Raw genomic sequence first — 45,224 nt, forward strand, 5'->3', positions numbered from 1 at the left:
GGTAATTTATAGCCATCTATAATTTACCTGTTTTGTTTTGCTTTGTTTTTATCCTCTATTTTCTGACTTTTTTCCTAGACTTTAAATTTTTCCTTTACGATCGCTTGACAATCAAGACAGTCGCTACGAAAATAAAAGATTGAAACTATTATACCTGACATCAATTAAAAATGCTAGTATTTCCACCCATCAAACAGGAGATTATTTTATAGAAACAATAAATTATCCTGAATTAGTCAAAACAGTATTAACAAAACAAAACACACAGAAAATTATTTAACCAAAGTAATAGAACTTGCGTCTCTGCGTGAGATAAAAAATCATCCCAAAGTCAAAATACCTTCTGGAAAATCCACCACCAAACGCAACAACTTTAACCACTCAGAACCCAATAAAACTTCATTAATTCCTTTACCAACATTCACAGGAATTTGATACTGCTTTCCGTCTAATATCACTTGACCTAAATAAATCTGAAATTTTGATTCACCTTTCGCAGTCCGTAATATTTCCTCCCCACTATACACCCATTCTAATCCATCTAAATCTTGTGTATTAATAGCCATAAAACCTGCAAAACCCGTATCAAATAGGGCATCTATAGGAAGATTTAAGCCATCATTAGTAACTAATTCAATTTCAAAAAATAATTGCCCATTTTCTCCCAAATAACCCTCTATCATATTGTGCCAGTTGTCCCCGTTTCATTCAAACAAAAAACGAAATGTCTAGCTTGAGGATATTTTTCCAACATTCTTTTATGAGATTCCATCCTATCCTGATCAATTAAATATTCTCCACTATCTGGTTCTATAGCAATATACCAACCATAGTGATTTTCAATATATTCAGGACGGACACGCTCAAAAATTGCCCGACAACGTTGATAAAATATTTCATCTTCTGCTTCTCGTCTGGCTAATTCTTCTGGTGATATAGTCAATTCAGGAAAAATTCTTCCTCTTCTTACCATTCTTTTTGATGTTATGTAAGTCATCTTATTAACTTAAACTCCAGTTATTATTTTAACTTAAATTGTGCTTAATTGCAACTTTTATCATTATTTGAACATAAATTTTAACATGATTTACCCTCTTTATTTTCATCATTAAAAGCTGCTGCTAGGTCAGGACTGGTGATTGCGATCGCACTTTCATGCCATTCATGAATAGTAGCATCAATCAAATCCCAAGCCTCATTAGAAGTATCAGTTAAGCGAAAAGCCTCACTCACTTCTTTAATAAAATCTTGCAATTCATCAGCATCAAATACGCTCAACCATCCATAGGGATGCTCATAACCTATTTTTTGTCCTAATAATAACCGAAACGCAACCGATAACACCTCAAAAACAGCCTTACTTTGTGTTACCCCTTTCACAAGATAAGCCATATCTACACGACGCAATAGGGCAAAAGATTGGTCATTGCGAGTAATTGTGATTGGATGTTCATAAGCTTTGTCTAGAATTCGTCCAGGTTGACGATTCAACTCAGTGGCTGTAATTAGCTCATCTGAGAACGCATTGCTAAAAATTGCAATTGACATGATACTTGCGTTTTCCAGAAACGCTGATTTAATCTAAATATGATATTACGTACTATTATACGTAACCTTTATCATTTGTCAATAGGTAACATTACAAAAACCTTTGTTTCGGTTTTCATTTTTTCTTTGCGCGAAACGAAAATCACAACTATTTCAAGAACCAATTGGTAAAATATTATTAGAAAATCAACGCCTTTGTTTACTTGTGTTCGATTCAAAACGAGAGGAAATACTGCAATGGATACCTTAGATAAATATCGCCAAATTATTCAAAAAATATTAACGGAATATTCCCAACTTCCCTATGCTTACGGAGAACTAGAAAGACAACTAATAATCGGCCAAAACGCCAACCATTACCTACTACTAACACTTGGCTGGGAAAATAATCAACGGGTGCTATAGTATTAGGTTTTAAATCTCCTTACATCAGACAATTTACTGATTTTGCCCAAGATTAAACTTTGCGTTCCTCCTCTGCGTTCTCTGCGTCTCTGCGTGAAATAAAAAGTATTCATCTACAACGACTAAATTCTGCATCTGGTAAATTAGCAAATGCTTCTCCCACAGTAACATAAGGTAATAATCCCAATAATTGACAACCAGGACTATGAGTAGGTAATGGTAAATCAATACTACCAATATGTTTTCTAGAACCAATAAAAAACAATCTTTTCCTGAATTGAGGAGTACCGAAATCAGCAGCTAAAAGTACACCTGATGACACATTATAACCTAAATCAATCATATGTTTTTCAGGATCAAGGCGAATCATCCTTAAATTGGGTCTTCCTTGTCTGTTAGGATCATTTTTGACATAAAACTTAAAAATCTGAAGTTACTGAATTTCATACAGCTTTAGGATAAACACTTAATTATCGTACTGTTTTAAGAAAAAAAGAACCCAACCGTATCTTATAACCACACCATTGTTTCTATTAAAAACGCTTAAATCAACATTATTACAGAGAATTGGTATTAGCCCCCCTTAAAAAGTGGGTTGGGGGGATCTAAATATTACCTATTCTAAATTAATATCACATCACTGCTTGATTCAACTTACTGTTTCTGAGCATAAACCAAAAGACTCTTGTATTTTTCAACTAGGTAAATTTTACCTTGGGCTGTAAATGATTCGATGATTTCTTCAGCTTTAGCATAACCTACAGACTGTGTATAGAACAGTATTTTCCCGTGAGGATTCAATTTTCTGAGAAATAAATCAACCATTGATTCATCATTATGATGCACAAAGGGAGCTTCTTCAGCCATATAAAATTCACCAATATGAAAGAGTGCAACCACATCTAACATTGGTAAAGAACGATCTGTGAGAGTGTAGATATCTGTACAAAGTACCTTGTAAAATTTAGCTAGTTGGCGATTTTTACGGCACATTTGCACATAAGCTTCATGTTCAGGAATAGAAGCGGTAATACCAATAATTTCATTGGGTTTTGCTAACTTCTGATTTTCTAATCCTAAAATGTGATGAGCGCCTGTACCAAAATGAAATACTGTCCGATCCTGAATATTATATTTTTGCAAATATTCGATTAATTCAAGATCACATGGACAGAGATGGGGTTGTAATTCCCATGATGATTTTGTGCGGTAGTAGTCATTACCTACCCAGTGTGGTAAAACAGGTTGAGTCAAGCTAACTGAGTAGTACAATTTTGCTAATTGGCGATTACTGAAGACAATATCACGAATTGTTTTTCTCAAAGTAAGAACCATCTGTTAATCCTCAATAGTTTGGAAAAAGTGAATTAGGTTTTGATATTTCGGCTACTAAATCAGTCCAGATATAATGCTAAATTTATTTGGTCTATGATGATTATTGATAATTAGCTATCTGGACTGCTCACCAACTAATAAAATGCCCCTGTATGAGTACCAATAACATGGATTAGATGTGGCTTGATTGTTAATTCAGCAGGGACAATTATCTTTTATTTCAAGTTATCTACCCTTGGCATGAATTAACGTTTATATCTTGAAGATATCACTGTAAAAAGTTTTGGTAATTTATTTACCGTAATGGTGGTTAGCTTAACATATAAAATTTTGAAGAAAATAAAGATTTTATCAATTTAATATAAAAAATATAAAAACTTGTGCAAATTAAACTTTAAACTTTTAAGTAATTCTGATTTTTACACAATATAATTACTAGGGCAAGATATATAATCATGTATTAATCTTACCCACATCCAGCAAATTCACTTAGCCATTTCCTTCATGTAAAAATTGAGCATGGTAAGGATCAAAGCTACTTTCAACTGATACTGTATAACCTACTGGTGCTTCAAACATAAACCAGTCGCTTACATTAATATCCAGTTCTGTGTCGGGAATGGTAGCTGGTTATTTGGATGTGCAATCTGTAAATGCTGTTAAACTATGATCAGACCAGACCCAAAGTAAATTTTGTGCTACTTGGTTGGGACTAATAGGATACCATTGTTGAGTCCAAGAAAATTGATTTTTCATGATTATCAAAGTCCAATTTGTTTATTTTTTTTGTTAAACTATGCTTTTATTGAATAATCTTAACAATTAACATTTAACAAAGCACAAGGCACAATATAGATAAGTGAGCGATCGCCTTTATGAGTTACTGTCTTAACCCCCATTGTTCCAAACCGGAAAACCCTGATGATGTCAAGTTTTGCCTAACTTGCGGTACTAAGTTACTTTTAAAAGAACGTTACCGCCCTATCAAACCCATCGGACAAGGTGGTTTTGGTAGGACTTTTTTAGCGGTGGATGAGGATAAACCCTCAAAACCTCCCTGTGTAATTAAACAATTTTTTCCCCAAGCACAGGGTACAAATACGGTACAAAAAGCAATAGAGTTATTTAATCAGGAAGCTATTCAGTTAGATGAATTGGGAACACATCCCCAAATTCCCGCGCTGTTGGCTTATTGTACTCAAGATGACAGACAGTATTTAGTCCAAGAATTTATTGATGGGCAAAATTTAGCTCATGAATTAATAAACAAAGGTACTTTTAATGAAAATCAAATTCGACAATTGTTGAATGATTTATTAAATGTATTACAATTTTGTCATAGTAAACAAGTCATTCACCGCGATATTAAACCAGAAAATATTATTCGTCGTATTAATGATAATAAGTTAGTAATTGTTGATTTTGGGGCTGCAAAATCTTTTACAAGTACAGCTTTAAATCATACAGGAACAAGTATAGGTAGTCCTGAATATGTTGCACCAGAACAAATGCGGGGAAGGGCAATTTTTGCCAGTGATATTTATAGTTTGGGAGTAACTTGTATTAATTTATTAACAGGGCGATCGCCTTTTGATAGTTACGATACCCATAACGCTGCTTGGATATGGCGACAAAATTTACCAACTCCCGTTAGTAACGAATTGGGTAATATTATTGATAAAATGGTAGAAACTATCCCTGGTCGGCGTTATCAAACAACTGAGGAAGTTCTGCAAGATTTAAATAACATAAATAACAATTTAAATATTCAAACTTCCGCAGTTATCCCACCGACAATAATTACTCAACCAGTTAAACAAAAACCTTCAACTTCTCAACCTACAGTTTCTTCTCAAACTTCTAGTAAAATTGAGCAAGAATTATTAGAAATCAAAACACAGTTTACAGGTGGTAAAGTGCAACTGCAGAATGTGACACCACAACCATCTGTGACTACTAATAATTCTACCAATAATTCTACTAATAACGATGCTATAGATAAAGACTTGGAAGAAATGAAAGCTAAATTTTTAGGTAAATAAAATAGATGGTAATTTTCAGATGGTAATTTTACATCATTTATCAGATTTTATTAACCCAGATATGGAGGTTGAACTTGCACCACCTAACTATTACTATGAGGGAAAATGTCCCCAAACAGGGGAACTTCTGAAATTACCACGCACGGCGTTAAGTGAAGCTATTGCTAAAAGTTTAATGCAGCAAATTCGGGAAAATCAACTTTATAATAATGAAGGGAAAATGTATGGTATTCTATTAGTTGAATTACCCAACGGTGAACAAAGAGTTATTAAAGCTTTTTCTGGTCTTTTAAATGGTTTAAGTGTAGTTGCAGGTTGGGTTTCACCTATTCCCGGAAGAGCAGAAATAGCTTTAGCAGAAAAGCAAACTTTAATAGAATTGGAAAAAATTAAACAGGAAATTATTCAACTTCAACAAATTCCCGAAAAAGAACAATATCAAACCTTAGCTGCTAAATTTCAACAACAGTTAGACAACATGAGTTTAGAACATAATTATAGTAAAAAACAACGACAAGAAAAACGCCAACAATATCAACAAAACCTCACAGGAGAAAAGTTAGAACTTGCTTTAGCAGAACTAGAAGCAGAAAGCCGTCAGCAGGGAATTGAAAGAAAATACCTCAAACGTCGTCAAAATGAAGTTTTACAGCCTTTACATGATAAAATAACAGCCACAAATAACAGAATTAGAGAACTCAAACAACAGAGAAAAGAGCTATCCAGGGAATTACAAAACCAAATGCACGCAGCTTATAAATTAACTAATTTTTATGGAAAATCTTTATCTATCCAACAATTAATACCAACAGGAACACCTACAGGTACAGGTGAATGTTGCGCTCCCAAGTTGTTACATTATGCAGCAACTCATCACTTAAAACCCCTAGCAATGGCGGAATTTTGGTGGGGTGAATCTTCAGAATATGATAAAATTCAGGATACAATTCAGGATACAATTCAAGATAAGATTCCAGGAAAATTTTATGGTGCTTGTGTTGAAAGATGTCAACCGTTGATGGGGTTTTTGCTATCTGGTTTAAAAATTGCAACTTCTGATTTTTCAAACTTAGAAATTATTTATCAAGATGAATGGTTAATTGCAGTGAATAAACCACCGGGATTATTATCAGTACCGGGGCGGTATGTAGAAAACCAAGATAGTGTTCTCAGTCGTTTACGAAATTTGTATGATTGGGAATTAATGTCAGTGCATCGTTTAGATCAAGAAACATCTGGGATTTTAATCTTAGCACGGGATCAAAACACTTATGCACAGATAAATCAGCAATTTGCCAACCGACAAATACATAAAATATATGAAGCGATTATTGCAGGTTCACTGACCACAGAACAAGGAGAAAAAGGTATTATTAATTTACCATTGTGGGGAGATCCTGAAAACCGACCTTATCAAAAAGTAGATTGGGAAAAAGGTAAACCCAGTGTAACGGAATTTCGAGTTATCGGAAAAAAAGGAAATTACACCCGTGTAGAATTTAAACCCCTAACAGGAAGAACTCATCAATTACGGGTTCATGCTGCGGATGTAGCAGGATTGGGAATTAATATATTAGGCGATCGCCTATATGGTTGCAATGCTAACGCTACTCGATTACATCTACACGCCAGAGAAATCACATTTAAACATCCCCACACCGGGACAAATCTGCATTTACAAACAGTAACACCGTTTTAAGGGAATAGGGAATAGGGAATAGGGAATAGGGAATAGGGAATAGGGAATAGGGAGCAAAGGGCAGGGAGAAGTTATTTCGTTATCTCGTTCCCAGTCTCTGACTGGGAATGCCACCAAGAGGCTCTGCCTCGACTTTTACCTCCTGCCTCCTGCCTCCTGCCTTCTGCCTTCTGACTCCTTGATCTCCTTCTTCTCAGATGCAGCCTTTATCGGTAAACTCATATATTACATACTCATACTCATAACTGGAGAAAAACACTTTGGGCATAGAATTACGCAGTTTCGTATTTCTAGACAACCTGCAACCGCAACACGCAGCATATATGGGAACAGTAGCCCAAGGTTTTTTACCATTACCAGGGGATACATCCCTGTGGATTGAAATCTCACCCGGTATTGAAATCAATAAAGTTACAGACGTAGCTTTAAAATCCGCTTCTGTCCGTCCGGGAGTGCAGATAGTAGAACGACTTTATGGACTTTTGGAAATACATTCCGGTTCTCAAGGAGAAACACGAGCCGCAGGACAAGCGATTTTAGACTTGTTGGGAGTCAGAAAAGAAGACTGTCTTAAACCCCGTGTGGTTTCTAGCCAGATCATCCGCAACATTGACGCTTACCAAACCCAACTCATCAACCGTACCCGTCGCGGACAACTGCTACTGGCAGGACAAACCCTCTATGTTTTAGAAGTTGAACCCGCTGCTTACGCTGCACTGGCAGCTAATGAAGCGGAAAAAGCAGCCGCAATTAATATTCTGGAAGTGCAAGCTGTCGGCAGTTTTGGGCGACTTTATTTAGGAGGAACGGAACGAGATATTTTAGCCGGTGCAGCAGGAGCTTTAACCGCAATTGAAAATGTACCAGGCCGCACTCCTCAAAGTCAGCGTCAAGAATAAAAGGATTAATAAAAATGGCACATCAACAACATCTAACTTTATTAAAATCAGGTGCAGTCACTTGGACAGGATGGAGAAAAGAAAACCCGGAAATTGAAATTGATTTGAGTACCGCTAACTTAGTAGGAGAAAACTTTCGGGGTGCAAATCTCCAAGGTGTGAATTTAAATAAGGTAAATTTAAGTTATGCTTTATTGGTCAGAACAAATTTTCAAGGTGCAAATTTAAGTAGTGCTAATCTCTCTCACGCTAAGTTAATCGAAGCTAACTTTTCTCAAGCTAATTTGAGTCTCGCTAATTTGCAAGATGCCATTTTGACACAGGCTAATTTATCTCAGGTAACTTTAATTGGTGCTGATTTAAAAGCCGCTAACCTCATCTGTGCAATCATTACAGACGCTAATTTAATTGGGACAGATTTTCACAACGCTAATTTAAAAAATGTCGATTTAGCAGATAGTAAACTCATCCGCAGTAATCTGAGTTTTGCTAATTTGATGGGTGCTAATTTAATTAATGCTGACTTGTCAGAAGCTAATTTATATGAAGCAGAAATAATGCAAAGCTATCTTTATCAAGCTAATTTTTATAAGGCAAATTTAACTAAATCACATTTAGGAAGTTCTTACTTATTCCGCGCTAATTTCAGTGAGGCTAATTTAACCAATACTGATTTAACTGGGGCTAATTTGAAATATGCCAATTTAGCAGGTGCAAATTTAACAGGTGCAACCCTCAGAGGTGCAAATTTAACAGGTGCTAACCTCAAAGGTGCAATTTTAACTGATGCTATTTTGCCAGTTGCTTTTGGATCTGATTAGAGGATGTTTGAAAAGTCCCTCATGATGTATCAAAAATTTTAGATCCCCCCTTATTAAGGGGGTTAGGGGGGATCTGCAAGTGTATAAAGTCACCATCTAAAACTTTTCAAACAACCTCTCAGCAAACCCTAATTAAGATTTACTAAAATTTAAAGATTTGTAAAATAAATCTAGTAAATCTAGACTCTCTAGTGGACTAGAGGGTTTAGGATAAATAGGATAAATTAGACAACACAACAGGACTCTCAGCCAAAAATTGGTAACATGGGTAAAACAAATTGCTGATTTTTGGCAGAAATGCCCTAAACCTTCCTTGAGAAGCGAAAGGAGCAAAAGTGATGCTTAACAAATCAGTCAACTTTGGTATTTTAGGTTTACTTGCCGCTTTATCCCTCACCAATAGCGCCATAGCCCAACCACATCAACATTCGCCTTCTACCCCTGCTGGTGAGACAAACACCATGCCCCATACCATGCCCCAGCAACAGGAAGATCAGCGTTTTCTGAAAATGATGGTTCATCATGATCAGAAAACGGTGAAAATAGCAGATTTGGCCATACAGAAGGCGAAAAATCCCCAGATAATAGCGTTGGCCACTGAGATAAAAACCGAGCAAACCCAAGAAATTGAGCAATTACAAGCTTTGTACAAACAGTTATATGGCGCAGAATTGCCCGCTGGTGATATGAATTGTATGGACATGGGTGGTATGGGTAGAGGTAACGGTATGGGAGGAATGATGAGTTTAGAAGCTTTAGAAAATGCCCCCAACTTTGACCAGGAATTTTTGCGGAAGATGATTCACCATCAACAAATGTCAGTGAAGATGGCAAAGACAACTGCTGAAAATGCTAATGAGCCACAAATTCGCAATTTAGCTCAAGCTATCATCAAAACGCAAACAGCCCAACTTGAGAAATTGCAGCAGTTGCAAAAGGTGACAGGTAACAGGTGACAGGTGACAGTTATCAGTTATCAGTTATCAGTTGAACCTTAATTTTTTGTTCACTTGATTTTTTCACTTTCTTGTTTAAAGTTATGACAATCAAACTTACAGTTCCGGGAATGGCTTGTTCTGCTTGTGCCAACAATATTACCAATGCAGTTAAAGCCGTAGATGCTAACGCTAATGTGGAAGCTGATCCCAAAACCAAACTTGTCAATGTCGATACTCAAGCTTCAGAAACTGCTATTAAAGAAGCTTTAACTGCTGCTGGTTATCCTCCAGCTTAATAGTTAGGGAGATGGGGAGAAATTTATTAGACCTATTCCCTATTCCCTATTCCCTATTCCCTATTCCCTACTCTAAATTATGAATAATATTACTCTCAAACTCAAAGGAATGAGTTGTGCTTCCTGTGCTAATAATGTGGAACAAGCTATACTTGCAGTTCCTGGTGTGATTGAGTGCAATGTTAATTTTGGTGCAGAACAAGCAACAATTAATTATGAACCAAAACAGACTAATTTAACAGAAATTAAAGCTGCTATTGAAGATGCTGGTTATTCATCTTTTTCTATGGTAGAAGCACAGGGTGAAGATGATGTGGCACAAGTCCAGAAAATAGCAGAAGAACAAGAATTAAAGCTTAAATTATGGACAGGGGGGATAATTAGCACATTCCTGTTTGTCGGTTCTTTACCGATGATGACAGGGTTAAAATTACCTTTTATTCCTGATTTTTTACATCATCCTTGGTTGCAGTTAATATTAACAACTCCGGTGCAGTTTTGGTGTGGAGGTTCGTTTTTGAGAAATGGTTGGAAGTCTTTAAAACACCACACCGCAACGATGGATACTTTAATCGCTTTGGGTACTGGTGCGGCTTATTTTTATTCTGTAGTGGTTACGCTTTTCCCTAGTTTTTTTATTTCCCAAGGTTTAGAAACTCATGTTTATTATGAAGTTGCAGCAATGGTTGTCACTTTAATTTTATTGGGGCGGTTTTTGGAACATCGCGCTAGGGGACAAACTTCGGAAGCTATTAGAAAATTAATAGGTTTACAAGCAAAAACTGCTAGAGTTGTGCGGGATGGAAAAGAAATTGATGTTCCTATTCAAGATGTAATTATTAATGATATAATTTTGGTGCGTCCTGGGGAAAAAATTCCCGTTGATGGGGAAGTTATTGATGGTAATTCAATGGTTGATGAGGCGATGGTAACGGGTGAAAGTTTACCTGTGAAAAAGCAACCAGGAGATGAAGTTATTGGGGCGACAATTAATAAAACTGGTAGTTTTAAATTTAAAGCAACTAGGGTAGGTAAGGATACTTTTTTAGCACAAATTGTGAAATTAGTCCAAGAAGCTCAAGGTTCTAAAGCTCCTATTCAAAGATTAGCAGATCAGGTAACAGGGTGGTTTGTTCCTGCTGTTATTGCTATTGCGATCGCAACTTTTTTGATTTGGTTTAATTTTACAGGTAATTTTACCCTTTCTCTGATTACAATGGTGGGTGTTTTAATTATCGCTTGTCCCTGTGCTTTGGGTTTAGCTACTCCTACTTCTGTAATGGTAGGAACTGGTAAAGGTGCGGAAAATGGTATTTTAATTAAAGATGCCCAAAGTTTAGAATTAGCACATAAAATTAAAACTATTGTACTTGATAAAACCGGGACTTTAACTCAAGGTAAACCCACAGTTACAGATTTTGTGACTGCTAAAGGTACAGCTAATCAAAATGAAATGAATTTATTAAAATTAGCTGCATCTGTAGAAAGAAATTCTGAACATCCTCTAGCGGAAGCTGTGGTAAAATATGCCGAATCTCAACAAGTTAATTTAACAGAAGTTACGGATTTTTTAGCTGTTGCTGGTTGTGGTGTACAAGGTATTGTTAATCATCATTCAGTGCAAATTGGGACAGAACGATGGTTAAATGAATTAGCAATTAATACCGATGCTTTGCAAGAATATAAAATTGCTTGGGAAACCGGAGGAAAAACTGTCATTTTAATTGCTGTTGACGGAGAATTAGCAGGAATAATGGGTATTGCGGATGCTTTAAAACCTTCCTCAACAGCAGCGGTAAAAACATTGCAAAAGATGGGTTTAGAAGTGGTAATGTTAACAGGAGATAATCAACCTACTGCGGAAGCGATCGCTCATCAAGTTGGTATTTCTCAAGTTTTCGCTCAAGTCAGACCTGATCAAAAAGCTGCTATTGTAAAATCATTACAATCCAAAATCCAAAATCCAAAATCTAAAATTGTCGCAATGGTGGGGGATGGTATTAATGATGCACCAGCGTTAGCGCAAGCAGATGTAGGAATAGCTATTGGAACAGGTACAGATGTAGCGATCGCTGCAAGTGATATTACTTTAATTTCTGGAGATTTGCAAGCAATTGTCACCGCTATTCAACTTAGTCGCGCTACCATTAATAATATTCAGCAAAATCTCTTCTTTGCTTTTATTTATAACATCATTGGTATCCCTGTTGCGGCTGGTATTCTTTACCCTATTTTCGGTTGGTTACTTAACCCCATTCTTGCAGGTGCAGCAATGGCACTTTCTTCCGTTTCTGTAGTTAGCAATGCTTTAAGATTACGTAAGTTTCAAGCAGGAGTCAATTAAATGTTAAATAAAACATTAACTCAAAAATTCAATCAAAAATTCAATCAAAAATTCAATCAAAAAATCCTGTGGGTAAGTCTTGCTTGTTTAATGTTATTAACATCAAGTCCAGCAACAGCAGAAAATTCCTATTCACATTCACAGCATAATCAAAATCAACAGTTTCAAATTATTCAGCAACCTTTAGAATTAAAATTTGCAGTAACTATTGCTGGTTTAGGTTTAATAGGTTTAGAATTATGGTGGTTTATTTTTAGTAAATCAGAGGTAGGAAGGTAGGAAGATAGGGAGTTTAATAACCCAATTACCAATTACCAATTACCAATTACCAATTACCAATCACCAATGAAGTACCGAAAATAACCGTTTTTATTTGCTGGGTGTGATATTTCTAGATTACCCCCTTGACTATAAGTATAAATCTAAAAATGAACGTCAATTCAGCAAATTTGAACCATACTAGAAAACCTAAGATTTTCAATCAACCAGAACGTTTTATTGAAGGTTGGTATTGGGTAATACCTTCTAAAAAGTTACGAGTTGGTGAAGTTAAACCCGTGACAATTTTGGGTAGAGAATTAGTAATTTATCGTGGTGAAGATAAACAAGCTGTGATTTTAGATGCTTACTGTCCTCATTTTGGCGCTCATCTGGGAGAAGGAACAGTAGAAGGTAATGAAATACGCTGTTTTTTTCATCATTGGAAATTTGACTCTGAAGGTTTTTGTGTAGAAATTCCTTGTTTAGAAGAACCTGTTAAAGTTAAAGCTAAAAGTTGGCCTACTGCTGAACAATATGGGTTAATTTGGGTTTGGACAGGAGAAACACCACAACAACCTTTACCGTTTATTCCTGAGTTGGAAATGGAAGAATCTGACAGTGCTTTGAGTGCAAGATTTATCACCAACTGTCACCCTAATGTTTTTATGATTAATGCTATTGATGCTCAACATTTTAACACAGTTCATAAATTACTATCAGAGTTTAATTTTGAAAAACAAGAACTCAATGAAAATGCCATTACTTTTACTAATACTACTCACTCAACTCCTGATTACTGGTTAATGAAATTGATTCGTTCCTTTTATAAAAAACCAGTTAACTATCATCTTTGTTATTGGTATGGCATGACAGGAATGATTACAATTAGTTTAGATTTTTTACAATTTCATCTTATATTTGCTTCCCGTTTAATAGAAGCGGGTAGAGCAGAAATAATGACAATATTAATGACTAAAAAACGCTTGGGTATTTTCGGTAGATTACATAATCACTTGGTTTTATGGCTGAGTAAATTTGTGGCTGAAGACTTTATCAAAGACGACAACAAAATTTTTCAAACTATTCAGTTTAATTTAAAATCTCCTATTGACCTAGATCAACCCATAATTCAATTTATTGACCATTTAGAAAGACAAAAAGCTTTAAAATGGGGAACTTGGTATATAGATAGAATGAATGACGGTGAAGTGAGAGAAATAGAGAAACGCCCAAAACGGGAAAAATGGCACGATGAATTAGTTAATGATTGAAAATTCACCATTTTCACAATAAAAATGAAGTGGTTTGTTTTGCCACTTCATCAATTCCCAGGTAGAACCTTAGTATTGAGTATAACGACTACACAATTTTCAAATAGTATAAGATCAAACAGAATTGAAAATTCTCTTCATGCCAGTGAACAGGGTATTGAGGAGTTATGTCGATGAATGATAGCAATGGCGCATTTTGTCAATGTCCGTTATTGCTAAATTTAAATACATTTGCTGTAATTCTGTGGATAGATTCGGGTTTTTGATCAAATGTTCTATCCTGCTTTCCAACAGAGAAATCAGGGTATTTAAGTTTTCCTTGGGAACTGGATGTTGTGGCTGTATTTGCCAATCTGGTTGTTGAGGTGGTTCTGGGGAATTAGTTTGGTTGCTGAGATATTCTGCTTTCTCAGCTTGTAATTGCGCTACATTTCGCTGTAAAGTTTCTATGACTCCATACATTTCTAAGGGATCAAATATCCGCAACAAGCTGGTTTGAGTCACTATTCCTAACTTTGATCCCCAATCCCAGGATACAACTAATCGTTGTACTCGCCGCTGCTGCATTTCTTGATGGGCTGACCATAGGGAATCTTCTGGAGTTAGCAAAAACAAGGGTGTACTCATCGCTGTTTTTGCCTCAATTTGGTCTAAATTTAACCCCAATGCTTGAAATTGCACAATGTCTCTTTCGGTAACAATTCCTACAGGCTTAACAGCGTGCAGAATATTATTCCAGGAGTCTGTTTTGGTTATGACTATACAACTCACTTTATGATTTGCCATCATCTGCGCCAAGGTGAGTACAGAAGTTGTTGGTGGTGCATGGATTACCTGGGTTGTCATTACCTCTGACACTCGCCTCATTTTTAGTAGGTTTGTGGGGCGTAAAATTTGTCTAATACTTTCTGGGGAAATAATTCCTAATACCTCTTTGTGTTCATTGACGATTACCAAATGGCGAATACGATACCGACGAAATAAAAACAGTGCGGCAAAGATGTCCTTAAATACAGTTTCTGACAGGGTAATTACTGGATGCGCCATGACATCAGCTATTTTTACCCTAGCAAAATCCGTACCCGCAGCCGTAAATCTCACAATATCTCGTTCTGTAAAAATACCTAATAATTCCCTCCCTTCCATGACTAGTACACAACTGGAGCGTGTACCTTGCATGGAATTAAAGGTAATTCCTGCATCAAAATCCGGTAATAAGCAACTATTACCTCGTGTCTGATTCATTAAATTTACAACTTCCATCAGGGAAGTATGGGGTGCAACCACCAGTGGTTGCTTATCTATTGCATCTTCCAGGCGGGGAACGCCAATGAGTGGATCATCAATTTGCATAGATTATTCGGTCTAGATTATAAATGGTAAAACTAATTATGAAGTTTTGTAAATTTATTAGCAATAAATATATTAAATTCTGCAAAATATATATATAATACGAGAGATGTAAAAGATAAATGGGAGAAAAGCTTGCTATATAAAGGCTATAAGCTGTAAAAGGTAAATTAGCGTTAAAGATTTAAACTGGGATATCCAAGGGCCGATTGCCAGATAACTGGAGAGGAAAAGGAAGAGATATGAGGTATATGGCTCTATTGAGAGGCAATATCTACATCAGTCCTCACCCATGCCAGAAATTCGTTGCATTTTGCCATAAAGCCTGTCTAAAACCCTTTTCACGGACACAGGTTGCCACTGATGTCCTCGCTTGGTGGTATATCCTTGCTGATTGAGCCAAGCAGCAATTTGTGGTAGTGATTTTCCTGACTTGTGATGACGGCGAATTAATTCAATAATCTGTTGTTCAGCGGGATTGTCTACTAATTCACCATTAACTGATTGCTGACCAAAAGCGGGTGAACCATAGCCAGCATAGCCGCCACTGACAGCTTTTGCTTTCCGGGCTTGGTTGAGTTTTTCCCAGAGGGATTGGTTTTTCGATTCTTCAGCAGCCATTGTTTTCAGAATTTAATTACCTTTGTCAACATGGTACATCAATTACTGGTGATTGCTGGTAAATGAGTCAGATTTTTCAGGCTTTTCAAGATAGGGGGTGTTTGAATGCGATTGATTTTGCTAGGAGTGCCGGGTAGTGGCAAAGGTACGCAAGGGGCAATACTGTCCAGCCAATGGCAAATTCCGCATATTTCCACTGGTGAAATATTACGTCAGGCGATCGCTAATCAAACTGCTTTAGGCTTGAAAGCAAAAGCGTATGTAGAAAAAAGTGAATTGGTTCCAGACTATTTAATTTTTGATCTCATCCGCCAACGCTTAACTGCTCCATCTACTCAACGAGGTTGGATATTAGATGGATTTCCCGGTAATTTATCCCAGGCTCAGTTTCTTGATCAACTATTAGCAACTTTAGGACAGTCTTATAACCGAGTTTTCAGTTTTTATGTGCCAACAGATGTTTTGGTACAAAGGTGGCGACAAAGGGGGCGTTCAGATGACCACCCTGAACTTATTTGTAAGCGAATAGAAGTTTATCAAGAGCAGACTGCACCCGTGATTCAGCATTATCGCCAGCAAGGATGTTTAACAGTGATTAATGGCGATCGCCCTGTGGAAATAGTGACTCATTTTTTACAAACTTCTTTTTCTGATTTGAGTTTAACAATTCAGCAAAAAACTGTGAATACTAGCGAAAGACTAATCAACAAAGAACGACAAATCTTATCGGACTAACAGCAAAACAAAGCAGAGAAAATGAGTATTTTATGCGTAAGCAAAGAAAAATTAAAAAACTGAAACTTTTATTTCATCAAGGTTACAGCAATTCTGACCTCAGCTTTTTCTCAATAGAGAAATTAACTCATTGCCATCCCACCTTATCTTTTACTGTTTTCCCTTTCACAACCACCACTCAAAATTGAAAAAGATTAAAAAAGGAGTTGATATGACAACAGTTGAATATATCCAGGAAACAGAGTTCAAATCACTATTAAGTGATAACGAAATAGTTGTACTAGACTGCACAGCAACTTGGTGCGGACCTTGTAAAATGGTTAGTCCTTTAATGGATAAACTCGCTGATGAATACACAGGTCGTGCCAAAGTAGTCAAAATAGATGTGGGTAAAAATCCAACTGTTGCCAAACAATTAGGTATCCGCAGTATTCCCGCAGTTATGTTTTTCAAGAACGGTGACTTATTGGAAACAATTGTTGGGATAGCTCCTTATGAAAAATTCAGCACAGCTGTAACCAATATACTTTAACCATTATTGAGGCAATTGCTTTATGCAGAGAGCGCAGATAGTTCGATGTCCTAATTGCGGTAGTGAGGCACAGCGTCAGTTTGCAACTGATGAACACCTAACTCACACCCATTGTTTAGCTAATCAAATTATCCGTACAGAGTGTCTAGTTTGTGACTACCTGATGGTGATGCGCTCTCTGGATGGAAGTGTAATTGAAGCTTACGCACCTGGAATACCAAGCAGTTTTAAACCTTCTACCACATCTAATACTCCTTCGGAGATTCGTGAGGAGCAAATGCTAGTGATCAGAGAGTGTACTTTATTCAGCCTCATTTTTAGACATTTACCAGATCAAAATCCCACAGATTCATACTCATTGCTTTAAGGATTTCAACCATGATGAAGGCTGAAGATATAATGACCACAAAAGTGGTAACAATTCGTGGTTCAGCGACAGTAGCAGAAGCAGTAAAACTGATGAAAGATAAGAAACTGCGCTCTATCGTTGTCGAACCACGCACAGACAACGACCCCTATGGCATAGTCACAGAAACTGACATTGTTTACAATGTTGGTGCCTATGGCAAAGACCCCAAACAAGTGCGAGTTTATGAAATTATGACCAAGCCTTGTATTGTAGTTAATCCTGAGCTTGGTGTAGAGTATGTAGCGCGTTTGTTTGCCAATACAGGTATTCGTCGCGCTCCTGTAATTAAAGGTAAATTGTTAGGAATTATATCAATTACTGATATCCTCAGAAAAAGTGACTTTGTGGAAAATCCCAAAAGCACTTTTGAAATGTATTGTGAAGAATTTCCCAACGCTCCAGAGGCAAGAATTTACGAAGATTAAACATCAAAATTCATTTTTTTGTACTTTTTGCACAGGTAACTACACTCATTTACCAAAGATAAAAATCTGAAAACATCTCAGGAATGAGTGAAAAAAATCATCAACATCCGCAAATTAACCCGAACAATTTTTCCAACCAACTATTGACAGGAAATTCTAAAAATATGATGAAAGCAGAAGACATAATGACCACAGAAGTGATTACAATTCGTGGTTCAGCAACAGTAGCAGAAGCCGTGGATTTGATGAAATATAAAGGATTACGTTCTTTAGTTGTGGAACCACGCACAGAAAACGATCCCTATGGCATGGTAACAGAAACTGATATCGTCTATAAAGTTGCCGCTTATGGTAAAGACTCCAAACAAGTGCGAGTTTACGAGATTATGACCAAGCCTTGTATTGTAGTCAATCCTGAGCTTGGTGTAGAGTATGTAGCGCGTTTGTTTGCCAATACACGTATTCGTCGCGCTCCCGTAATTAAAGGTAAGTTGTTAGGAATTATATCAATTACTGATATCCTCAGAAAAAGTGATTTGTTTGATAATCCAAAACCCATATTTATTGAGGATGAAATAGAAGCTGCACGGGAAGAAGCTAGAAGAATTTGTGCAGTGAAAGGAGATACTTCTCGTGAATGTGCAGCAGCTTGGGATATTGTAGAAGAACTACTGGCAGTGGCATCTGATCAGCGGTTAGTCAAGGAAATGACGGAGTCTTAACTATTAAATCAGATGTGATATGACTCCAGTCGATCGCATCTGCTCAATTATTTGACTTATTTGATATCCTCCCTACTCTATCAGGGTAGGGATTCTGGGATCAAAAAGTTTTTCCTCTTTGCATCCTTCCTTGGATCTTAATGTGAAAAAATCATGATCTTGGCGGGCAAAATGCCCACCTTAAACACCCTACTTACCCAAAACCTGCTCCAAAGCCTCAACCAACCGATCCACATTTTCAGGACGACTATTAAAACCCATCAAACCCACACGCCAAACTTTACCCGCTAACTCTCCCAAACCACCACCAACTTCAATATTATGCTCAAGTAATAACTGCTTTGCTACGGCTTTTCCATCCACTCCATCAGGAATACAAACAGTAGTTAAAGTTGGTAAACGATATTCCTTAGCAACGTGCATTTTTAAACCGATACTTTCCAAACTTTCCCACAAATATTCAACATTTTTTTGATGCCGTTGCCAACAATTTGTTAAACTTTCTTCCGCTACTAAACGCAAAGCTTCCCGCAAACCATAATATAAATTAATCGGTGCTGTATGATGATATATGCGTTCATTACCCCAATATTTTCCTAACAACAACATATCTAAATACCAGTTGGCCACCTTAGTCTCCCGTTTCTGCAACTTTTCCATTGCACGGGGACTCATAGTAAAAGGAGATGCACCAGGAGAACAACCTAAACCTTTTTGACTGCAACTATAAGCTAAGTCCACACCCCACTCATCTAAGAAAATAGGAACACCACCCAAGCTGGTGACAGTATCCACTAATAACAAAGTTCCATATTTGTGACACAACTCCCCCACATCTTCTAAAGGTTGACGTGCGCCGGTGGAGGTTTCTGCATGAACTAATGCTAAAATTGCCGGTTTGTGAGTTTCTAACGCTGTTTTAATTTCATCTACAGAAAATACCTGTCCCCAAGGTTTCGTAATAGTGCGTACATCTGCGCCATATCTTCCCGCCATATCTACCAAACGATTACCGAAGTAACCAGCAACACCAATTAAAACCACATCTCCCGGTTCTACAGTGTTAGCTAGGGTTGCTTCCATCGCTGCTGTACCCGTACCACTCACGGCGATAGTGTGGGGGTTTTCCGTTTGCCAAACGTAGCGTAGCAAAGATTGAATCTCATCCATTAAGGCTAAAAATGCCGGATCTAAATGCCCTAAAGGTGTGGTATTCATAGCTTGCAATACCGCAGGATGGGCGTTAGATGGACCAGGACCTAGTAATAAACGGTTGGGAACTTCTAAAGGTGAAAGTTGTAACTTTTGACTGTCGTTGATAGAAATTGTCGATGTCATAATTTATTTGAGGCTAAGAGGCTAAATAGTTATTACAGCTATCAAGCCAATTTTACTCCTGACTCCTGACTCCTTGATCTCCTGCAACTTCAAGATTGTCTATCATTCGTCAGGGCGATCGCATAATAACCTTGAATTACAACTTGATCTCCTGCAACTTCAAGATTGTCTATCATTCGTGGGAAGATGCGATCGCCTACGGCGCTGCGCTCCGCGCAATCGCTCTTAATTCTTAAAGTGGATATAACTAGCTGTAGTTGAAGCCTCATGAGCCAAAAACGTTCTAGCTTAAAACCATTACAAGGGAAAAATCGCACACTCAGGCGCAGATTAAACTTGAAAGGAGAAATAGCCTTAGCCCTAGCCCCAACCGCAATTGTACTGTTAGTAATGGCTTTTGTGGAAACTCTCACCCAACAATGACAATGAACTTAATGAACTAAAGTAGTCCGAAAATGTCCATTTTCTTGAGCAAATTTCTCTTTGAGAATTTGTTTATAAACCGCTTCATAACCATCAGTCATTTGTTTGATACTAAAATGCTTTTCTACATATCGCCTACAAGCATAACGGTTTAATCTTTCTATTTGCTCAATAGCCTCAATACACTCCTGAATATTATTGCACAAAAAACCCGTTTCCCTATCAGCAATTACTTCGGGAGTTGAACCCATTCGCATCGCAATTACAGGTGTACCCGATGCCATTGATTCTACCATTACCAAACCAAATGGTTCTCTCCAAGTAATAGGAAATAAAGTGGCATAAGCAGAACCCATGATAGTATTTTTTTCTGCGTGGTTAGCTTCACCTAAATATTGAATTTGCTTACCATCAATCTGGGGTTTAATTTCCTGCTCAAAATATTCTATATCCACTCTATCTATCTTACCGGCTATTTTCAACTGCCAACCAGTTTTTTTGGCAATTTGAATTGCTAAATGTGTGCCTTTTTCTGGCGATATTCTGCCAACGAATGCTAAATATGGTGGATCTACAGGTTGAGGATAAAACTCATAACTACTCACATCAATTCCATTGTACACTGTTGATATATAATTTAACCCTAACCTGGGTTCTCTTTGGGCATCAGAAATACTCACATAAGGCTGTTTTTTGGCATATTTAAAGATTTTTTCGTTGTCAGGTGTAAAAATACCATGCAAAGTATGAACTGTGGGAGTTTCTACCAACTTTGTGTATGCTAAAGGTGTGTGTCCTGCATGAGAATGAATAATATCAAATTCTGCGGATTGCTCATAAACTGAAGCTAGATTTAGCAACTCATAAATACTGTAATCTTTGACAGTATTATCCAATCTTAAAGCCCGCGGATGAACTGATACTAACTTAGCCAGAGTCAGAGAATCTCCTGATGCAAATAATGTTACTTCATGTCCTCTTTTGACTAATTCATCTGTTAACAAACCCACGACTAATTCTATTCCACCATAAGCTGGAGGTGGTACTCTCTCCCACAGTGGAGCAACCTGGGCAATTCTCATTATTAACCCCCTAACAATTAAGAATTTACTTGAAAATCACTGACAAAAAAACTGGTAAATATTAACCTAATACTGTTACTCGCTTCACAATTTTATGCTGGATATTTGATATCTTTTGTCTATCTTAGGTAGGGATATTTTCCTCTACTTTAGAGGTAAATTAGTAATTTTAAGGAATCAGAATTTCCAGGAGTCAGGATGTTTTTCATTATAAATGATGAATTATCAATTATCAATTATCAATTATCAATTATCAATTATCAATTATCAATTATCAATTTTTATCACAGGTTATTTTCCGAATGCTTCGCCCCTACGACTCCTGACTCCTGACGATGATATAATCTCATACAATAATTAAGCACTAAATATCAACATGAATATCCCTCACCCAAGTAAAAAAAAGTCTATGACATGGCAGGTAGTTTTTTCCATATTGGTATTTGTGTTTATGTACCTGCCTATCTTGGTACTAGGCTTTTATAGCTTTAACCAGTCACCTTACAGCGCAAGTTGGCAAGGATTCACTCTAGAATGGTATCAAAAACTGTTCACAGATGCTCGCATTTTATCAGCTGTAAAAAACAGTTTGCTAGTAGCCTGTAGTGCAGTTGCTGTTTCCGCAGTCTTGGGAACTATGATGGCTGTAGGGTTGGCACGTTATAATTTTCCTGGGAAAACATTGTATCGTGGTATATCGTATTTACCATTATTAATTCCTGATATTGCGATCGCAGTTTCTACCCTTGTTTGTTTAGCTGCTTTTGCCATACCTTTAAGCATCTGGACAATTGTAGCTGCACATATAGTTTTTTGCCTAGCCTACATCGGTTTAGTAGTATCATCCCGACTTAATAACCTCGATCCCCACCTAGAAGAAGCTGCACTAGACTTAGGTGCAACCCCTATTCAAGCTTTTATAAAAGTTGTCTTACCCCAATTAATGCCTGGTATTATATCTGGTTGCTTACTAGCTTTCGTCCTCAGTTTAGATGACTTTCTTATCTCCAGTTTTACAGCAGGTAGCGGTTCTAATACCCTACCAATGGAAATATTTAGCCGCATCAGAACTGGAGTCAAACCAGATATTAATGCCCTTAGCATCATGTTAATTTCTATTACCGCTACTGTGGCAATTATTGCAGAATTAATTCGTGCTTCTGGAGAGAAACAAAACCAAAAATAATTATTAGGACTAATATTTCCTTATTTAAAGAATATTTGCGATCGCGAAATCAATCCTGAACTTGGTAAAATCGCTGGTACAACTGGGGAAACATGGCAAAGTTACCCCCTAGCGTTGACACAGTTGATTATTAGACATCTCCGAAAAAGATGTAGGGACAATTCATGAATTGTCACTAGGAATGGGTTTCAGGTTACGCATATTAATTTTCGGACAGGTCTATTACCTATCATATGCTCAAAGCAACGCAGATTCATCAGTAGAGGGGATTGGGGACTGGGAAGATGGGAGCAAATTTTTTACCTATTCCCTATTCCTTATCCCCACAAAAAGACTTTTTCAACCAACCCTAATTCCCGTTTCTTGGTAATCTCCCATCCAAACATCTATTTTACCAACTTGAGTATAATTTGTATATTGATCATTCTTAGGAATATTCACAGTAAATTTTTGTAATCTACGCCAATCTGTTTCTGTAATATATTCTTTATTTTCCATTTCTACAATTAATTCTTCACTGTCTCCCCATTTAACTACTACCGCTATTTGATGTTCATTATCAATTACTTTCACCGCTTTAGCAACTTCCGGGAAATCATACTTTTCTCTTAATTTTTGAATATCCACACCTCCATCATGATTCTGATTCAATAAATCACTAAAGTAAATCTTTATCAAAGATAAAATATCATCATTTATATCATATTTTTCTAATATTTTTTTAGTAATACTTATTCCGTCTTTATATCCCGGTGGGTTGGAAGATGACATATTAAAAATGATTACATTACCTTGATCTTGCTTTCCTTCTCTGTTACATCTTCCTGCTGCTTGAATGATAGAATCTAAAGGTGCAAGTTGACGGTATACTATGGGAAAATCCACATCAACACCAGCTTCAACTACTTGGGTACTAATTAAAAAACAAGGTTGTTCAGCTTTTAATAATTTTCGCACTTTGTCCAAAACTTGAGAACGATGATCAGGACACATCATAGAACTAAGATGAAAACAATGATCGGGAAATTTGGCAGATAATATTTCATATCCTTCCCTGGCTAATTTTTTGGTATTAACAATAATTAAGCCTTGATTTAATTTAGATGATTTAATGCTATCAACTAAATTTTTCCATTCCCAAATATCAGCAATATATTGATAATTAACACGGTTAAGTTGTTGAAATATTCTGCTGGTTTCAGTTTCAGGAATAATATCAACAACATCTGTTAAATCATCTTCATCAAGGTTGTGAAATGCTGGTTGGGTAGCACTCATTAAAACTATTGTACATCCCCAATCTGTGACTAATGTATTCAAAACATTTAATATTGGCCGGACTAAATCACTAGGTATAGATTGAGATTCATCTAATAAGATAACTTTATTAATTAAACCTTGTAATTTTCGGCATTTAGTAGGATGATTAGCAAATAAACTTTCATAAAATTGCACTCCACTGGTGACAATTACGGGTTTATCCCATCTATCAGTATTCAATTTATAATCTTTAACTTCTGCTAATTTTGGTTCATATCCTGAATGATGTTCTAATACTGCATTTTCTCCAAATAATTGCCGATAAACAGCAGCAGTTTGTTCAATAATACTTTTTAATGGTCCGACATAAACTATTCCTGACATTTGATGTTTTTGACTGTGCAAATAAGCAAATCTCGCACTAGCAATGGTTTTACCAATTCCACAGGGTCCAGTTAATCTAAAAATTCCTTTGGGTAATTCACTTTTGTTGATACAATGTTGGGCAAAGACATTTCTAGCTTCACTAATTGCATTTGCTGATTGTGGAAACAAGGAATGAAGATTGAAACTCATTTTGTTATATGCAGAAAGCTCCAAATCTTGTACATATATGGAGCTTTCACCTTTATTTTCAATATTTTCAAATTTGCGAGCGTCTAATCTGTCATTATCAACTAAGACAGAAAATAACATTCTAAGGGCAAATTCTCGCCGCAATTTAGGTAAATCAATATCTGGTAATTCTTGCGGTATAAAATCAGCTATTTCCTGTCTAGCTATTGCTAAACATTCCTCTAAACCTGCTGCTAATTGTTTATACTCACTACCTCTTAATCTCAACCTTTCTGATAAACCAGAATGATGGCCAGCGATGATATAAGCTATTGCGGGCGGTTCTTTTTTAGACATTTGTAAAGCTAAAACAGCACCGTGGGGAGAATGTACAACCCGCTTACCGTTATTTTTTAAGTATTCCTGCCATTTTTGCTGATATTTACCCAAATCATGCCATAAACCAGCATACTTGGCTACAGCTTGGAATTGTTGCGGTACAGCACTTGCAGACATTTCCGCAACATTCTGTAAATGTGCTGCTAGTAGTTGTTATTTACAATCTGTAGTAATTCTTGCTAAGTATTTCATTTATAGTTATAATTGATGAAAAATTTTAAGTCTAGTTTATGCAGTTAAAGTTATGGGGTGAATGGGCATTATTCACAAGGCCGGAGTTTAAAGCTGAACCGCACAGTTACAGGGTAATTCCCTTTACTGCGGCTGTAGGTGTATTAGAGTCTATTTTCTGGAAACCAGAGATTAAATACAAGATTAATCACATCACGGTACTAAAGCCAATTAATACATTTACCATCCAGCGTAACATGGTGCAGTCCAAACAAAACTATAAAAATGCTAAAGATTGGATGAGAAATGATGGTATAGGGAGTTACACTGCTGTGGGCGATCGCGCTCAGAGAAATCATGTCATATTGCATGATGTGGCCTATATCGTGGATTTTAATTTTGATTTACAAACAGAGGAAGATTTATCTAATAAATATGCAGCACAAATAAAGCGGAGAATTGAAAAAGGGCAATGTTTTAAACAACCCTATTTTGGCTGTCGAGAATATATAGCCCATTTTTGTGTTCCTTCAGAAGAAGATCAAGCAGCACCAGAGTTAAAAGGGGAAATAGATTTAGGTTTAATGCCTAAAAAAATGCACTTTATACCTGATCAAAAAGGTACAGTTTCTTGGCGTACTGCTCAAGGTTTTGTCAAAGGAAATGTAGTTACAGAATTTGCTCACTTTATAATGCGAGATGGGCGGTTATGTTGCAAGAATTAAATCAATTAGGAATTGCTTTAGAACAGGATAATCAACTCACATCCATAGGATTTAGTGAATGTCTGTGTCATTGGCAAATTAATTTACCTTTAGGTAGTTTTCAAGTTTTAGAAACAGCAGCAACCAAAGGTAAACCGAAATTTGGCAGAAAAATATTAGTACCAGATTTGCGGCGTAATGGTGATGAACCATTATTAATTGATGATGGGGGAGAATATGTTTTTGGTGCTGGTGATCGAGGTGGAAAACGGCATCAAATGTATTTACAACTTCTGGAAAGATGTTTACAAGAAACTAACCACGAAGCAGTAAAGGCAGTTTATGATTTTGTCACAAATACAACTGTAGAACAAATCACCAAAGAGTTAACAGAAATTTATCCACCAGCAGCTAATACAGCAGCTAATACAGATTGGTATCGGGATAGATTTGTGTTTCTATTTGAAGGTAAACAAATCACCAAAATTCCCATAGTTCAAAAATGGTGGGTTAACTATTATGCCAGTAAACAAGATACCGTTAATGGTGTTTGTTTATTAACAGGTGAACAGACTCTAATTATGAAGCAAAAAATGCCCATTATGGTTAAAGGTGTTCCTGGTGCTGCTACTTCTGGTGCTGCTATTAGTAGTTTTCAAGAAGATGCTTATAAGTCTCACGGATGGTATAGAAATATTAACGCTCCCATAGGTTTTAAAAGTGCTGTGAGATATCATAAGGCATTAGATTTTTTACTTAATAGTGACACAAATCGTTATAAATTAGGAGAGCAGGTTTTTGTTTATTGGGGAGAAGAAGACGGGGAAGGTATTAATCCCGAAATATGGGAAAATCCAGCTTTTGAATCTATCTTTGCTAGTCCCCATAGTCCGAAAAAATTTAATTTGGAGGATATTAAATCTAGTAAATTTTATTTAGCCATTCTCAAAGGTAATAAAGGGAGAATTTCCGTTAGTGGTTGGAGTGAAGTTACTACCCACAAAATCAAAGATTCTATTGGGCAATTTATCCAATGTCAGCAAGTTAATGATTTGTCACCTAGTCCTATGTGGATGTTATGTAATAGTGCTTTTTTTAATCCTAGTAAAGAACATACAGACAGAATAGCAACAGCATTAATTAAAGCCGCTTTTTTAGGTGAAGCATTACCGGATGAATATGCTTACAGAATCATTGATAGGATATGTAGTGAAAAGGTGTTTCATGACTTTCCATCTAAATCTAAACAATCTAGATATTTTCCCAGACTGCAAGGTTTATTACTTTATTTAGCCACAAACAATATGAAATATCCCACAGGCGATCCAAAATTTGATACTGCTTACACTTTAGGCAGAATTGCATTTTTAATGCACCAATCACAAGTTAAAGCTCAAAATATGAGTGAAGATAATACTAATGTTATGCGTAGTTTAAAGACTTTATCTTCTACACCGACTCAAGTTTTTGCTCGGCTTTGTCATGGTTGTACTCATTATCATATAGAAAGTGATAATAGTAAATACATCAAAAAGTTACTAGCTGAAGAATTTGAAAACTTTGATATTTCCATATTGCCAGAAGTGCTAGATTTAAAATCTCAGGCTTTGTTTTTTCAAGGTTGGTGGCAAAAAAGAGCCGAGTTTTTTAAAAGTAAGGAAAAATCTGAGTAGGTTGGGTTGAACGAAGTGAAACCCAACAAATAATTTTCAATGTTAACCTCTCTTCAAACCGCTCTCCTACTAAAAGAAAGGCTTTCAAAACCAGTTTTTATCTAATTCTTGTCCCCCTTCCCTCGTAGGGAAGAAGCTAGGGGTTAGGTCTTCAAACTATCAACAAATCACAAGGAAAAAAATCATGACTGCACATTTAGACCCTACTAAAAAACACGATGCAATTTTATTATTTGATTGTTTGGATGGTAATCCCAATGGTGATCCCGATGCCGGAAATCAACCAAGAATTGACCCTCAAACTAATCAAGGTTTAGTGACAGATGCCTGTTTAAAACGCAAGGTAAGAAACTATGTAGAGATGCTTGGTAAGGATGAAACAACACCAGAAAGATATAAAATATTTGTGGAAGAAGGAAGCGTATTAAATGAAAAAATCAGTCGCGCTTATACTGCTGTAGATTTACCACAAAAAGAAGGAACACCAGAAGATCAATTAAAGGTTGCTAAGTGGATGCAGCAGAATTATTATGATTTAAGAATGTTTGGGGCGGTACTTTCTACTGGTTTAAAAGCTGGCCAGGTTTGGGGACCCGTGCAAATTAGTTTTTCTCGTAGTATTGATCCGGTTTTTCCCCAATCTGTGAGTATTACTCGTTGTGCTGCAACAGAAGAAAAAGAAAAAAAAGATGGTGTAAAAAAAGATAATAAAACTATGGGCAGAAAAGAGGTTTTACCCTATGGTTTATATAGGTCTTATGTTTTTTATAATCCCCATTTGGCGGAAAAATCTGGTTGTGTGAATGAACGGGATTTAGCTTTATTTTGGCAAGCTTTGATTAATGCTTGGGAGTTTGATCGTTCTTCAGCACGGGGTTTTATGGCTTGTCGTGGTTTGTATGTTTTTACTCATGCCAGTAAATATGGTAATGCTCCCGTTCATGAGTTATTTGATAAACTGCAAATTAAGTCTAATGTTGATGTACCCCGCAGTTTTGCTGATTATCAGGTTGACTTGGATGAGGTGTTACCTGATGGTGTGACTTTGACAAAGTTGGCTTGAAAATGCGCGGATGGGTGGGTGTTAAGTCGGAGTGATTATGACTAAGCTGGAAACTCTTACACTGTCTAGTTTTTATCCGTTGGGTGTTCTCAACCACCCGCGCACCTTACGCTGTAAGGGTTTCGGCGTTTTTCGCTCTTGTGCTATTCTCTGGAATCGGGTATTATTTTGGCATCCGCGCAAATCGTTGTGGAAATGTCCTATTTCTAAGGGTTTGCGCGATCGGCAGTGACAATTACTAATTAAGGTAATTGAGGATTGAAACTTAATATTTTAATTCTGACTGCTCTTGATCCTTGTGACAATTACTAATTAAGGTAATTGAGGATTTAAACATTTTAACATGATTTAGATACAATAGCTAAAACATTTCAAGGTGACAATTACTAATTAAGGTAATTGAGGATTGAAACACATAACACTTTAGAATAAGGACATTTTGCCGATGTGACAATTACTAATTAAGGTAATTGAGGATTGAAACATTCGCGATAAATGGCTAGAACAAATTGAGGAATCGTGACAATTACTAATTAAGGTAATTGAGGATTGAAACTTTTACTATCTGGGGATGTCCTACTAATTCTGAGTGACAATTACTAATTAAGGTAATTGAGGATTGAAACACTTTTTTCATTTCTTTAGCACTGCCCTCTTTATCAGTGGTGACAATTACTAATTAAGGTAATTGAGGATTGAAACGTTGATATCCCGACGTACCATACACGACTTGCAGAATCTAAAGTGACAATTACTAATTAAGGTAATTGAGGATTGAAACCTTGTCTAAATACTGTGAATAAAATTTCCAAGAAATATACTGAGGTGACAATTACTAATTAAGGTAATTGAGGATTGAAACCCAATATTTAGCAATCAATTGATTAATAATTCGTTGAGGTGACAATTACTAATTAAGGTAATTGAGGATTGAAACCTTAATCAGATAGAAAGCGGTTGGCTCTGTAGCAGGTGACAATTACTAATTAAGGTAATTGAGGATTGAAACTTTGATAGAGAAAGATTGACATTACATTGTGTGATTACAACGTGACAATTACTAATTAAGGTAATTGAGGATTGAAACGTAAACTCTTGGGAGGTGAAACAACCTCAGAAAGAGGTGACAATTACTAATTAAGGTAATTGAGGATTGAAACACTTTCTTCAATTCGCTTCTGTACTTGGTTTGCATCGTGACAATTACTAATTAAGGTAATTGAGGATTGAAACAAGTTTTGTATAAGTAGAAACGAAAATACCCAGGTGACAATTACTAATTAAGGTAATTGAGGATTGAAACTGAATTGAGAATGAATAGCTTTTTCTTGGTTGTTGGTGTGACAATTACTAATTAAGGTAATTGAGGATTGAAACATATATAAAACTTACTTATATTTTGTATTGACAAAGTGACAATTACTAATTAAGGTAATTGAGGATTGAAACAACAGATACATAAGCCCAAAACCTAGCGCCATAGTGACAATTACTAATTAAGGTAATTGAGGATTGAAACAAGACTGGATGGACTTTAACAAAGACAACATTGGAGACAATTACTAATTAAGGTAATTGAGGATTGAAACCATCTGCCATATACTTAGTAAGCACGATACTTACGTGACAATTACTAATTAAGGTAATTGAGGATTGAAACCCGTTCTAATATCCCTAATAAGTTACAAACAGAAGTGACAATTACTAATTAAGGTAATTGAGGATTGAAACAAAAATACTATGCACAAGTACACAATGGTTAACTAGTAGTGACAATTACTAATTAAGGTAATTGAGGATTGAAACATTGAGGATTGAAACTAAACTAAAAGATAATGATTTTCACAATAAGAAACTACACAGTAATTGCAGATTGACATGACAAAAACCCATACCACTCATCTAAACCCACACCAGTAGTAGCAGAAACCTGAAAAATTTGTATTTTTGGGTTTACCTGTTTTGCATATTCAATACATTTTTCTACATCAAACTGCAAATAGGGTAACAAATCAATTTTTGTAATAATCATAATGTCACTAGCGCGGAAAATATGAGGGTATTTAATTGGTTTATCCTCTCCTTCCGTCACCGACAAAATTACAACCTTAGCCTGTTCACCTAAATCAAATAAAGCCGGACAAACTAAATTACCCACATTTTCAATCATCACCACAGAATTTAATGGGGGGTTAAGTTCCTGTAAACCCTTTTCTATCATCGAAGCATCTAAATGACAGCCTGTTCCGGTGTTAATTTGCACCACTTTACAGCCTGTAGATTTAATTCTTTCTGCATCATTAGTAGTTTCCTGATCACCTTCAATGACGCTGATGTTTAACTTCTCTTTTAAATCATTAATAGTACGAGTTAATAAAGTAGTTTTACCAGCACCAGGAGAACTCATTAAATTTAAAGCCAGGATATTTCTACCTTTAAACCAGCCTCGATTTTGAGCAGCTAATAAATTATTTTTACCTAAAATTTCCTGCTCTAAAGAGATAGTAGTATTATGAATTTTAGCGTGAACATTTGCAGGTGATTCATGGTGATGATGTTGATGATCATGATGATGATGTTCATGATCATGGGAATGGGTAATTACAGTTCCATCGGGTAAAGTGTGAGTATGAGAATGTTGATTTTCCATGTTTGTAATAGTTGTATTGTTATCATCAGAACAGCCGCAGGTTACACACATAATTCTTCTACCTCAATTTCTTTAATGTTTAATTCTTGACCGGTTATTAAATCTAATTCTACACTACCACATTCACAAATTCCAAAGGGTTTATCTACATAAAATGTATTACCACATTGGCGACATCTTGCCATGCCCGGTATTTCTAATATTTCTAATATTGCCCCTTCGACTATTGTACCTTGGGCGCAAATATCAAAGCAAAATTTGATGGCATCGGGCATAATGGCGGATAGTTTGCCTATTTCTAATAAAACTCTTTGGACTTTTTTATTTTGGGCGTTTTCGCTAACGATAGCGATGATGTTTTGAGTTATTCCTAGTTCGTGCATTGTTTTATTTTCTCACGCAAAGACGCAAAGAGAATACTATTAACATATTCTGGGTAGTTGATCACCTACTAACATATCAACTATTCTTTCTGCACCAAATGCTGTTTTTAATAATACTATTCCTGGGGGTTGGGGGAGAATTTCACCAATAATTGCTGCTTGTTTTCCGGCTGGGTGATTTTGCATTGTTGATAATATTAACTCGGCTTTTTCTTTGGGTGCAATTATAACTAATTTGCCTTCGTTGGCTAAATATAAAGGATCTAAACCTAAAATTTCACACATTCCATTTACTTCTTCTCGTACAGGAATGGCTTTTTCATTAATACTAATTCCCACATTGGCAGTTTGGGCAAATTCATTTAATACTGTGGCTAAACCTCCTCTGGTTGCATCTCGCATAGCTTTAATTCCTGGGCAAACATTAATAATTTCGGCGACTAATTCATGTAATGGTTGACAGTCACTTTCTATATCTGTTTCTAATGCTAATTCTCCCCTAGCAATTAAAATGGCAGCACCATGATTTCCTATTTCGCCGTTAATAATTACCACATCACCGGGTTGAATATTGCGGGGAGAAATATCAATTCCTGAAGGAATAATACCAATACCCGCAGTATTTATAAAGAGTTTATCAGCACAACCACGATGGACGACTTTAGTATCTCCCGTAACTATTTGTACCCCTGCTTTTTGGGCGGCATTTTGCATACTAAAAACAACTTTTCTTAAAGTTTCTAACTCCAAACCCTCCTCTAAAATCATACTACAAGTAAGATATAAAGGTTTCGCACCACTCACAGCTAAATCATTAATAGTACCATTAACCGCCAACTCCCCAATATTTGAACCAGGGAAAAACAACGGATCAACCACATAGGAATCAGTAGTAAAAGCTAACCTATTTCCTAATAGAGAAAGTTGAGATAAATCAAAACTCGCTTGATCTTCCAACTGTGATAAAATCGGATTATCAAAACTACTAACAAACACATCATTAATTAAATCTCTCATAGCCTTACCACCACTACCATGAGATAAATTAATGTGAGTATCTTTCACCTTATTAGCACGACGGCGCACCTGTTCAATTTTTTGAAATAGCGGATTTTTAACTTCTTGATTATTGTAAACTTCCATATTAAACATCTTCATCTTATAAACTTCTTAACTTAAAAATTTTTCTTTTCTTCCTTTGTGTACTTTGCGTACTTTGCGGTTAGAAAAAAATGAATTGGTGCGTTACGATAACGCCAACGCACCCTACAAATTACCTCCCAGTTTCTTCATGTCTTCCAGCGTGTTTATCAGAGTGTAAAACACCACCAACTGCCCAGTTATCCCGTTCAAATTCATCAATGTGAACAGTGATCCATTCCGGTTTTGTCCCCAAAGCCGAAACTAAAGCATCTGTGACAGCTTGCGCTAGTTTCCGCTTCTTTTCTATAGAGTGTCCTTTGGCAATTTGCACAGTTACAAATGGCATAATAATTTACCTTTAATCTACAACTTATAAGATCCCCGACTTCTTTTTTATATTCTCTATAAATGAATACATTTATTAAAATAAATCAGGAACTTATGTGAGGTTTTAACTGACATTTGCCACTACTTTATTTTGCTGGTTGGCTTTTTTCTCCATTGTTGTCAGTCTGCCATATTTATAATAGGCTGCACAAGCACCTTCAGAAGAAACCATACAAGCACCAATGGGATTTTCTGGTGTACAAGCTGTGCCAAATACTTTACATTCCCAAGGTTTCAAAACTCCTTTGAGAATGTCACCACATTTACAGGCTTTATGATCGGGAACTGTTAAATTAGGAATAGCAAATTTAACTTCTGCATCAAATTGGGCGTATTCTTCCCTTATTTGAAAACCAGAATTGGGTATTTCTCCTAAACCACGCCATGCAAATTTTTCACGGGGTGTAAAAACTTGATTCATGGCTGTTAATGCGTTTTTATTTCCTGCTTTTTCAACTAAGCGATTATATTGATTTTCAACTTCACAGCGATTTTCTACTATTTGTTTTAATAACATCCAAATAGATTGAAAAATGTCTAATGGTTCAAAGCCAGAAACAACGATGGGTTTATGATATTTTTGGGCAATAAATTCATAGGGTTCTGTTCCTATGACCATACTTACATGACCTGGACCAACAAAACCATCAAGTTGTAAATCTGGATTTTCTAATAATGCTTTTAATGCGGGAATTACTAATACATGATTAGAAAATAAACTAAAGTTGGTAATATTTTCTGCTGCTGCTTGGAGAACGGTAAAAGCGGTACTGGGGGCGGTGGTTTCAAACCCTAAACCGAAGAAAACTATTTCTTTTTCGGGGTTTTCTTTGGCAATTTTTAAGCTATCCCAGGGTGAATAAACCATACGGATATCTGCGCCTTGGGCTTTTGCTTGTAAAAGGCTGGTTTTTGAACCGGGTACGCGCATGGCATCGCCAAAAGTTGTTAAGATAATGTGAGGATTTTGGGAGAGGGCGATCGCATCATCTATTCTACCTTTAGGCATCACACAAACTGGACAACCAGGTCCATGAATTAGTTCAATATTATTGGGTAATATTTCTTCGATGCCGTATTTAAAGATAGAATGGGTATGTCCGCCACATACTTCCATGATTTTTAAATGTTTGTCTATTTGGCGGCTGAGTTTTTCTATTTCCTTTTGTAAGGCTTGGGCTTTTTCTGGGTTACGAAATTCGTCTACATATTTCATATTTTTATTTCTCACGCAAAGACGCAAAGACGCAAAGGAAGAAAAGGGTTTTTAGGTGTATGCTTGGGATATTTCTTGCAGTAGTTTTAGGGTTTCTGCTGCTTCTTGTTCGTTAATTCTGTTCATAGCAAAACCAACGTGAACAAGTACCCAGTCGCCTATACATTTTTCTGGTGGGTGTTGTTCATCGACTATACAAGCTATGTTTATTTGACGTTTGACTCCGCCGACATTTACCATTGCTAGTTTATGTTCTGGGTTGGTTATTTCTACAATTTGTCCGGGTATTCCTAAACACATTTTTTTATTTTCCTTTTTTATAAGAACCGCAGAGGCGCAGAGAACGCAGAGGTTTGAATTTAGAATGAGATAAAAATCAAATTATTGAATTTCTATCTTTTTCTCTTTTTAACTGTCACCTGTCACCTGTCACCTGTCACCTCATACATCTAGCAGCAGCTATAACAGCTTGTCCTAATGATAAACCGCCATCGTTTGCTGGTACTATCCTATGGGTGAAAACTTCTATTCGTAGTTTTTTTAAGTTTTTGGTTGTTTGTTCTAAAAGTATGCGATTTTGAAATACTCCTCCTGTTAATGCTACTTGATTAATTTTGTGTTCTTGGGTTAGTTGTTTAACTATTTCTGTGATGACAATAGCTAAACTTATGTGAAATTTTGCAGCTATTTCTGATGGTGAAATTTGCTGCTTGATGTCTTGTAATATCCCTTCCCACATCGGTGCAGGGTCTATATAATAAATTTTATCTAATTTTTCAAATTTAAAGGGATAATTTATAGTTTCTTTATCATTGTTTAATATGTTAACATTAACTGTTGCCTCCATTTCTATGGCTGCCTGTCCTTCATAGCTGCATTCTTCGCGACAAATACCTATAGCTGCTGCTACTGCATCAAATAACCGCCCAACTGATGATGCTAAGGGTGTGTTAATATCTTTTTCTATCATTTGGTTCAGTAATTTTAATGGTTTTTGTTCTATAAATTTGATAATTTCTAAATCAGCATATTGTTGTTTAATTTCTTCCCAATTAAATGCACTATTTAAATGGGCGTATGTATTTCGCCAAGGTTGATAAATTGCCTGTTCTCCTCCTATCATGGCTACAGGTTTAAAAGTTGCTACTCTCTGAAATTTCCGATAGTCAGCTAATAAAAAGTCCCCTCCCCATAAAGTACCATCTTCCCCATATCCTAACCCATCAAAGGCTATTCCTAAGATTGGTTTTGCATCCAATGGTATTTTATTTTCTACCATGCAAGCTGCTATATGGGCGTGATGATGTTGAATTTCTATTAATTTAATTTCGTTACTTGATGCTAATTCTTTTCCCAGTTTAGATGATAAATATTCTGGATGTTTATCAATAGCAATTATTTCTGGTTTATGTTCAAATAAATTCAGATATAAATTCAATGTTTCTTGATAAGCATTAAAAGCAGCAGCGTTTTCTAAATCTCCTAAATGTTGGGATAAAATCGCCTCACCTTCTCTTAATAAACAAAAGGTATTTTTTAACTCGCTACCCATTGCTAAAATAGGTGCTACTTTCTCAAAACCAAATGGTAAAATAATTGGTGCTGGTGCATATCCCCGCGCACGTCTGAGAGTTTGTATTTTATCATCAATAACCCTCACAACTGAATCATCAACCCGGTTAACAATATCCCGGTTATGTAATAAAAAATAATCTGCTATTTTCCCTAACTTCTCTTTAGCATCTTCATTATTTATACATTGTGGTTCATCAGAAATATTACCGCTAGTCAAAACTATAGGGCGGTTCATTCTTCTGAGAATTAAATGATGTAAAGGCGTATAAGGTAACATAAAACCCAAAGTATTTTGTCCTTGTGCAACTGATATAGCTACCTGTTTTTCAGGTTTAATATTTAATAAAACAATAGGTGCAGCAGGACTGGTTAATAAAGTTTTTTCTAAGTCAGAAACATAACAATATTCAGATATAATATTGATATCCCTAGCCATCAAAGCAAAAGGTTTATGATAACGTCTTTTCCGTTCCCTTAACTTTTTAACAGCCGTTTCTTGAGTTGCATCACAAGCTAAATGAAAACCCCCTAAACCCTTAATAGCGACAATTTCCCCCTTTTGTAATAAAGTACAAACCGCATCCACATCATCCAACATCGAGAACATATCAGCGATGACAGGTTGACCATCAGCACGTTCTAACCAAGCACTTGGACCACACTTAAAACACGCCACAGGTTGGGCATGAAAACGCCTATTTTCCACATCTTCATATTCTGTGTTACAGTCTCCACACATCGGAAACTTAACCATACTCGTATGATTTCTATCATAAGGAATAGCCCGAATAATAGTTAACCTCGGACCGCAATGAGTACAATTTGTAAAAGGATAACGAAAATAACGACTAAAAGGGTCAAAAATTTCCTTTTGACATTGAGAACAAGTTGCTGCATCAGGGGAAATTTCAGTTTTCACCACAGTATTCACACTGTGAGAAATCACAAAATCATCAAAATCAAAATTACCCAAATATGGACTTCTAATTAACTTATTAATTTTAGCCAAGGGCGGACATTCGTGATATAATTTATCTACAAACTCAGTAATTTTCTCCTCACTACCAGCAACCCGAATTAAAACCCCTTCCCCATCATTACAAACATCACCCTTCAAACCACAAAATTTCGCCAACCGATAAACAGTAGGACGAAAACCCACACCTTGAACAGTACCCTTAACCCTAATTTCTTCTCTTATCATCTTTGCGCCTTTGCGTCTTTGCGTGAGATTAATAAAATTAAAAAATCAAAACCCGATTATTCCCAGAGTCAGAAACTACCATATTTTCCCCACAAACCTTAATTCCGTAACACCAATTTAAACTTTCCCTAGTTGGTAAACCAAAATCCTTATTTTCACTCTTACTTGTAAAACTATCCTGTCCCAATATTCCATCAGCATCTGCACCCTGTAACAAAAAAATATTTTCCCTTTTCTTCCATCCTAACAAACGAGAATTAGCAGTATCAGCAACTATTAACCAATCTTCCCAAATATCTATACCGTATGGCATACTTAAACTACTACGACTAGGAAAATAAACACCTTGATTTAATTCCACAAAATTAAAATTTTTCTGACCCAAAACCACCGCACAAGAACTATTATTTTCTGTGGGTATTCCTTCCCAAATCATCACCCGATTATTACCCGCATCTGTCACCACCAAATTACCATTCCAAATCGTGATATCATGACACCAACGCATACTAGCAGCAGTGGGAGAACCACCCCCGTTTTCATTACGAGAAATCATGTTTGGTTGTCCCAAAACTATATCCGCAGGTTGTCCATTTTCTGTAGGTAAACTATGCCAAATTAATAATCTTCTATTTCCAGTATCAGCAACAAATAATTGATTTTTATAACATAAAATCCCATAAGGCCAATGTAAGGTATTAGCTGCTGGTTGTTGACTGCCCCTGTTAGGTTCATTATCAATAAAATTACTTTGTCCTAATACTAAATCTGCGGGTTGATTATTTTCCTCTGGAAGATTATACCAAATTAAAATCCGATGATTCCAAGCATCAGCAACAGCTAAACCATTACCATATTTACAAATACCTGTAGGAACACTAAATGTATTTTTTCCTGGTGTACCTTTGGCGTTTTGTCCTTCACTACAAAAGTCCGGTTGTCCGATAATTAAATCTGCCGATTGGTTATCTTCCATCGGTAAATTTCGCCATCCTAATACCCGATGATGTCCTGTATCCGACACCCATAATGGTCCACTTGGTGATAGTAAACAAGCTGCACGGGGTCCGAACATTGTTGAGGGTGTGGGTGCAAGGGGTATGGTTATTTGTTCGGGTTTGTTAGGGTTTCCTAAGATGATTTTTGCAGCTTGGGAAGTGAGGGGTATTGGGTTCATTATTATTTCACGCAGAGGCGCAAAGAGAAGGAGAAGTTTTGGGGTTTATTTATTTAAGAATATTTGATGATACTAAGATGTAGTTTTAATGGCAATTTAGTCTGCTGTTGTTGTTTGAGTGTAAAAACCCGTTTTGGGTTTATCCCATTACTATAGTTATGCTCGCTAATCTAGAACACTAATTCATTAATCGTCAGGGTGAAGCATTCGGACAGAATATGAACTGGTTTCAGCGATAGTTTATCACCCGAATGCTTCGCCCCTAATAAGGTTAGGGAAAAATTAGGTAACGTCTGAGAACCCCAAATGACTTCTAGTAGGTAAAAATAAATGAACTTATTGTATATATGGGGTGGGTTTATCGGTTAAATTAAGGAAAAAATAGGGAATAATCAGACCTATCCTGAAAAATGCTTGCTATATCAGCAATTTCCTAATTTATCTCCATATAACTGCTGTGCGGCCATTGTCCACCTAATAAGGCGTAGATTTCTACAGGTTTAGCAGAAATTGTTACCCCAATCTCATAAGATTTACCTGTAAAAGCGGCAAAGCGACGACAAGCTTCATCATAAAAATGACTGCGGCGATAATTTTTATTGGTTAAATCAATGGCAAACAATCCATAAAAATAGCGAGGAATACTTTGGATTGTTTCCACAATTTGACCTAAATTTCTCGCCAAAATTGCATTTCTAGGAACTTCTGTTCCCCAAGCGGTATCTAATGCCCAAGAAGCTGAACTTAAATGAGAACCGCCACAAATTCCGCAAATTCTAGGGGTGACAATTAAACCGGCTTGGGGGTCTTTTCCGCGTAAAATTATTTCAAAACCGCGAAAAAGTTCTGCATGAGTCCAGGCATTTGTAACATATCCGTCTTCGATTTCTACACGGACATCTAAATCACCTTCGACTCTACCAACGGGAGCAATATCTAATGTTTGAATTGGCATAATTTTGATGATTGATGATTGGTGATTGGTGATTGATGATTGATGATTGGTGATTGGTGATTAGTGATTGGTGATGGGGAAAAACTCTTACCCAGTCCCTAATCCCTAAACCAAGAAAAAGTCTTCATCAGCCCATTTTGGTGCTGCATCTTTAGCAACAACTGTGAGAACTGCGTAATCTTTTTGGTTGACTCCGGGGGGTATTTCTTTGGGAACACCCATAATTGTTTGAGTTTTAAATACTGTTCCTGGTTTGAGATCATGGAAGGGAAATTCTGGTTCTGTGCAACCAATACAAGGCATTCCGGCGCGGGTTTTGGATGATACGCGATTCCAAAGAATGCGGTTACAGGAAGAACGGGTCATGGGACCACGACACCCTAAGTCATAAAAGAGACAGCCTTTACGTTGTCCAAATTCTGCGGTTGTGGCTTTGTAAGCAAAGTGAATGTTACGAGTACAACCAGTTTGGGTAAAGGTGTTAAAGAAGGTTTGGGGACGGTGTAGGTCGTCTAAGGTAATATCGCTGATGCGTCCGGTAGCTATGGCGACTAATATCTGGGTTATCCAGTCAGGATGGGCGGGACATCCGGGTATATTTATTACAGGTAAACCGGCTTTGCTGACAAAATCTTTACCTAAAAAACCACCTTTGTCCCGTTTCAGAAATTGTAAACCCTCAGATTCGCTGGGGTTGGGTGACATTGCAGGAATACCGCCCCAAGTGGCACAGTCGCCAATGGCTACAACAAAGTTAGCAGCTTGGGCTAATTCGTTTAACCATTCTTTCATCGGACGATCTGCAAAACGATTCCATTCTCCTGTACCATTGGGGGCGTTAACTACGCTGCCTTCAAATACCAAAATATCTAGGGGAGTTTTACCTAAGACACATTCCCAAAGCAGGGTTTGTAAGTTTGCACCGAGTTCTAAACCCAGGGAAGGATGCCAAAGAATTTTAATGCCAAAGTCTGCTATTAAATCACAAGCTGTAGGTTCTTCGGCATTGAGAAATGACATGGTGTTACCTGAACAAGCACCACCTTGCAGCCAGAGTACATTTGTCATTGGCTATGATTTTTCTATTGTAGATGTGGAGAGATACACGGGATTATTTCACGGGATTATTCCGTCAGTGTTGATGGGGAGATACGCAGGAATTTTAGCAACATTATCAATTTTTGAATTTCTACTACTGAGGATTTTTGTAGAGTCTCGCTGATTGATTATTATTGTTATTTTAACATAGGATTTCTGTCTGAATCAGAATTGACAGGATTTGTTGATTTACTGGATTTTGATTGATTGATGATACAGAAATCTATTCTCAAGTGATCAATTTATCTCTACAAAAATTAACATTAGTAATTTTACGCTAGATTTCTCTTAAATGAATCTTTTATAGTGAAAAATATTAATGTTATTACCCTTTCCTTGAATCTTAACAAAGGATAGGTACAAACACTTTATTTTCATGATTTAGTAGGGGTTTAGCACTGGTAAACCCTTCCAGGAATCAGGAGTCAGGAGTCAGAAGAACTTTTACAAAGTTGACTGCTGATAGTTGATAACTGATAGCTAATAGCTAATAGCTAATAGCTATTAAAAGGGGAATCTGTAAAAACTAAATAACTGCGTAAGTCGGCTTAGTTGATGACTCAATTACTATGGCCAATTTATGACTTCTAGTGTTACAGATTCTGCCGTAAAAGCGGCTATGGCGGCCATTTCTGATGAGTCAGCAACAGCAGAGGAAAAAATCCAAATGCTGATAGAAATGGCGCAGGGTTTTCTCAAAAAACCGAAAAATTCCCAAGATTTACGCAGTGGGTTAGGATTGTTTTATCGTGCTTATCAAATGTGTGGTGAAGATTATCCTTTACTGAAAGCACGGGCAAAAGTGGGAATGGCGGGTACTTTACAAATAATACCCGATTCTAATCCCCAATTATTAGTACAAGCTAAGGATAGTTACGAAGAAGCTTTACCTATTTTACAGCAGTTTGCTACACCAGAAGAAGTAGCAGAAGCGCAGATGAATTTGGGTTTAGTTTTACAGTCTTTAGTTGCCTATAATTTAGCGCGGATAACTGATAGTATCCAAGCTTATCATGAGGCTTTGCGGGTGTTTAATTGGCAAGAATACCCCCAAGAATATGCGATTTTATATAATAATATTGCGATCGCCTATCTTTCAATGCCCATGGCATCTGAACGGGAATATTTACGTCAAGGGTTAGCAGTACAATCTTTTGAAGTAGCACTTGAGCATATTAACATAATTGATCATCCCAGGGAATATGCCATGTTGCAAAATAATTTAGGTAATGCTTTGCAATATTTAATTAGTTCCCATCCCATTGACAATAATTTGCGGGCTGTTGCAGCTTACGATGAAGCTTTAAAAGTGCGTAATTCTAGAGATACACCCTTGGAATATGCTAACACAATTTCTAACAAAGCTAACGTTCTTTTTAACTTGCCAGACAACCCCGAAAAACCAGAATTAGGGAATCCTAAAAACCTGCTACAAGCCAAATTCTACTATCAAGAAGCTTGGCAAATATTTACAGCACATCAAGAAATTGAGAAAGCGGAAATAGTAGCCCAAGCAATCCAAGATTTGGAAGCAGAAATACTAGCAGTTTCCTTAAATTAAATATCAGGAGTCAGTAGGGGCAAAGCATTCGGAAAATACCCTTGGACAAAAATTGATACTTGATTGCCCGAATGCTGATGCTGCCAGCACGCTCCGTAAAGGAGTCAGGATTCAGAATATTTACTTGCATCAAAAATGGAGAAAAGCAAGTATTTTTATCAGGTTTCATTAATCAGGTTTCATTAATCAGGCTTCAATATCAAATCAAACAAACTGATGAATCTGATGAATCCTGAAAAATGACTATTAACTTGTCAACAAATAGGAGAAAAAACAATGTTTGATTTTATCAACAACCCAGAATTTAGAGATTTTCTTTATAGTTTAAATACCAACCTCAATTTTACCACTGCATTAGCTTGGTTAGCCATTGCCGTAATTTTATCAATGGTAGGTGGTGCAATTGGAGGTATGATATTAGCCGGTAAAGATTTAGGCTACAAATTTTCAGCCACCATTGGTAGTTTATTTGCCCCTGCTGGCGTAATTCCCACCCTCATTTTAGGGTTATTAATTTTAAATTTGTTAGGCAACTAATAGGTAACTAATACGTAACTAATAGGTAACTAATAGGAGGATATATGTTAGAATTAGGCTGGTTTTCTTTGAGATTATTTCTCAAGGGTAAATTATTTCGTGATCCACTATATTTTCTGCGTCAAACAATAATCGCTAGTGGTATTGGTACACTATTATTAATTTTATTAGCACAGCTATCAATTCCCCTTTGTATTCCTATTACTGTAACTAGTTTAGTTACAGGTGTCATGATGCCTTTTCTACTGAAAGATTTTCGCATGAAATGATGCAGTTACAATTATAAAACTTATCAATCCCTACAGATTTATCTGGGGGATTGTTTTATGATTGAACGCAGATAAACGCAGATAAACGCAGATTTTTATGGATAATTTAAATGAATTAATAGCAGATATTCAAAGATTTGAAGCAATTATTTCTGACTGGGATGAAAGTCAAAGATGTGTGGCCGTTGCTTTAAAAAGTGCGGTTGAAGCTTTACATAAAGCAGCTTTAACGAACTTGATTAAAAGTTTGAAAAAGGATAATTTAGCCGCTTTAAGCAATGCGGTAAATGATGATATTGTTTATGCGGTTTTATTGTATCACAATTTGGTAAAACTGCCATTATCAGAACGGATAAAAACAGCATTAGCGGAAATTCGCCCTAGTTTACAAAGCCATAATGGGGATGTGGAATTAGTTGCTATTAAACCACCGGATACAGTTGAAGTTAAGTTAATTGGTAGTTGTAGTAATTGTGCCAGTTCTACTTTGACTTTAACTCAGTTAGTAGAACAAACTATTAAAAACCATTGTCCAGAAATTACCAAAATTGTAGCTGTTAATAATACTCCTAATTCTACAATTGCTACTATTCCCACAAATTCCTATTGGGTAAGAGTTACGAATGTTAATGAACTTCCTGAAAATCAAATATTAGGAGTTAGAATTGAAAATCATAACTTGATTTTATACAAACAAGATAATAAGGTACACTGTTATGGTAATGCCTGTTCTCATTTAGGTTTTCCCTTGGATAAAGGTAAAGTTAAAAATGGTATTATCACCTGTGCATCCCATCAATTTGAATACGATTTAAATACAGGCAAATGTTTAACAGTACCGGATATTTCTCTACAAAGTTATCAAGTGCAAGTTAAAGGTGATAAAGTGTATGTCCAGGTTTAAAGTTTGAGAAGCAGGTAAAATAGTTGGGAATGAACTGATTTGAGCATCAACAACGACTGCGCGGGCTTAAGATTGAGCCAAATGTCCAGCTAACATAACTGAGAGTGTTTCATTCTCCCAGATCAAGTTTTTAGCAGAAATACTTTGTAATATGTTGTAGGGGCGAAGCATTTGGGCGATAATTTAACGGAAAAATCAGACATCTAGATATCCCAAATGCTTCTCCCTACCCCCATAAATAGGTTCCATAATTTCTTTTCTGGAGATGTCTATTTAGCTGGGGCTAATTTAAAAGACTTTCATATTCATAGTTAAGGAAGCACAAAAAAATGGATTTTAAGCGATCGCACTTAAACCAAAACTAGCGATCGCTTCCCTCCCTGTAGACATCGCACTACATCATAAAAATTCATTAAATAAGTTATCGAATGGTTCTGTATTTTTGCAGCGATAGGTGTTAAAATCTCGATAATCAACTGACAAAATTCGTCCATGACCTAATGTTTATTAATTCCTCCACTACTAACAACCACCTCAATGACTAAATCAGGATGTTTTCTATTTGCTGCCAATTCATAAGATTCATCACCTTCTTTTTTAACCTTTTCCAATTCATTTTCCAAGGTGACAGAACTAGTAGGAGTAAAATCTAACTCCAAAAATTCTAAATAAATAAGGCTTTGCAAAACTGGTTTGAGAAAACCCAACCCGCACCCCCTAATTTTGATCCAGATTAAGCTAAATGGGAATATTTAAAGGAGAAACATAACCTGTGAAAGTCTTGCTTGATACCAATATAATTTATAATTATAAATAGTGTAAACTTAAAGAGTTCACCTATTACCAAAATCATGATCAATCGCTGGTTTAATATTGCAGTTCCTTGTAATCCTAAAAAAAACTATACACTCTCAACCACCAGTCGTTTACCTGACTTATCAACTTTAATTGAACAAGAAAGTTATTTTGTCCTTCATGCACCACGACAAACAGGGAAAACCACCGCCATGTTATCCCTAGCAAAACAACTTACCGACACTGGAAATTATGCCGCAGTCATGGTATCTGTAGAAGTAGGCAGTACATTTAATCATGATCCTACCACCGCAGAATTAAGGCTTTTTTATCAGCTTGGGCAACATCTTTAAACCGCCCTTTAGTATTATTGATAGATGAAATTGATTCTTTACAAGATCAAACATTAATTTCTATTTTACGACAATTAAGAGATGGTTTTCCTAACCGTCCAGAAAATTTTCCGTCATCAGTAGGTTTAATTGGTTTACGAGATGTGCGAGATTATAAAGTAGCATCGGGAGGTAGTGACAGATTAAATACATCTAGTCCTTTTAATATTAAAGTTGCTTCTCTGACTATGCGAAATTTTAATCTTACAGAAGTAGGAGAATTATATCAACAACATACAGAAGCAACTGGGCAAATTTTCACACCAGAAGCAATAGAAATAGCTTATGATTTAACACAAGGACAACCTTGGTTGGTGAATGCTTTAGCTAAAGAAATTGTAGAAAAAATGGTAAAAGATAGAAATATTACTATTACAAAAGAACATATTTTAACAGCCAAGGAAATATTAATTAATCGTCAAGATACTCATTTAGATAGTTTAGCTGAACGATTAAGAGAAAAACGAGTTA

Annotated in this window: 47 protein-coding genes, 4 pseudogenes and 1 CRISPR repeat array; of the genes and pseudogenes, 27 read left to right on the forward strand and 24 right to left on the reverse strand. The window is 36.4% G+C overall.

The window, feature by feature from the left end; genetic code table 11:
• Nucleotides 1–139: 139 nt before the first annotated feature.
• Complete coding sequence (locus FFR48_RS03760; protein WP_162501839.1) at nucleotides 140–280, forward strand: hypothetical protein; 141 nt, start codon at nucleotides 140–142, stop codon at nucleotides 278–280.
• A 40-nt stretch (nucleotides 281–320) separates the two neighbouring features.
• On the opposite strand, the gene FFR48_RS03765 is transcribed toward FFR48_RS03760, so the two are convergent.
• The 3 genes from FFR48_RS03765 to FFR48_RS03775 all read right to left on the reverse strand — a co-directional run bounded on the left by FFR48_RS03765 (nucleotide 321) and on the right by FFR48_RS03775 (nucleotide 1,548).
• On the reverse strand, nucleotides 321–683 hold the full coding sequence (locus tag FFR48_RS03765; RefSeq protein WP_137666429.1) for an aspartyl protease: 363 nt from the start codon (nucleotides 681–683) through the stop codon (nucleotides 321–323).
• Nucleotides 680–997 (reverse strand): hypothetical protein, encoded by a 318-nt coding sequence (locus tag FFR48_RS03770; RefSeq protein ID WP_096570807.1) that lies wholly within the window; start codon nucleotides 995–997, stop codon nucleotides 680–682. Before FFR48_RS03770 ends, FFR48_RS03765 begins: the two co-directional genes overlap by 4 nt.
• 80 nt (nucleotides 998–1,077) lie before the next feature.
• Entirely contained in the window at nucleotides 1,078–1,548 is a 471-nt protein-coding gene (locus FFR48_RS03775) for a hypothetical protein (protein ID WP_137666430.1), read from the reverse strand.
• A 237-nt stretch (nucleotides 1,549–1,785) separates the two neighbouring features.
• Here FFR48_RS03775 and FFR48_RS03780 point away from each other — a divergent pair, with 237 nt between their 5' ends.
• On the forward strand, nucleotides 1,786–1,953 hold the full coding sequence (locus FFR48_RS03780) for an element excision factor XisI family protein (protein ID WP_236103981.1): 168 nt from the start codon (nucleotides 1,786–1,788) through the stop codon (nucleotides 1,951–1,953).
• 109 nt (nucleotides 1,954–2,062) lie between these two features.
• On the opposite strand, the gene FFR48_RS03785 is transcribed toward FFR48_RS03780, so the two are convergent.
• From FFR48_RS03785 to FFR48_RS29980, 3 genes are all read right to left on the reverse strand, one after another.
• Nucleotides 2,063–2,323: a DNA cytosine methyltransferase gene (locus tag FFR48_RS03785; protein ID WP_137666431.1), complete on the reverse strand. Its 261-nt coding sequence runs from the start codon at nucleotides 2,321–2,323 to the stop codon at nucleotides 2,063–2,065.
• Between the two features lie 284 nt (nucleotides 2,324–2,607).
• Complete coding sequence (locus tag FFR48_RS03795; protein ID WP_137666432.1) at nucleotides 2,608–3,288, reverse strand: hypothetical protein; 681 nt, start codon at nucleotides 3,286–3,288, stop codon at nucleotides 2,608–2,610.
• A 630-nt stretch (nucleotides 3,289–3,918) separates the two neighbouring features.
• Complete coding sequence (locus FFR48_RS29980; protein WP_268932402.1) at nucleotides 3,919–4,044, reverse strand: hypothetical protein; 126 nt, start codon at nucleotides 4,042–4,044, stop codon at nucleotides 3,919–3,921.
• A gap of 119 nt (nucleotides 4,045–4,163) precedes the next feature.
• Between FFR48_RS29980 and FFR48_RS03805 the strand changes: the two genes are divergently transcribed.
• From FFR48_RS03805 to FFR48_RS03845, 9 genes are all read left to right on the forward strand, one after another.
• Entirely contained in the window at nucleotides 4,164–5,330 is a 1,167-nt protein-coding gene (locus tag FFR48_RS03805) for a serine/threonine-protein kinase (RefSeq protein WP_137666433.1), read from the forward strand.
• 19 nt (nucleotides 5,331–5,349) lie between these two features.
• Nucleotides 5,350–7,029 (forward strand): RluA family pseudouridine synthase, encoded by a 1,680-nt coding sequence (locus FFR48_RS03810; protein ID WP_137666434.1) that lies wholly within the window; start codon nucleotides 5,350–5,352, stop codon nucleotides 7,027–7,029.
• Nucleotides 7,030–7,289: 260 nt separating this feature from the next.
• Entirely contained in the window at nucleotides 7,290–7,928 is a 639-nt protein-coding gene (ccmP, locus tag FFR48_RS03815) for a beta-carboxysome protein CcmP (RefSeq protein WP_096570820.1), read from the forward strand.
• Between the two features lie 14 nt (nucleotides 7,929–7,942).
• Nucleotides 7,943–8,749: a pentapeptide repeat-containing protein gene (locus FFR48_RS03820; RefSeq protein WP_137666435.1), complete on the forward strand. Its 807-nt coding sequence runs from the start codon at nucleotides 7,943–7,945 to the stop codon at nucleotides 8,747–8,749.
• A 338-nt stretch (nucleotides 8,750–9,087) separates the two neighbouring features.
• Nucleotides 9,088–9,705: a DUF305 domain-containing protein gene (locus FFR48_RS03825; protein WP_137666436.1), complete on the forward strand. Its 618-nt coding sequence runs from the start codon at nucleotides 9,088–9,090 to the stop codon at nucleotides 9,703–9,705.
• A gap of 83 nt (nucleotides 9,706–9,788) precedes the next feature.
• Nucleotides 9,789–9,983, forward strand: coding sequence for a heavy-metal-associated domain-containing protein (locus FFR48_RS03830; protein WP_096570826.1), 195 nt, complete (start codon nucleotides 9,789–9,791; stop codon nucleotides 9,981–9,983).
• 79 nt (nucleotides 9,984–10,062) lie between these two features.
• Entirely contained in the window at nucleotides 10,063–12,327 is a 2,265-nt protein-coding gene (locus FFR48_RS03835) for a heavy metal translocating P-type ATPase (RefSeq protein ID WP_137666437.1), read from the forward strand.
• On the forward strand, nucleotides 12,328–12,606 hold the full coding sequence (locus tag FFR48_RS03840) for a hypothetical protein (RefSeq protein ID WP_096570830.1): 279 nt from the start codon (nucleotides 12,328–12,330) through the stop codon (nucleotides 12,604–12,606).
• 149 nt (nucleotides 12,607–12,755) lie between these two features.
• Nucleotides 12,756–13,859 (forward strand): aromatic ring-hydroxylating dioxygenase subunit alpha, encoded by a 1,104-nt coding sequence (locus FFR48_RS03845; RefSeq protein WP_137666438.1) that lies wholly within the window; start codon nucleotides 12,756–12,758, stop codon nucleotides 13,857–13,859.
• A gap of 165 nt (nucleotides 13,860–14,024) precedes the next feature.
• Here FFR48_RS03845 and FFR48_RS03850 read toward each other — a convergent pair whose 3' ends face one another.
• Together FFR48_RS03850 and FFR48_RS03855 are read right to left on the reverse strand one after the other, a co-directional pair.
• Nucleotides 14,025–15,212 carry a CBS domain-containing protein gene (locus FFR48_RS03850; protein ID WP_137666439.1) on the reverse strand — a complete coding sequence of 396 codons (1,188 nt, stop codon included), beginning with the start codon at nucleotides 15,210–15,212 and terminating at the stop codon, nucleotides 14,025–14,027.
• A 276-nt stretch (nucleotides 15,213–15,488) separates the two neighbouring features.
• Nucleotides 15,489–15,830 carry a recombinase family protein gene (locus tag FFR48_RS03855; protein ID WP_096570836.1) on the reverse strand — a complete coding sequence of 114 codons (342 nt, stop codon included), beginning with the start codon at nucleotides 15,828–15,830 and terminating at the stop codon, nucleotides 15,489–15,491.
• 105 nt (nucleotides 15,831–15,935) lie between these two features.
• Between FFR48_RS03855 and FFR48_RS03860 the strand changes: the two genes are divergently transcribed.
• The 5 genes from FFR48_RS03860 to FFR48_RS03880 all read left to right on the forward strand — a co-directional run bounded on the left by FFR48_RS03860 (nucleotide 15,936) and on the right by FFR48_RS03880 (nucleotide 18,653).
• Nucleotides 15,936–16,565, forward strand: a complete 630-nt coding sequence (locus FFR48_RS03860; RefSeq protein ID WP_137666440.1) for an adenylate kinase — start codon at nucleotides 15,936–15,938, stop codon at nucleotides 16,563–16,565.
• 211 nt (nucleotides 16,566–16,776) lie between these two features.
• Nucleotides 16,777–17,097 (forward strand): thioredoxin, encoded by a 321-nt coding sequence (trxA, locus tag FFR48_RS03865; protein ID WP_137666441.1) that lies wholly within the window; start codon nucleotides 16,777–16,779, stop codon nucleotides 17,095–17,097.
• Nucleotides 17,098–17,119: 22 nt separating this feature from the next.
• Nucleotides 17,120–17,464: a hypothetical protein gene (locus tag FFR48_RS30350; RefSeq protein ID WP_307722505.1), complete on the forward strand. Its 345-nt coding sequence runs from the start codon at nucleotides 17,120–17,122 to the stop codon at nucleotides 17,462–17,464.
• Between the two features lie 11 nt (nucleotides 17,465–17,475).
• Nucleotides 17,476–17,931 (forward strand): CBS domain-containing protein, encoded by a 456-nt coding sequence (locus FFR48_RS03875; RefSeq protein WP_137666442.1) that lies wholly within the window; start codon nucleotides 17,476–17,478, stop codon nucleotides 17,929–17,931.
• A gap of 164 nt (nucleotides 17,932–18,095) precedes the next feature.
• A complete protein-coding gene (locus tag FFR48_RS03880) occupies nucleotides 18,096–18,653 on the forward strand; it encodes a CBS domain-containing protein (protein ID WP_096572785.1) in 558 nt (185 codons plus the stop codon).
• 189 nt (nucleotides 18,654–18,842) lie between these two features.
• Here the strand turns inward: FFR48_RS03880 and FFR48_RS03885 are convergent, their stop codons facing one another.
• Nucleotides 18,843–19,991, reverse strand: a complete 1,149-nt coding sequence (locus FFR48_RS03885; protein WP_137666443.1) for an alanine--glyoxylate aminotransferase family protein — start codon at nucleotides 19,989–19,991, stop codon at nucleotides 18,843–18,845.
• An 89-nt stretch (nucleotides 19,992–20,080) separates the two neighbouring features.
• Complete coding sequence (locus tag FFR48_RS03890) at nucleotides 20,081–20,260, reverse strand: hypothetical protein (RefSeq protein WP_137666444.1); 180 nt, start codon at nucleotides 20,258–20,260, stop codon at nucleotides 20,081–20,083.
• Here FFR48_RS03890 and FFR48_RS03895 point away from each other — a divergent pair.
• On the forward strand, nucleotides 20,259–20,414 hold the full coding sequence (locus tag FFR48_RS03895; RefSeq protein ID WP_201277572.1) for a hypothetical protein: 156 nt from the start codon (nucleotides 20,259–20,261) through the stop codon (nucleotides 20,412–20,414). The genes FFR48_RS03890 and FFR48_RS03895 overlap by 2 nt on opposite strands.
• Before the next feature lie 8 nt (nucleotides 20,415–20,422).
• Here the strand turns inward: FFR48_RS03895 and FFR48_RS03900 are convergent, their stop codons facing one another.
• Nucleotides 20,423–21,496, reverse strand: a complete 1,074-nt coding sequence (locus FFR48_RS03900) for a glycosyltransferase family 4 protein (RefSeq protein WP_096570846.1) — start codon at nucleotides 21,494–21,496, stop codon at nucleotides 20,423–20,425.
• A gap of 451 nt (nucleotides 21,497–21,947) precedes the next feature.
• Between FFR48_RS03900 and FFR48_RS03905 the strand changes: the two genes are divergently transcribed.
• Both FFR48_RS03905 and FFR48_RS30505 read left to right on the forward strand, forming a co-directional pair.
• Complete coding sequence (locus FFR48_RS03905) at nucleotides 21,948–22,682, forward strand: ABC transporter permease (protein WP_199301777.1); 735 nt, start codon at nucleotides 21,948–21,950, stop codon at nucleotides 22,680–22,682.
• An 18-nt stretch (nucleotides 22,683–22,700) separates the two neighbouring features.
• A pseudogene (locus FFR48_RS30505) lies at nucleotides 22,701–22,850 on the forward strand (phosphoribulokinase); the annotation flags it as partial.
• Between the two features lie 171 nt (nucleotides 22,851–23,021).
• Here the strand turns inward: FFR48_RS30505 and cas3 are convergent.
• The gene (gene cas3, locus FFR48_RS03910; RefSeq protein WP_268932403.1) at nucleotides 23,022–24,518 is read right to left on the reverse strand and encodes a CRISPR-associated helicase Cas3'; all 1,497 of its coding nucleotides are present in this window, start codon (nucleotides 24,516–24,518) and stop codon (nucleotides 23,022–23,024) included.
• A 90-nt stretch (nucleotides 24,519–24,608) separates the two neighbouring features.
• A pseudogene (locus FFR48_RS29985) lies at nucleotides 24,609–25,031 on the reverse strand (CRISPR-associated endonuclease Cas3''); the annotation flags it as partial.
• A gap of 95 nt (nucleotides 25,032–25,126) precedes the next feature.
• Between FFR48_RS29985 and cas5c the strand changes: the two are divergent.
• From cas5c to cas7c, 3 genes are all read left to right on the forward strand, one after another.
• Nucleotides 25,127–25,792: a type I-C CRISPR-associated protein Cas5c gene (gene cas5c / locus FFR48_RS03915; protein ID WP_137666447.1), complete on the forward strand. Its 666-nt coding sequence runs from the start codon at nucleotides 25,127–25,129 to the stop codon at nucleotides 25,790–25,792.
• Nucleotides 25,777–27,444, forward strand: coding sequence for a type I-C CRISPR-associated protein Cas8c/Csd1 (locus FFR48_RS03920; protein WP_137666448.1), 1,668 nt, complete (start codon nucleotides 25,777–25,779; stop codon nucleotides 27,442–27,444). Before cas5c ends, FFR48_RS03920 begins: the two co-directional genes overlap by 16 nt.
• Nucleotides 27,445–27,628: 184 nt before the next feature.
• On the forward strand, nucleotides 27,629–28,507 hold the full coding sequence (cas7c, locus tag FFR48_RS03925; RefSeq protein ID WP_137666449.1) for a type I-C CRISPR-associated protein Cas7/Csd2: 879 nt from the start codon (nucleotides 27,629–27,631) through the stop codon (nucleotides 28,505–28,507).
• 228 nt (nucleotides 28,508–28,735) lie between these two features.
• A CRISPR array of direct repeats spans nucleotides 28,736–30,313; the repeat unit is 37 nt; unit sequence GTGACAATTACTAATTAAGGTAATTGAGGATTGAAAC.
• Between the two features lie 49 nt (nucleotides 30,314–30,362).
• On the opposite strand, the gene hypB is transcribed toward cas7c, so the two are convergent.
• From hypB to FFR48_RS03975, 10 genes and pseudogenes are all read right to left on the reverse strand, one after another.
• Entirely contained in the window at nucleotides 30,363–31,208 is an 846-nt protein-coding gene (hypB, locus tag FFR48_RS03930) for a hydrogenase nickel incorporation protein HypB (protein WP_137666450.1), read from the reverse strand.
• Nucleotides 31,199–31,540, reverse strand: a complete 342-nt coding sequence (gene hypA / locus FFR48_RS03935; protein ID WP_096570864.1) for a hydrogenase maturation nickel metallochaperone HypA — start codon at nucleotides 31,538–31,540, stop codon at nucleotides 31,199–31,201. Before hypA ends, hypB begins: the two co-directional genes overlap by 10 nt.
• Before the next feature lie 39 nt (nucleotides 31,541–31,579).
• Entirely contained in the window at nucleotides 31,580–32,683 is a 1,104-nt protein-coding gene (gene hypE / locus FFR48_RS03940; RefSeq protein ID WP_137666451.1) for a hydrogenase expression/formation protein HypE, read from the reverse strand.
• A 130-nt stretch (nucleotides 32,684–32,813) separates the two neighbouring features.
• On the reverse strand, nucleotides 32,814–33,029 hold the full coding sequence (locus tag FFR48_RS03945) for a tautomerase family protein (RefSeq protein WP_096570868.1): 216 nt from the start codon (nucleotides 33,027–33,029) through the stop codon (nucleotides 32,814–32,816).
• Between the two features lie 105 nt (nucleotides 33,030–33,134).
• Nucleotides 33,135–34,286 (reverse strand): hydrogenase formation protein HypD, encoded by a 1,152-nt coding sequence (hypD, locus tag FFR48_RS03950; protein WP_137666452.1) that lies wholly within the window; start codon nucleotides 34,284–34,286, stop codon nucleotides 33,135–33,137.
• Between the two features lie 51 nt (nucleotides 34,287–34,337).
• Nucleotides 34,338–34,586: a HypC/HybG/HupF family hydrogenase formation chaperone gene (locus FFR48_RS03955; RefSeq protein WP_096570872.1), complete on the reverse strand. Its 249-nt coding sequence runs from the start codon at nucleotides 34,584–34,586 to the stop codon at nucleotides 34,338–34,340.
• A gap of 136 nt (nucleotides 34,587–34,722) precedes the next feature.
• Nucleotides 34,723–37,065 carry a carbamoyltransferase HypF gene (hypF, locus tag FFR48_RS03960; RefSeq protein WP_137666453.1) on the reverse strand — a complete coding sequence of 781 codons (2,343 nt, stop codon included), beginning with the start codon at nucleotides 37,063–37,065 and terminating at the stop codon, nucleotides 34,723–34,725.
• A 37-nt stretch (nucleotides 37,066–37,102) separates the two neighbouring features.
• Nucleotides 37,103–38,242, reverse strand: a complete 1,140-nt coding sequence (locus tag FFR48_RS03965) for an NHL repeat-containing protein (protein ID WP_137666454.1) — start codon at nucleotides 38,240–38,242, stop codon at nucleotides 37,103–37,105.
• A 445-nt stretch (nucleotides 38,243–38,687) separates the two neighbouring features.
• Nucleotides 38,688–39,197, reverse strand: a pseudogene (locus FFR48_RS03970) (nickel-dependent hydrogenase large subunit); the annotation flags it as partial.
• A gap of 105 nt (nucleotides 39,198–39,302) precedes the next feature.
• Entirely contained in the window at nucleotides 39,303–40,265 is a 963-nt protein-coding gene (locus tag FFR48_RS03975) for a hydrogenase small subunit (protein WP_096570878.1), read from the reverse strand.
• 610 nt (nucleotides 40,266–40,875) lie between these two features.
• Here FFR48_RS03975 and FFR48_RS03980 point away from each other — a divergent pair.
• The 4 genes from FFR48_RS03980 to FFR48_RS03995 all read left to right on the forward strand — a co-directional run bounded on the left by FFR48_RS03980 (nucleotide 40,876) and on the right by FFR48_RS03995 (nucleotide 43,566).
• Nucleotides 40,876–41,856 carry a hypothetical protein gene (locus FFR48_RS03980; RefSeq protein ID WP_137666455.1) on the forward strand — a complete coding sequence of 327 codons (981 nt, stop codon included), beginning with the start codon at nucleotides 40,876–40,878 and terminating at the stop codon, nucleotides 41,854–41,856.
• A 276-nt stretch (nucleotides 41,857–42,132) separates the two neighbouring features.
• The gene (locus FFR48_RS03985) at nucleotides 42,133–42,393 is read left to right on the forward strand and encodes an asr0689 family protein (protein ID WP_096570883.1); all 261 of its coding nucleotides are present in this window, start codon (nucleotides 42,133–42,135) and stop codon (nucleotides 42,391–42,393) included.
• A gap of 44 nt (nucleotides 42,394–42,437) precedes the next feature.
• Nucleotides 42,438–42,662: a hypothetical protein gene (locus FFR48_RS03990; protein ID WP_096570885.1), complete on the forward strand. Its 225-nt coding sequence runs from the start codon at nucleotides 42,438–42,440 to the stop codon at nucleotides 42,660–42,662.
• A gap of 97 nt (nucleotides 42,663–42,759) precedes the next feature.
• On the forward strand, nucleotides 42,760–43,566 hold the full coding sequence (locus tag FFR48_RS03995) for a NifU family protein (RefSeq protein ID WP_096570887.1): 807 nt from the start codon (nucleotides 42,760–42,762) through the stop codon (nucleotides 43,564–43,566).
• A 497-nt stretch (nucleotides 43,567–44,063) separates the two neighbouring features.
• Here the strand turns inward: FFR48_RS03995 and FFR48_RS04005 are convergent, their stop codons facing one another.
• Nucleotides 44,064–44,252, reverse strand: a complete 189-nt coding sequence (locus FFR48_RS04005; protein WP_236103982.1) for a hypothetical protein — start codon at nucleotides 44,250–44,252, stop codon at nucleotides 44,064–44,066.
• Between the two features lie 165 nt (nucleotides 44,253–44,417).
• On the opposite strand from FFR48_RS04005, the pseudogene FFR48_RS04010 reads away from it, so the two are divergent.
• Nucleotides 44,418–45,224: pseudogene (locus FFR48_RS04010) on the forward strand (AAA family ATPase); the annotation flags it as partial.

This window comes from Sphaerospermopsis reniformis (assembly GCF_005402885.1).
GTDB lineage: Bacteria > Cyanobacteriota > Cyanobacteriia > Cyanobacteriales > Nostocaceae > Sphaerospermopsis > Sphaerospermopsis kisseleviana.

What these genes read in the sequence shown, in the direction of transcription:
- FFR48_RS03765 (WP_137666429.1), bottom strand. Translation starts at nt 683, where the DNA reads ATGATAGAGGGTTATTTGGGAGAAAATGGGCAATTATTTTTTGAAATT.
- FFR48_RS03770 (WP_096570807.1), bottom strand. Translation starts at nt 997, where the DNA reads ATGACTTACATAACATCAAAAAGAATGGTAAGAAGAGGAAGAATTTTT.
- FFR48_RS03775 (WP_137666430.1), bottom strand. Translation starts at nt 1,548, where the DNA reads ATGTCAATTGCAATTTTTAGCAATGCGTTCTCAGATGAGCTAATTACA.
- FFR48_RS03780 (WP_236103981.1), top strand. Translation starts at nt 1,786, where the DNA reads ATGGATACCTTAGATAAATATCGCCAAATTATTCAAAAAATATTAACG.
- FFR48_RS03785 (WP_137666431.1), bottom strand. Translation starts at nt 2,323, where the DNA reads ATGATTCGCCTTGATCCTGAAAAACATATGATTGATTTAGGTTATAAT.
- FFR48_RS03795 (WP_137666432.1), bottom strand. Translation starts at nt 3,288, where the DNA reads ATGGTTCTTACTTTGAGAAAAACAATTCGTGATATTGTCTTCAGTAAT.
- FFR48_RS29980 (WP_268932402.1), bottom strand. Translation starts at nt 4,044, where the DNA reads ATGAAAAATCAATTTTCTTGGACTCAACAATGGTATCCTATTAGTCCC.
- FFR48_RS03805 (WP_137666433.1), top strand. Translation starts at nt 4,164, where the DNA reads ATGAGTTACTGTCTTAACCCCCATTGTTCCAAACCGGAAAACCCTGAT.
- FFR48_RS03810 (WP_137666434.1), top strand. Translation starts at nt 5,350, where the DNA reads ATGGTAATTTTACATCATTTATCAGATTTTATTAACCCAGATATGGAG.
- FFR48_RS03820 (WP_137666435.1), top strand. Translation starts at nt 7,943, where the DNA reads ATGGCACATCAACAACATCTAACTTTATTAAAATCAGGTGCAGTCACT.
- FFR48_RS03825 (WP_137666436.1), top strand. Translation starts at nt 9,088, where the DNA reads ATGCTTAACAAATCAGTCAACTTTGGTATTTTAGGTTTACTTGCCGCT.
- FFR48_RS03830 (WP_096570826.1), top strand. Translation starts at nt 9,789, where the DNA reads ATGACAATCAAACTTACAGTTCCGGGAATGGCTTGTTCTGCTTGTGCC.
- FFR48_RS03835 (WP_137666437.1), top strand. Translation starts at nt 10,063, where the DNA reads ATGAATAATATTACTCTCAAACTCAAAGGAATGAGTTGTGCTTCCTGT.
- FFR48_RS03840 (WP_096570830.1), top strand. Translation starts at nt 12,328, where the DNA reads ATGTTAAATAAAACATTAACTCAAAAATTCAATCAAAAATTCAATCAA.
- FFR48_RS03845 (WP_137666438.1), top strand. Translation starts at nt 12,756, where the DNA reads ATGAACGTCAATTCAGCAAATTTGAACCATACTAGAAAACCTAAGATT.
- FFR48_RS03850 (WP_137666439.1), bottom strand. Translation starts at nt 15,212, where the DNA reads ATGCAAATTGATGATCCACTCATTGGCGTTCCCCGCCTGGAAGATGCA.
- FFR48_RS03855 (WP_096570836.1), bottom strand. Translation starts at nt 15,830, where the DNA reads ATGGCTGCTGAAGAATCGAAAAACCAATCCCTCTGGGAAAAACTCAAC.
- FFR48_RS03860 (WP_137666440.1), top strand. Translation starts at nt 15,936, where the DNA reads ATGCGATTGATTTTGCTAGGAGTGCCGGGTAGTGGCAAAGGTACGCAA.
- trxA (WP_137666441.1), top strand. Translation starts at nt 16,777, where the DNA reads ATGACAACAGTTGAATATATCCAGGAAACAGAGTTCAAATCACTATTA.
- FFR48_RS30350 (WP_307722505.1), top strand. Translation starts at nt 17,120, where the DNA reads ATGCAGAGAGCGCAGATAGTTCGATGTCCTAATTGCGGTAGTGAGGCA.
- FFR48_RS03875 (WP_137666442.1), top strand. Translation starts at nt 17,476, where the DNA reads ATGATGAAGGCTGAAGATATAATGACCACAAAAGTGGTAACAATTCGT.
- FFR48_RS03880 (WP_096572785.1), top strand. Translation starts at nt 18,096, where the DNA reads ATGATGAAAGCAGAAGACATAATGACCACAGAAGTGATTACAATTCGT.
- FFR48_RS03885 (WP_137666443.1), bottom strand. Translation starts at nt 19,991, where the DNA reads ATGACATCGACAATTTCTATCAACGACAGTCAAAAGTTACAACTTTCA.
- FFR48_RS03895 (WP_201277572.1), top strand. Translation starts at nt 20,259, where the DNA reads ATGAGCCAAAAACGTTCTAGCTTAAAACCATTACAAGGGAAAAATCGC.
- FFR48_RS03890 (WP_137666444.1), bottom strand. Translation starts at nt 20,260, where the DNA reads ATGAGGCTTCAACTACAGCTAGTTATATCCACTTTAAGAATTAAGAGC.
- FFR48_RS03900 (WP_096570846.1), bottom strand. Translation starts at nt 21,496, where the DNA reads ATGAGAATTGCCCAGGTTGCTCCACTGTGGGAGAGAGTACCACCTCCA.
- FFR48_RS03905 (WP_199301777.1), top strand. Translation starts at nt 21,948, where the DNA reads ATGTACCTGCCTATCTTGGTACTAGGCTTTTATAGCTTTAACCAGTCA.
- cas3 (WP_268932403.1), bottom strand. Translation starts at nt 24,518, where the DNA reads ATGAGTTTCAATCTTCATTCCTTGTTTCCACAATCAGCAAATGCAATT.
- cas5c (WP_137666447.1), top strand. Translation starts at nt 25,127, where the DNA reads ATGCAGTTAAAGTTATGGGGTGAATGGGCATTATTCACAAGGCCGGAG.
- FFR48_RS03920 (WP_137666448.1), top strand. Translation starts at nt 25,777, where the DNA reads ATGTTGCAAGAATTAAATCAATTAGGAATTGCTTTAGAACAGGATAAT.
- cas7c (WP_137666449.1), top strand. Translation starts at nt 27,629, where the DNA reads ATGACTGCACATTTAGACCCTACTAAAAAACACGATGCAATTTTATTA.
- hypB (WP_137666450.1), bottom strand. Translation starts at nt 31,208, where the DNA reads ATGTGTGTAACCTGCGGCTGTTCTGATGATAACAATACAACTATTACA.
- hypA (WP_096570864.1), bottom strand. Translation starts at nt 31,540, where the DNA reads ATGCACGAACTAGGAATAACTCAAAACATCATCGCTATCGTTAGCGAA.
- hypE (WP_137666451.1), bottom strand. Translation starts at nt 32,683, where the DNA reads ATGGAAGTTTACAATAATCAAGAAGTTAAAAATCCGCTATTTCAAAAA.
- FFR48_RS03945 (WP_096570868.1), bottom strand. Translation starts at nt 33,029, where the DNA reads ATGCCATTTGTAACTGTGCAAATTGCCAAAGGACACTCTATAGAAAAG.
- hypD (WP_137666452.1), bottom strand. Translation starts at nt 34,286, where the DNA reads ATGAAATATGTAGACGAATTTCGTAACCCAGAAAAAGCCCAAGCCTTA.
- FFR48_RS03955 (WP_096570872.1), bottom strand. Translation starts at nt 34,586, where the DNA reads ATGTGTTTAGGAATACCCGGACAAATTGTAGAAATAACCAACCCAGAA.
- hypF (WP_137666453.1), bottom strand. Translation starts at nt 37,065, where the DNA reads ATGATAAGAGAAGAAATTAGGGTTAAGGGTACTGTTCAAGGTGTGGGT.
- FFR48_RS03965 (WP_137666454.1), bottom strand. Translation starts at nt 38,242, where the DNA reads ATGAACCCAATACCCCTCACTTCCCAAGCTGCAAAAATCATCTTAGGA.
- FFR48_RS03975 (WP_096570878.1), bottom strand. Translation starts at nt 40,265, where the DNA reads ATGACAAATGTACTCTGGCTGCAAGGTGGTGCTTGTTCAGGTAACACC.
- FFR48_RS03980 (WP_137666455.1), top strand. Translation starts at nt 40,876, where the DNA reads ATGACTTCTAGTGTTACAGATTCTGCCGTAAAAGCGGCTATGGCGGCC.
- FFR48_RS03985 (WP_096570883.1), top strand. Translation starts at nt 42,133, where the DNA reads ATGTTTGATTTTATCAACAACCCAGAATTTAGAGATTTTCTTTATAGT.
- FFR48_RS03990 (WP_096570885.1), top strand. Translation starts at nt 42,438, where the DNA reads ATGTTAGAATTAGGCTGGTTTTCTTTGAGATTATTTCTCAAGGGTAAA.
- FFR48_RS03995 (WP_096570887.1), top strand. Translation starts at nt 42,760, where the DNA reads ATGGATAATTTAAATGAATTAATAGCAGATATTCAAAGATTTGAAGCA.